Annotated in this window: 44 protein-coding genes, 1 tRNA gene and 1 pseudogene (1 of these 46 only partly in view); 28 read left to right on the top strand and 18 right to left on the bottom strand. The window is 40.3% G+C overall.

Annotated elements, in window-relative coordinates; genetic code table 11:
- Positions 1-1,914 carry the 3' portion of an autotransporter outer membrane beta-barrel domain-containing protein gene (locus tag N6A79_RS08495; protein WP_268545603.1) on the top strand. It extends 1,776 nt beyond the left edge of the window, so the window shows 1,914 of its 3,690 coding nt (coding positions 1,777-3,690); the start codon falls outside the window, past its left edge; it ends in the stop codon at positions 1,912-1,914.
- 215 nt (positions 1,915-2,129) lie between these two features.
- Here the strand turns inward: N6A79_RS08495 and N6A79_RS08490 are convergent, their stop codons facing one another.
- From N6A79_RS08490 to ygfZ, 3 genes are all read right to left on the bottom strand, one after another.
- Positions 2,130-2,711 (bottom strand): tyrosine phosphatase family protein, encoded by a 582-nt coding sequence (locus tag N6A79_RS08490; protein WP_268545602.1) that lies wholly within the window; start codon positions 2,709-2,711, stop codon positions 2,130-2,132.
- Between the two features lie 65 nt (positions 2,712-2,776).
- A complete protein-coding gene (locus N6A79_RS08485; protein ID WP_268545601.1) occupies positions 2,777-3,406 on the bottom strand; it encodes an HD family hydrolase in 630 nt (209 codons plus the stop codon).
- Positions 3,407-3,586: 180 nt separating this feature from the next.
- Positions 3,587-4,483: a CAF17-like 4Fe-4S cluster assembly/insertion protein YgfZ gene (gene ygfZ / locus N6A79_RS08480; RefSeq protein ID WP_268545600.1), complete on the bottom strand. Its 897-nt coding sequence runs from the start codon at positions 4,481-4,483 to the stop codon at positions 3,587-3,589.
- Between the two features lie 65 nt (positions 4,484-4,548).
- Between ygfZ and N6A79_RS08475 the strand changes: the two genes are divergently transcribed.
- The 6 genes from N6A79_RS08475 to fabF all read left to right on the top strand — a co-directional run bounded on the left by N6A79_RS08475 (position 4,549) and on the right by fabF (position 12,921).
- Positions 4,549-5,883, top strand: coding sequence for a dihydroorotase (locus N6A79_RS08475; protein ID WP_268545599.1), 1,335 nt, complete (start codon positions 4,549-4,551; stop codon positions 5,881-5,883).
- Between the two features lie 272 nt (positions 5,884-6,155).
- Positions 6,156-8,828, top strand: a complete 2,673-nt coding sequence (alaS, locus tag N6A79_RS08470; RefSeq protein WP_268545598.1) for an alanine--tRNA ligase — start codon at positions 6,156-6,158, stop codon at positions 8,826-8,828.
- 99 nt (positions 8,829-8,927) lie between these two features.
- Positions 8,928-9,872 (top strand): ACP S-malonyltransferase, encoded by a 945-nt coding sequence (fabD, locus tag N6A79_RS08465; RefSeq protein WP_268545597.1) that lies wholly within the window; start codon positions 8,928-8,930, stop codon positions 9,870-9,872.
- Positions 9,873-9,987: 115 nt separating this feature from the next.
- A complete protein-coding gene (gene fabG / locus N6A79_RS08460; RefSeq protein ID WP_262097602.1) occupies positions 9,988-10,725 on the top strand; it encodes a 3-oxoacyl-[acyl-carrier-protein] reductase in 738 nt (245 codons plus the stop codon).
- A 474-nt stretch (positions 10,726-11,199) separates the two neighbouring features.
- Positions 11,200-11,436 carry an acyl carrier protein gene (locus tag N6A79_RS08455; RefSeq protein ID WP_182417206.1) on the top strand — a complete coding sequence of 79 codons (237 nt, stop codon included), beginning with the start codon at positions 11,200-11,202 and terminating at the stop codon, positions 11,434-11,436.
- Between the two features lie 222 nt (positions 11,437-11,658).
- Positions 11,659-12,921 carry a beta-ketoacyl-ACP synthase II gene (gene fabF / locus N6A79_RS08450; protein ID WP_268547568.1) on the top strand — a complete coding sequence of 421 codons (1,263 nt, stop codon included), beginning with the start codon at positions 11,659-11,661 and terminating at the stop codon, positions 12,919-12,921.
- 177 nt (positions 12,922-13,098) lie between these two features.
- On the opposite strand, the gene N6A79_RS08445 is transcribed toward fabF, so the two are convergent.
- Together N6A79_RS08445 and N6A79_RS08440 are read right to left on the bottom strand one after the other, a co-directional pair.
- Positions 13,099-13,776, bottom strand: coding sequence for a DUF421 domain-containing protein (locus N6A79_RS08445; protein ID WP_268545596.1), 678 nt, complete (start codon positions 13,774-13,776; stop codon positions 13,099-13,101).
- Positions 13,777-13,849: 73 nt separating this feature from the next.
- Positions 13,850-14,410: a TIGR00730 family Rossman fold protein gene (locus N6A79_RS08440; RefSeq protein ID WP_268545595.1), complete on the bottom strand. Its 561-nt coding sequence runs from the start codon at positions 14,408-14,410 to the stop codon at positions 13,850-13,852.
- Positions 14,411-14,862: 452 nt separating this feature from the next.
- Here N6A79_RS08440 and N6A79_RS08435 point away from each other — a divergent pair, with 452 nt between their 5' ends.
- From N6A79_RS08435 to N6A79_RS08410, 6 genes and pseudogenes are all read left to right on the top strand, one after another.
- On the top strand, positions 14,863-15,741 hold the full coding sequence (locus tag N6A79_RS08435; RefSeq protein WP_262078178.1) for a LysM peptidoglycan-binding domain-containing protein: 879 nt from the start codon (positions 14,863-14,865) through the stop codon (positions 15,739-15,741).
- 36 nt (positions 15,742-15,777) lie between these two features.
- The gene (locus N6A79_RS08430) at positions 15,778-17,685 is read left to right on the top strand and encodes an ABCB family ABC transporter ATP-binding protein/permease (RefSeq protein WP_268545594.1); all 1,908 of its coding nucleotides are present in this window, start codon (positions 15,778-15,780) and stop codon (positions 17,683-17,685) included.
- A 294-nt stretch (positions 17,686-17,979) separates the two neighbouring features.
- Positions 17,980-18,678: a phosphatidylserine decarboxylase gene (locus N6A79_RS08425; protein WP_268545593.1), complete on the top strand. Its 699-nt coding sequence runs from the start codon at positions 17,980-17,982 to the stop codon at positions 18,676-18,678.
- A gap of 4 nt (positions 18,679-18,682) precedes the next feature.
- On the top strand, positions 18,683-19,522 hold the full coding sequence (gene pssA / locus N6A79_RS08420; RefSeq protein ID WP_268545592.1) for a CDP-diacylglycerol--serine O-phosphatidyltransferase: 840 nt from the start codon (positions 18,683-18,685) through the stop codon (positions 19,520-19,522).
- Between the two features lie 91 nt (positions 19,523-19,613).
- Positions 19,614-22,337 carry a valine--tRNA ligase gene (locus N6A79_RS08415; protein WP_268545591.1) on the top strand — a complete coding sequence of 908 codons (2,724 nt, stop codon included), beginning with the start codon at positions 19,614-19,616 and terminating at the stop codon, positions 22,335-22,337.
- A 522-nt stretch (positions 22,338-22,859) separates the two neighbouring features.
- Positions 22,860-22,982, top strand: a pseudogene (locus tag N6A79_RS08410) (IS1595 family transposase); the annotation flags it as partial.
- 78 nt (positions 22,983-23,060) lie between these two features.
- Here the strand turns inward: N6A79_RS08410 and N6A79_RS08405 are convergent.
- The gene (locus tag N6A79_RS08405) at positions 23,061-23,675 is read right to left on the bottom strand and encodes a hypothetical protein (protein WP_268545590.1); all 615 of its coding nucleotides are present in this window, start codon (positions 23,673-23,675) and stop codon (positions 23,061-23,063) included.
- A gap of 398 nt (positions 23,676-24,073) precedes the next feature.
- A complete protein-coding gene (locus N6A79_RS08400) occupies positions 24,074-24,670 on the bottom strand; it encodes a superoxide dismutase (RefSeq protein WP_262078172.1) in 597 nt (198 codons plus the stop codon).
- Positions 24,671-25,248: 578 nt separating this feature from the next.
- Between N6A79_RS08400 and N6A79_RS08395 the strand changes: the two genes are divergently transcribed.
- A complete protein-coding gene (locus tag N6A79_RS08395) occupies positions 25,249-26,247 on the top strand; it encodes a heparan-alpha-glucosaminide N-acetyltransferase (RefSeq protein ID WP_268545589.1) in 999 nt (332 codons plus the stop codon).
- A gap of 32 nt (positions 26,248-26,279) precedes the next feature.
- On the opposite strand, the gene N6A79_RS08390 is transcribed toward N6A79_RS08395, so the two are convergent.
- Positions 26,280-26,669 (bottom strand): MerR family transcriptional regulator, encoded by a 390-nt coding sequence (locus tag N6A79_RS08390; RefSeq protein ID WP_268545588.1) that lies wholly within the window; start codon positions 26,667-26,669, stop codon positions 26,280-26,282.
- 49 nt (positions 26,670-26,718) lie between these two features.
- Positions 26,719-28,131 carry a magnesium transporter gene (gene mgtE / locus N6A79_RS08385; RefSeq protein ID WP_262078170.1) on the bottom strand — a complete coding sequence of 471 codons (1,413 nt, stop codon included), beginning with the start codon at positions 28,129-28,131 and terminating at the stop codon, positions 26,719-26,721.
- A gap of 814 nt (positions 28,132-28,945) precedes the next feature.
- Between mgtE and N6A79_RS08380 the strand changes: the two genes are divergently transcribed.
- Both N6A79_RS08380 and N6A79_RS08375 read left to right on the top strand, forming a co-directional pair.
- Entirely contained in the window at positions 28,946-29,545 is a 600-nt protein-coding gene (locus tag N6A79_RS08380) for an invasion associated locus B family protein (RefSeq protein WP_268545587.1), read from the top strand.
- Positions 29,546-29,732: 187 nt separating this feature from the next.
- The gene (locus N6A79_RS08375; protein ID WP_268545586.1) at positions 29,733-31,013 is read left to right on the top strand and encodes an MFS transporter; all 1,281 of its coding nucleotides are present in this window, start codon (positions 29,733-29,735) and stop codon (positions 31,011-31,013) included.
- 72 nt (positions 31,014-31,085) lie between these two features.
- On the opposite strand, the gene mfd is transcribed toward N6A79_RS08375, so the two are convergent.
- Both mfd and N6A79_RS08365 read right to left on the bottom strand, forming a co-directional pair.
- Complete coding sequence (gene mfd / locus N6A79_RS08370) at positions 31,086-34,580, bottom strand: transcription-repair coupling factor (protein WP_268545585.1); 3,495 nt, start codon at positions 34,578-34,580, stop codon at positions 31,086-31,088.
- Between the two features lie 261 nt (positions 34,581-34,841).
- Positions 34,842-35,135: an FAD assembly factor SdhE gene (locus N6A79_RS08365; protein WP_182417190.1), complete on the bottom strand. Its 294-nt coding sequence runs from the start codon at positions 35,133-35,135 to the stop codon at positions 34,842-34,844.
- A 279-nt stretch (positions 35,136-35,414) separates the two neighbouring features.
- On the opposite strand from N6A79_RS08365, the gene N6A79_RS08360 reads away from it, so the two are divergent.
- Entirely contained in the window at positions 35,415-36,179 is a 765-nt protein-coding gene (locus N6A79_RS08360) for an AzlC family ABC transporter permease (RefSeq protein WP_268545584.1), read from the top strand.
- On the top strand, positions 36,169-36,483 hold the full coding sequence (locus tag N6A79_RS08355) for an AzlD domain-containing protein (protein WP_182417188.1): 315 nt from the start codon (positions 36,169-36,171) through the stop codon (positions 36,481-36,483). Before N6A79_RS08360 ends, N6A79_RS08355 begins: the two co-directional genes overlap by 11 nt.
- A 187-nt stretch (positions 36,484-36,670) precedes the next feature.
- On the opposite strand, the gene N6A79_RS08350 is transcribed toward N6A79_RS08355, so the two are convergent.
- Positions 36,671-37,180: an outer membrane protein assembly factor BamE gene (locus N6A79_RS08350; protein ID WP_182417187.1), complete on the bottom strand. Its 510-nt coding sequence runs from the start codon at positions 37,178-37,180 to the stop codon at positions 36,671-36,673.
- 425 nt (positions 37,181-37,605) lie between these two features.
- Between N6A79_RS08350 and N6A79_RS08345 the strand changes: the two genes are divergently transcribed.
- The 7 genes from N6A79_RS08345 to N6A79_RS08315 all read left to right on the top strand — a co-directional run bounded on the left by N6A79_RS08345 (position 37,606) and on the right by N6A79_RS08315 (position 44,486).
- Positions 37,606-38,175 (top strand): YceD family protein, encoded by a 570-nt coding sequence (locus N6A79_RS08345; protein WP_262078164.1) that lies wholly within the window; start codon positions 37,606-37,608, stop codon positions 38,173-38,175.
- A gap of 125 nt (positions 38,176-38,300) precedes the next feature.
- Positions 38,301-39,356 carry a phosphate acyltransferase PlsX gene (gene plsX, locus N6A79_RS08340; protein ID WP_182417185.1) on the top strand — a complete coding sequence of 352 codons (1,056 nt, stop codon included), beginning with the start codon at positions 38,301-38,303 and terminating at the stop codon, positions 39,354-39,356.
- A gap of 57 nt (positions 39,357-39,413) precedes the next feature.
- Positions 39,414-40,385, top strand: coding sequence for a beta-ketoacyl-ACP synthase III (locus N6A79_RS08335; RefSeq protein ID WP_182417184.1), 972 nt, complete (start codon positions 39,414-39,416; stop codon positions 40,383-40,385).
- 104 nt (positions 40,386-40,489) lie between these two features.
- Positions 40,490-40,798, top strand: a complete 309-nt coding sequence (locus tag N6A79_RS08330; RefSeq protein WP_182417183.1) for an integration host factor subunit alpha — start codon at positions 40,490-40,492, stop codon at positions 40,796-40,798.
- Positions 40,799-41,089: 291 nt separating this feature from the next.
- On the top strand, positions 41,090-41,602 hold the full coding sequence (locus N6A79_RS08325) for a MerR family transcriptional regulator (RefSeq protein WP_182417182.1): 513 nt from the start codon (positions 41,090-41,092) through the stop codon (positions 41,600-41,602).
- Positions 41,603-41,918: 316 nt separating this feature from the next.
- Positions 41,919-43,334: an MFS transporter gene (locus tag N6A79_RS08320; protein WP_268545583.1), complete on the top strand. Its 1,416-nt coding sequence runs from the start codon at positions 41,919-41,921 to the stop codon at positions 43,332-43,334.
- A 108-nt stretch (positions 43,335-43,442) separates the two neighbouring features.
- On the top strand, positions 43,443-44,486 hold the full coding sequence (locus N6A79_RS08315) for a dihydroneopterin aldolase (protein WP_268545582.1): 1,044 nt from the start codon (positions 43,443-43,445) through the stop codon (positions 44,484-44,486).
- Positions 44,487-44,673: 187 nt separating this feature from the next.
- Here the strand turns inward: N6A79_RS08315 and N6A79_RS08310 are convergent, their stop codons facing one another.
- The 4 genes from N6A79_RS08310 to N6A79_RS08295 form a co-directional block, all read right to left on the bottom strand.
- The gene (locus N6A79_RS08310) at positions 44,674-45,660 is read right to left on the bottom strand and encodes a lysylphosphatidylglycerol synthase transmembrane domain-containing protein (protein ID WP_442784226.1); all 987 of its coding nucleotides are present in this window, start codon (positions 45,658-45,660) and stop codon (positions 44,674-44,676) included.
- Positions 45,661-45,662: 2 nt separating this feature from the next.
- The gene (gene ybaL, locus N6A79_RS08305) at positions 45,663-47,435 is read right to left on the bottom strand and encodes a YbaL family putative K(+) efflux transporter (RefSeq protein ID WP_182417178.1); all 1,773 of its coding nucleotides are present in this window, start codon (positions 47,433-47,435) and stop codon (positions 45,663-45,665) included.
- 281 nt (positions 47,436-47,716) lie between these two features.
- The gene (gene secD, locus N6A79_RS08300; RefSeq protein ID WP_268545580.1) at positions 47,717-50,254 is read right to left on the bottom strand and encodes a protein translocase subunit SecD; all 2,538 of its coding nucleotides are present in this window, start codon (positions 50,252-50,254) and stop codon (positions 47,717-47,719) included.
- Positions 50,255-50,556: 302 nt separating this feature from the next.
- Entirely contained in the window at positions 50,557-50,931 is a 375-nt protein-coding gene (locus N6A79_RS08295) for a hypothetical protein (RefSeq protein ID WP_268545579.1), read from the bottom strand.
- 566 nt (positions 50,932-51,497) lie between these two features.
- On the opposite strand from N6A79_RS08295, the gene N6A79_RS08290 reads away from it, so the two are divergent.
- The 3 genes from N6A79_RS08290 to N6A79_RS08280 all read left to right on the top strand — a co-directional run bounded on the left by N6A79_RS08290 (position 51,498) and on the right by N6A79_RS08280 (position 56,279).
- Positions 51,498-54,056, top strand: a complete 2,559-nt coding sequence (locus N6A79_RS08290; RefSeq protein WP_268545578.1) for a mechanosensitive ion channel domain-containing protein — start codon at positions 51,498-51,500, stop codon at positions 54,054-54,056.
- A complete protein-coding gene (locus N6A79_RS08285; protein ID WP_268545577.1) occupies positions 54,053-54,364 on the top strand; it encodes a hypothetical protein in 312 nt (103 codons plus the stop codon). The genes N6A79_RS08290 and N6A79_RS08285 overlap by 4 nt, the downstream gene beginning before the upstream one ends.
- Before the next feature lie 892 nt (positions 54,365-55,256).
- The gene (locus N6A79_RS08280; protein ID WP_268545576.1) at positions 55,257-56,279 is read left to right on the top strand and encodes a hypothetical protein; all 1,023 of its coding nucleotides are present in this window, start codon (positions 55,257-55,259) and stop codon (positions 56,277-56,279) included.
- 62 nt (positions 56,280-56,341) lie between these two features.
- On the opposite strand, the gene bla is transcribed toward N6A79_RS08280, so the two are convergent.
- Entirely contained in the window at positions 56,342-57,220 is an 879-nt protein-coding gene (gene bla, locus N6A79_RS08275) for a class A beta-lactamase (protein ID WP_268545575.1), read from the bottom strand.
- Positions 57,221-57,484: 264 nt separating this feature from the next.
- Positions 57,485-57,571 (bottom strand) — tRNA-Leu (locus N6A79_RS08270).
- Positions 57,572-57,671 lie beyond the last annotated feature (100 nt).

Genomic DNA, 57,671 nt, shown 5'->3' with positions numbered 1-57,671 from the left:
GCCAGCTCTAGCAGCACTGGCGGCGGCGGTGTAGGTGGTATGGGTGGTGGTTCGGTTTATGGTGGTTTGAGTATTGGCGGCGCTGGTGGCGCTGGCTTTGACACTGGCCGCACTGGCACTGGCGGCACTGGCGGCGATGTTAACCGCAACGAGGTCAGTGTTTCTGGCACTTCGTTAATCTGGGGCGATATCTACGGAGGTTATAGCCATGGAGGGGCTAAAGGAACTGTTAATGACGCAGTTGATGGCGTTGGCGGTTCGGCTACAGGCAACATTGTTACACTGGAAGGTGGAGACATCACGATTGGCGAACGTGACAGTGCTGGCAAGGTTACCAAATACGGTTCTATCTATGGTGGTTATAGCTTGAATGGCGACAATACTATAAGTATTGCTGATGTGTTTTCTGGTAATACGCTCAATCTTGTTGGCTATCGTGGTACTGTATCAGGTATTTATAATTTTGAAAATTATAACTGGACACTGCCAAGTGACGTAGTCAATGGCGACACACTTGTGTCAATTGCGACTGGTGGTACAGCTGTTGACTTAACCGATACTAAACATACCGTTGCGGATATGAACGCTAGCGGCAACCGTCTTAAAAACGGCGATGAGATTACTTTTATCACTAAAACAACTGGTACATGGTCAGCCAGCCCTTATACAATCAAACAGGGTCAATTTATCATCTATGAAGCAACCTTGTCACAAAAACCAAATGGCAGCGATCAAGCATTTGTACTGACTATTGGCCAAAAAGCGGATACGACACCCCCTACACCAGAACCTACACCAGAACCCACACCTACACCAGAACCTACACCTACACCAGTAGATCCTGCGATACGGCCCACACCTGTTGCTCCTGATCCAGACACTGGTTCAGCGGCTCAAGTCAACCCACAGTCTAAATCTTATTCAGAAGGGCGGGCAGCGGCTCTTGGCTTTCTTAATCAGGCAAATGATCTAATTTCAACAGCAGGTATTGATAATATACGCATTATGGTGCGCGCCAATGATGATGATGTTAACCGACCAGCCTTTATTCCTTTCATGATCGCCAATGGCTCATCACAGCGTTATAATACTGGTAGCCATGTCGATATTAAGGGCTTTAACATGGCACTTGGTATTGCAACAGGTTTTGATTTTAGCGTCGGACATAAAGCAACAGTCGGTGCCTTCTTTGAATATGGCCGCGGTACCTATGATACCTATAATAGCTTTACCAATTTTGCTTCTGTTCATGGCGATGGTTCTACTGATTATAAAGGCGGTGGACTTTTTGGACGCGTCGATTTTGCAAATACTGGTCTTGGACGGGTAAGCAATTTAGCCGTTGATCAAGCTGATGGCGTTTATCTTGAAGCATCAATACGTGCAGGGCGTGCCAGCAGTAGGTTTGATGTTGGCAATAATATGATTGACCGGATAGAGGGTGATTATCATGGTTCCTATGATAGTAAAAGCCGCTATTATGGTGGTCATCTTGCTGGTGGTTATGTCTTTAACTTTGATGAAAAACAATCACTTGATGTCTATAGTCGCTATTTATGGGTACATATGGATGGCGACACAGTCACAATTAGCAATGAAAAGCTACGCTTTGATAGCGCCCAAAGTTCACGCCTACAAATAGGTGGACGTTATGCTTATGCATATAATCAGCAGTTCAAACCTTATATTGGTGCCGCTTATGAATATGAGTTTGATGGTGAGATTGCAGCTAGAGCTTATGAGTTCAATCTCGACAAGCCATCATTGCAAGGAAGTACAGGCATATTTGAAGCTGGCTTCAACTTCCAACCAATAGCTACTAATCAATATTTTAACATTAATGTTAATGCTCAAGGCTATGTTGGTCTGCGGCAAGGTGGTGGTGGCGGTATTAAAATTAAATACCAATTCTAACATTGATAATGTCATAATCGTATTTTATGAGTTGTTTCTATAACCCCCACCAATTTTTTATAGAAGCAGAAAGCCTGTACATCCCCTCACGTACAGGCTTTCTTAACGTTTTTGAGAAATTATTCTTTAAAATTATGCACTTGTTGTTAAACGCGGCCGATGATTTTATTAGTACGGGGCTATCAAAAACATTCTATTTAAAAAGATAGATGGAATTAAATCTTAATTGGTAATATGAAGGGAGTGCCCTCACTTGCATCTGCACCGCGACCAATGCGCTTGATCGCGCTCACCATCTTGCCTTCACGGTTTAGATATTCATCAGCTAAAGCAATCAATCGCGCATTAGGAGTTGCGGGCGGTGATAATTGTCGCAAGCTAATTGCAAGGGATTCTTCGTCTATGCTTTCATTCAGTGCGCAAGCGATAATATAGGCGGCGGCGGTCGAGCGTGATATACCCATATGGCAATGGATAAGCAATGGAGATAGCGTTTTGCTAGGATGTGTGCCTTGCGATAAATGCCAATTTCTAGCCGCATCAATGATCGCTACCACATCTTGCATTTGCGGTGCAATTAAATTAGGGCGAGGTTCATTAATATCATTAAAGAAAAATATGTGATGGTTTTCTGGTGCAATTGTTTTATCGCGCAATATAACAGCATTAGGGCTAAGCAGCGTAATCATATGGCTTGGCTTATGCTGCTTTATCACTGATCTTAGCCGTGATAGCGGAGTGATAATGAGCGCGTTGGTTGAGTTAAAATCTAAGCTATTTGGATTATTATCATTCATGCAATAGCTTCTTTCAGCTTATTAAAATTATGACTAAGCAAGTTTAATTTTATTGATGCTTTTGTTTAAGGCAAGGGTGGCTTTGCTCGTAATTGTTCAAGCTCATTGAAGCGTGAAAGAAAACCACCTTCGACATGCTGGGTTGCGCGTGGGATAAGGTCTAATCCATCCGGACTAACATTTTGTGGCTTGCTAAAATAGCGTTCGGCCTCAGCCAATGAAAAACCGGCCAGTTTTGTTGCTTCAAAAAAAGCGGCAATACGATCGGCTTTTTTTATGTTTTTCTTTAGCGTTTTTAACGGTTTTACGGGTAAGGAAAAACGAATATTAATGGCTTTTTCCAAGCGATCTTCCACGAGTTCATATTGGCCGCCAAGCACCGCTTTAAACGGTGATATCATATCACCAATAACATATTCTGGCGCATCATGTAATAGTGCTAATATACGTTCGGTCGGAGTAGAATCAGGAAAAAGCCTTACAAAAATCTGTTCAACCAACATAGAATGCTGCGCAACTGAATAAGCATATTCGCCGCGTGTTTGACCATTCCAACGGGCAACGCGAGCAAGCCCGTGCGCAATGTCAATAATTTCAACATCAAGGGGTGATGGATCAAGGAGATCTAACCGTCTGCCGGAAAGCATTCTTTGCCAAGCGCGTGGTTGTCCATCGATATTATCGGCTTTGGCCATAGAGTCTAACCTTTGAATTGCATGATAAGAGCTTAGAATATTAAACTTAGCATAGGGCTTAAATTAAAACAAATAGTGAACAAATTTCAATCCATTCAAAAGTTTTACACCTAATATTTTAATATTTAATCCGCTTTCTTTGTTTTTTTGGTCAACTTATCGTTTTTGTCGCTTTGTCTTTTAGTCACCTTTGTCGAGATTTTCTGGAAAAGTAAAATTCACCATTGATGGAATTTCAAGGGTAAGTTCAATGTCATTGGCGGTTAGGGGGATCGCTTTATCTATTGCTTGTTTAACGCGGTCAATGCGCACCATAGCTAAGCCATCAACACCATTAACGCTGCCAATTGCACCAACTGGTTTGCCATCGGCTTCAATGCTTGTACCCGATTGGGGTAGGGGGGAGCTACTTTTGGCAATTAAGATACGCCGCCGCGCGGTTTTGCGATGATGCATGCGAGACACCACTTCTTGTCCAATATAGCAACCCTTTTTAAAGGAAACTCCGCTAAGCTGGTCAAGGTTTGCATCATGGGGGAAGGCATCATTAAGTTGATAATCCTTGCCGCTTTCTGCCACAGCATTTGCTATTCTTAAGGATATATAGTTTTCTATATTCTTATCAAAGCATTGCTCATTATTGTTAAGTTTATAGTTGCGGATTATGTTTTGGTTTAACAAGAATCTTTTATCGTTAAAAAACAGTAAATTATTTTCTTTTTTTAATTCTTTAACTAAACTATCATTGTTTTCTTGGTCAAATATTTCAACAATGTATTGATTTTCTTGAGTTAAATTGACTTTTGATCGTAATTTATACATTGATAGGCGTTTGATAAATTGCGGTGCAATTTCACTATCAATGTCAATAAAAAACGATTCGCCTTTTTTACCGATTAGAAAATCAAAGGCAATTTTTCCTTGTGGTGTTAATAAAGCGCCAGGCAGCATTGTATCATTTTCAAGCTTTTCAACATCAGTGGTGATGAGGTTATGCAAGAAATGTTGGCTATCCTCGCCATCAATTTTTATCAATATACGATCACAAACTGTTGCTAGTGGATGATTCTCTGTCATAATCCTTGCCTTTCCTTTATTAAATACGTAATTCGGGTAAGGCCAACCTGCAAGGAGCAAACGTGATGTCCCGCACATTTGATAGAATTTTCAAAAATGCAACTGTTGTAAACCATGATGGCATTGCCATTCGTGATATTGGTGTCATCGGTAGCAAGATAGCGCAAATAGGTTCCTTGTCGGAAAATAGTGCTGATGAAGTGATTGATTGCACAGGCTTGCATATTTTACCCGGTGTCATTGATAGTCAGGTGCATTTTCGCGAGCCAGGGCTTGAGCATAAGGAGGACTTAGAAACAGGATCTCGCTCAGCAGTGCTTGGCGGTGTGACAGCTGTTTTTGAGATGCCAAATACCAAGCCGTTAACGACTACGGAAGCTGCCCTTGCTGATAAGGTAAAAAGGGCAACAAATCGCATGCATTGTGATTTTGCTTTTTGGGTAGGCGGCACGCGCGAAAACGCCCATGAGGTAGCAGAATTAGAACGTTTGCCCGGTGCGGCTGGTATTAAGGTTTTTATGGGCTCTTCTACCGGTGATCTCTTGGTCGATGATGATGAGGGGGTGCGTTCTATTTTAAAAAATACGCGCCGTCGTGCGGCCTTCCATTCAGAAGATGAAGCCCGGCTTAATGCGCGTAAGGATTTGCGCGTTGAGGGTGATCCATCTTCTCATCCTATTTGGCGTGATGAGATTGCAGCCTTGCAATGCACACAACGTTTGGTGCGTATTGCCCATGAGACTGGAGCACGTATTCATGTGTTGCATATTTCCACCGCAGAAGAGATTGATTTTTTGCAAGACCATAAAGATGTTGCAACCTTAGAGGTGACGCCGCACCATTTGACTTTATCGGCTGATGATTATGCAAGGCTTGGTACGCTTATTCAGATGAACCCACCAGTGCGTGAAAAGCGCCATCGTGAAAAATTATGGTATGGCTTACAACAAAGCATTATTGACGTGATTGGTTCTGATCATGCACCGCATTTGTTGGAAGAAAAGAATAAACCTTATCCACAGTCACCATCGGGTATGACCGGTGTGCAAACCATTATGCCATTGATGCTTGATCATGTGAATAAGGGGCGTTTGTCGCTAGAACGTCTTGTTGATATGACATCGCATGGGCCAGCGCGTATTTTTGGCATTTCTCAAAAGGGGCGTATTGCCGTTGGTTATGATTGTGATTTAACGATTGTGGATTTAAAACGCAAGGAAACCATTCGCAATGAACAAGTTGGTTCACGCGCTGGCTGGACACCTTATGATGGTGAGCAGGTAACTGGTTGGCCAGTCGGTACGGTTATTCGTGGTAATCGTGTTATGTGGGAGGGCGAAATTGTAGCGCCGTCTCTTGGGCAGACTGTGCGCTTTGTTGAAGCTCTTCCCAAGCTTTAGGGGCTTGATAGCTCAAGTGGTGGGGGATTTATTAAAAAAGGCAGCTCATGGCTGCCTTTTGATTGTTAGCTGTAGTTTTTAGGTCAAATGACGTGTGATTTTATGTGTTATACCAAAAGAAAGGCGTATTTTTTATGCTTTTTCGCTGTCATTTGGTTGAAAAATATAAAAAATATAACTTAGCTCTTTTATATTATGGCATTATTGTTATAAACCGAACAATTATATGTGCCCGATTATGATGGGAAAGTGCGTAACAGCAAGGTGGATTTATGAATAGCGTTAATGAGATAAGATCAACATTTTTGGATTTTTTTCATCGCAATGGGCATGAGATAGTTTCATCTAGCCCATTGGTGCCGCGTAATGATCCAACATTGATGTTTACCAATGCCGGTATGGTGCAGTTTAAAAATGTTTTTACCGGCCTTGAGACGCGCCCCTATAATCGTGCGACAACAGCACAAAAATGTGTTCGCGCTGGTGGTAAACATAATGATCTTGATAATGTTGGTTATACCGCTCGCCATCATACATTTTTTGAAATGCTAGGCAATTTTTCCTTTGGTGATTATTTCAAAGAAGAAGCCATTAGCTTTGCATGGAATTTGCTAACCAAAGAATTTGGTTTGGCAAAAGATAAATTATTGGTAACCGTTTATCACACCGATGAGGATGCTGCCAATTTTTGGAAGAAAATTGCTGGCCTTACCGATGATCGGATTATTCGCATTGCCACCAATGATAATTTTTGGGCAATGGGTGATACAGGGCCTTGCGGTCCTTGTTCGGAAATTTTCTACGATCATGGCGATAAGATCTGGGGCGGCCCTCCTGGTAGCGCAGATGAAGATGGCGACCGCTTTATCGAGATTTGGAATCTTGTGTTCATGCAGTATGAGCAAGTAAGCCTTGATGAACGCAAGGATTTGCCGCGCCCATCTATTGATACAGGCATGGGGCTTGAACGTGTTGCTGCTGTATTGCAAGGCGTGCATGATAATTATGACATTGATCTTTTCCGCACATTAATTAGAGCTTCAGAAGAAGCTACCGGCGTTAAAGCTGCAGGCGAATTCACCGCAAGTCACCGCGTTATTGCCGATCATTTGCGCTCATCCGCATTTTTGATTGCTGATGGTGTATTGCCATCAAATGAAGGGCGTGGTTATGTTCTTCGCCGCATCATGCGCCGCGCTATGCGCCATGCGCAATTATTAGGTTCTAAAGATCCGTTATTGTTTAAGCTATTGCCAGTGCTAACGCGTGAAATGGGGCAGGCCTATCCTGAATTGTTGCGAGCTGAATCCTTAATATCAGAAACCTTGAAACTGGAAGAAACGCGTTTTCGTAAAACCTTGGAACGTGGCCTTGGCTTGTTAAATGAGGCAAGTGCTGATTTAACTGCTGGCGGTAAGCTTGATGGTGAGGTTGCATTCAAACTATATGATACTTATGGTTTCCCGCTCGATTTAACTCAAGATGCACTGCGCCGCCGTGATATCTCGGTTGATACGGATGGTTTTGATACCGCAATGGCGCGTCAAAAAGCAGAAGCCCGTGCCCATTGGTCTGGTTCTGGAGAAGCTGCAACTGAAACCGTTTGGTTTGCAGTACGCGATAAGGTTGGTTCAACCGAGTTTTTGGGTTATGATACTGAAAAGCTTGAAGCAGTTATTACCGCCTTGGTTAAAGATGGTGTCATGGTTGATAGTGTCGCTAGCGGCGATGAATGTCAGTTGGTCGTCAATCAAACTTCGTTCTATGGCGAATCAGGTGGTCAGGTTGGTGATAGCGGTACAATCATTGGCGATGATTTTATCTTTGATGTCACTGATACCCAGAAAAAAGGCGAGGGCGTCTTTGTTCATATTGGTAAAGTGCGCAGTGGTACAATTAAAGTTGGTGAAGCGGCTGAATTAACTGTAGATCATCAGCGTCGCAGTAAAATTCGGGCTAACCATTCGGCAACCCACTTATTGCATGAAGCTTTGCGTCAGGTTCTTGGTACCCATGTTGCGCAAAAAGGCTCGCTAGTATCGCCAGATCGTTTGCGTTTTGACTTTTCTCATCCAAAGCCAATTTCACGTGAAGAACTTGATGAGATTGAAGATATTGCTAATCGTATTGTCTTGCAAAATGCGGCAGTCACAACACGGCTTATGGCGGTTGATGATGCTATTGCTGAAGGTGCGATGGCACTATTTGGTGAAAAATACGGTGAAGAGGTACGTGTTGTCTCCATGGGTGAAGCCGAAGCTGGCAATGGCGTTCGTAATCGCCCTTGGTCGATTGAGCTTTGTGGTGGTACGCATGTACGCCGCACCGGCGATATAGGTCTTATTCGCATATTGTCTGAAAGTGCTGTTGCTGCGGGTGTGCGTCGTCTTGAAGCACTGACTGCTGATGGTGCTCGTCAATATCTTAAAAATCAAGATGAGCGTTTGCATGATCTTGCAGGATTGATGAAAACTGGTGTTAATGATGTGGTTGAGCGCGTTCGCTTGCTGAGCGAAGAACGCCGCAAACTTGAAAAAGAATTAAGTGATGCGCGTCGCCAATTGGCGCTTGGCGGTGGCTCTAATAATGGTGGTGATGAACCGCTTGAAAAGGTTAATGGCATTGGTTTTATGGGGCGTGTTGTCACTGGCGTTTCACCGCGTGATTTAAAGCCGCTTGCTGATAGTGGTAAGGGGCAAATTGGTTCTGGCGTTGTGGTGTTTATCGGCAAAGGCGAAGATGGTAAAGCCAGCATTGTTATTGGTGTAACCGATGATTTAACCGATAAATTAAGTGCAGTTGATCTTGTGCGCGTGGCAACCGAAGTGCTTGGTGGTAAAGGTGGCGGTGGCCGTCCCGATATGGCACAGGCTGGTGGTCCAGACGCTGATAAGGCTGATGATGCCATTGCTGCAGTTAAAGAGCTCATCGCTAAAAAAGTTTAATTAGCTTTAGCTACCCTAATTTATGGGGGTAGCTAATTATATTGTTTGCTATACGATTAGCAAAAAATAAGTATAATATTAATAAAGAGGCAAATCCTTATGGCAATTGCATTTACATTTCCAGGGCAAGGCAGCCAGTCTGTAGGCATGGGTAAGGCATTAGCAGAACAGTTTTCTGTTGCTAGACAAGTTTTTGAAGAAGTTGATGAAGCTTTGGGCGAAAAGCTATCAAGTACCATGTTTGAAGGCCCCGAAGATGTTTTAACTTTAACCGCTAATGCTCAGCCTGCTTTAATGGCTGTTTCTATGGCTATTATTAAAGTAATGCAGTCGCTTGGATTAAATTTGCCTCAAAAAGTGCAATATGTTGCAGGTCACTCTTTGGGCGAATATTCCGCCCTTTGTGCCGCTGGCATGTTTTCTTTAGCTGATACGGCGCGGCTCTTGCGTATTCGTGGTAATGCTATGCAAAAAGCGGTTCCAGTTGGTCAAGGTGGTATGGCGGCAATTATCGGGCTTGAAGCAAGTGATGTAAATGCAATCTGCGCTGAAGCGTCAAGTCTTGGTGCTTGCCAGATAGCCAATGATAATGGCGGCGGCCAATTAGTAATTTCGGGTGTTTTGGCAGCCGTTGAAAAAGCCGCAAGCTTGGCAAGTGAAAAAGGCGCAAAGCGGGCGCTTATGTTACCTGTATCCGCGCCTTTCCATTCAGTACTTATGCAGCCTGCCGGCGATGCTATGGCTGAAGCTTTAGCTGAAGTACAAAAACACCAACCGGTTATTGCTTTGGTTGCCAATGTTACGGCAGAACCTGTGCGCGATGAAAAATTGATTGCCGATTTATTGGTTGCCCAAGTCACGGGCCAAGTACGTTGGCGTGAAACTATTGAGTGGTTTGGCAATAATGATGTTGATACCCTTTATGAAGTGGGTACCGGCAAAGTGCTAACTGGGCTTGCCCGACGCATTAATAAGGATATTACTGGCCGTCCAGTAAATACGGGTGCAGAAATCGAAGAAGCACTTAAAGAATTAGGTGTTTAGTTTTAAAATTCCTTTTGACAGAGGCTCATTCTAAAGTAATGGCTTCTTGATATTGCCATTATGATTTCTAAATTCATGATGATAGAGACTTGAAAATGATCAGTGAGGATCAAATATGTTTGAACTTAATGGGCGCAAGGCGCTTGTAACCGGCGCAACTGGCGGTATTGGTGAAGCTATTGCGCGTAATTTACATGCGCAGGGTGCGATTGTTGGTCTTCATGGCACACGCAAAGAAAAATTGGATGAATTAGCAGCTGAGCTTGGTGAACGCGTTTTTGTCTTTCCTGCCAATTTATCCGATCGTGAAGCAGTAAAAGCACTTGGTGCGCGTGTTGAAGAAGAAATGGGCGGCGTTGATATTCTCGTCAATAATGCTGGCATTACACGTGATGGCCTTTTTGTTCGCATGAGTGATGAAGATTGGGATGCCGTTCTTGCCGTTAATCTTACCGCAGTGTTTAACTTGACCAAAGAGTTAACCCATCCAATGATGCGCCGTCGCTTTGGCCGTATTATCAATATTACATCAGTTGTTGGGGTTACTGGTAATCCTGGCCAAGCCAATTATTGCGCTACCAAGGCCGGTATCATTGGTTTTTCAAAATCATTGGCGCAAGAAATTGCTAGCCGTAACGTAACCGTTAACTGCATTGCTCCTGGTTTTATTGAATCAGCCATGACCGATAAGCTTAATGATAAGCAAAAAGATGCAATCATGAGCGCTATTCCTATGAAGCGTATGGGATCAGCCCAAGAAGTGGCAAAAGCTGCAGTTTATCTTGCTAGTGATGAAGCAAGCTATGTAACGGGGCAAACCATTCATGTTAATGGTGGTATGGCAATGATCTGATAAGTGATTTTAACATGGTAATTTGCATTGATGATTTAAAAGTCGTTGCAAAAGTGCCGTTGAATCACTTTTTTATGATTTTATTTATAATGTTTCTAGAGCGAAAAATGGTTGGCTTTCTAGAAATAATTGTGAAAAAAATAAAAAATGGGCGTTTATATGTGCTATTTGCATGGTAAATGCTTTAAACTATTGATGATGGCGATTGAATTTTTTTAATAATTGGTCTATCGCATCTATTTAGATAACCAGAGGTCGATCATTTTTTTGGTGATCTATCTTTTCGATCAAAATAATTTGCTTTTTAACTCGGTAAATGATTTTGATTATTTCTAGCAGCAGTTATCTGCTGTTTATCCCAATAGGGATATCCACAGGGTGCAGAAAATAGCAAAATGCTGATTTGCACCTATTAGCTTTATTTGAATACCCCAAGCCATTCAAGGCTGGGACAACTGAGGTCGAGGTTCCGACATGAGTGATACAGCAGAACGCGTAAAAAAGATTGTTGAAGAACATCTTGGAGTAGAAGCTGACAAGGTAACAGAAGGCGCAAGCTTCATTGATGATCTCGGTGCAGACAGCCTTGATACAGTCGAGCTTGTTATGGCATTTGAAGAAGAGTTCGGCGTTGAAATTCCTGATGATGCAGCAGAAACCATCCTAACCGTTGGTGATGCAGTTAAGTTCATCGACAAGGCTTTGGCGTAATTTTCGTCATAAATAGCATTTTGCTGTTTTGATAAATTTAGAAAAAAAGCGCCTTTTAAAAGGTGCTTTTCTTTCATTTATAGTGTGTTAATTCGTTGCTATAAAGGCGAATGAATACAAAAATGAATACCCAAAATAAATACCAAATGCTCAATAGTCTGAGAATTTGTGATTTAAATTGAAAAAAATTCTAATTAAAGAATGTTAGATCAGGATGTGATGATGAGGCGTGTTGTCATTACCGGCCTAGGGCTGGTTTCTCCGCTTGCCGGCAATGTAGAGCATAGTTGGACGAGATTGTTAAATGGGGATAGTGGCGCCCGTCGTGTCAGCGAATTTGAGGTCGATGATCTGCCATGTCAGATTGCTTGCCGTATTCCTTTAGGTGATGGCACAAACGGCACATATAATCCTGACTTATATATGGAACAAAAGGAACAACGTAAGGTTGATCCATTTATTGTTTATGCGGTATCGGCCGCAACCGAAGCGCTAGAAGATGCTAATTGGCATCCAGAAAGCGATGAGGATCAAATTGCAACCGGCGTAATGATTGGTGCAGGTATTGGCGGCGTTGAAGGCATAGTCGAAGCGGGTTATACACTTCGCGATCGCGGTCCAAGACGTATTTCCCCATTTTTTATTCCAGGGCGTATCATTAATCTCGCGTCCGGTTATGTTTCTATCAAGCATAAATTACGTGGGCCAAATCATTCAGTCGTAACCGCTTGTTCAACCGGCTCTCATGCTATTGGTGATGCTGCTCGTTTGATTGCGCTAGGGGATGCTGATGTTATGGTAGCGGGTGGTACAGAATCGCCAGTTAATCGCATCTCGCTTGCTGGTTTTGCTGCCTGTAAGGCGCTATCAACTAGCTATAATAATGATCCAACCCGTGCGTCCCGCCCTTATGATAAGGATCGTGATGGTTTTGTAATGGGTGAGGGGTCGGCTATTCTCGTTCTTGAAGAACTAGAGCACGCCCAAAAACGTGGTGCCAAAATTTATGCTGAAGTGGTAGGTTATGGTTTGAGCGGCGATGCTCATCATATTACTGCACCAAGCGAAACAGGCGAGGGTGCAGAACGCTGCATGCGTTCGGCGATTAAACGTGCAGGTATTAAGCCATCCGATATCGATTATATTAATGCTCATGGTACTTCAACTATGGCAGATACAATTGAGCTTGCAGCTGTTGAGCGCGTTATGGGCGATGCTGCTGATAAAGTGTCAATGTCATCAACCAAATCGTCTATTGGCCACTTGCTAGGTGCTGCTGGTGCTGCTGAAGCTATTTTCTGTACTTTGGCTATTCGTGATAATATTGCACCGCCAACATTAAATCTTGATAACCCATCGGTTGAAACCAAAATCGATCTTGTGCCGCATAAGGCAAGAGAACGTAAAATTGATACAGTTCTTACCAACTCTTTTGGTTTTGGTGGTACTAATGCGTCATTGGTTATCCGGCGTTTTAAAGATTAATTTTTGAGATTTTTTGCCTTTTAAAAGCGTCCTTTTGGGCGCTTTTTTTATTGTTTGATAGGTTTTTAACTTTCTCATTAATGTAATTGTTGATATTTTGAGATTTAACCTAAATAATTTTTGTCTTAATGAGATTCAAGTCATCTCAGTTTAGTAAATTGTAATTCTTTGAGGAATTTAGGCACTATCTTTGGGTATAGGAACAATAAATAAACCATTCCTTTCTCTGCCTGTGGGTGTTTTTTCCTCAAACCATTCAGCCAGATAAATATTTTCAAGATCGACTTTTTGTTTTTTGACTTGGTCTTGGACCCATTGTTCAGTTTTATGAGCAAGCTCAAGATTATCTTTGATGATTTCACCATTTTTAATTAAAATAACGGATACGCGATCTTCTTCTTTTTTGATAACCGATAATGAGCCATTCGATTCAAAATTGGCAAAAGCAACCTCATGGGGTGCTGCACCTTTAATGCGCAGCATAGTTACAAAATCATTTACATCTAAGCCGATGCGTTTGAAATTTTTAATTTGGTATTTGCCATCAATAACTAGCGGTAAATCACCACCTGCAACAATATCGCGAATAAGCGGGAAATGTTTACGAGAATAATTAACTAAAATCACCAATGCTTCCCAAATAAACAAAACTCCTAAAAAATGCAGAATTCCAGTCGCAGGATTGTAAATAACGCCACCTATAATGCCACCCATAACAAAGTTGCTTACAAGGTCAATCGGTGTCATTTGGCTAAGGCTGCCACGCCCAGTTGTGCGCAATACCAACAAAAATACCGCAAGCCCGACAATTAATTTCAAAGTAACATCGGAATAGTTTGCAAAGTAATCGTGCATGACGCGTCTCTTTTTAATTTTCTAATTCACAAATATTATTTAGAGCCGCGCCATTAATTTAAAAGGCGGCAATTTAAGAAATATTATTTATTAATGGAATAATATCGTCAACATTATTTATAAAAAGCGGTTTAACTTTACTGGCGCTATGAAAGAACCCTTCGTCGGCCATGTGGCGCAAAAGGTCTGCTAAGGGGTTCCAGTAATCATTAATATTGGCAAAAACCATTGGCTTATTATGATGCCCCAATTGCGCCCATGTCATCATTTCAATTATTTCTTCCAAAGTGCCTATGCCACCTGGAAAGGTAACAAAAGCATCCGCCTTTTCAAACATTAATGTTTTGCGCCGATGCATAGTATCAACAATGATTAACTCATCAAGGTCTATGACTGCGGCATCGGGTGCCTCTTTGCTTAATAAAAACTCTGGAATAATACCAATGACATTGCCACCATGAGCTTTTACACTTTGGGCAACAGCCCCCATTATGCCACGACTACCACCGCCATAAACAAGACCAATATTCGCTTTAGCTAAGGCTTCGCCAAAAATTTCAGCAGCTTTGATATAGATAGGATTTTCGCCCGCGCTAGAACCACAATAAACACAAATATAATCAATTTTTGGCATGTTTTATTCCTTTTCCGGATTAAGTGATATTAGTTTTGCTTTATTCTATAGTCTGCTTTTTTAACGCTAAAATTTACCTCAATGATTGAAGTGATCTAAACTTAAACCAAGAGCATAGCTTCATTAAAATTAAATGTCTTTCATTTATAATAAGGTCTGGCCTTTATAATAAGGATATTTTCTTAGATTTTCAAATGCCGCAAAATCGACTGTATTTTATTAGCTTTTGAGTTTTTACCAATAAACGATAGTAATCCTCAATTTATTCGAGCATTTTTCTTGAAGCGGGTGCCTTCAAGGTATATTTGTGCTATTTTGGATAATGCTTCAAATCGAAGCGTTTAAATAATAGCTATCAAGAGAACCCTTTGCAAATATTAGATGTTAAATTTTTCGCTAGAGCTTTTATAATATCGCTACTAAGCTTTTTGTTATCAGTATCTGCTAGGCACATGCATTTTGCTGTTGCCCAACCTATCGTTGCATTTCCAACATTGGTTACAGCACCAGTTTTTGGTTCTTTCTTGGTTGATGCGCGTGGTAGGATTATTATTGCTGGTAAAGCTGATCCTTTGAGTGAGATTGATCTAGTATGTGGTGCCAAATTATTAGGGCAGTCGAGAGCTGAGGAAAAAGGTAATTTTGAAATTGGCCTTATAAAAAAACCAGGAACCGGCGAATACCGCTGTGTTTTGCGTTCAACTGATAAAAATGGTCAATCTGCAACGTCCACTCAAACTTTAATTCTTACGATCAATAATGATCGCAACGCTCCGATAACCGCCATTATTGATGAACCAAATGGCACACAGAGAATTGTCTATCCGTTAAGTAATGTATCTGGTGATGACGGCGCTTCAGAGCAGGTTGGCTTTTTGGTTGAATATATTGCTTACGAAAATGGGCACTTTATCGTCTGTGGTCATGCGCCGGCAAATCGGCGGGTTGCAATCCATAATCTTGATCTTATATTAGGTTCTGAGTTTATTAAAGAAACGGGCCGTTTTTGTATCGAGCGCACCAACAGGCTTGCAGAAGGTGATTATGCTTTAAAGGCGCAATTATTAGATGAAAAGGGGCAAATATTTGCAAATGTTACTTTGCCTTTTACAATCTCCAATTTAAATAAAAGTAATGAACAATATTATATTGCCAATAAGCCGGTTGAAACCGTGGTTGTTCGCCCAGGTGAAACGCTTTCCCAGATCGCACAACGCCTCTATGGTGATTATAATTTTGCTGATAAAATATATCAATTGAATCGACATGTGTTGGAAAATCCCCACAATGTTCAAGCCGGGCAAAGATTAGCATTGCCATCAAAGCAATAAACCAATTTTGCACATGTATTAGAAAAAGATTTGAAAATGAGTGATAGTTCGGCCGGAAAAAATAACGGCAGTAAGACGGTTTCGGCTGATTCTGGCGCAACTTTTAAAACGCTTTATAATCTTTGGCCTTATATGTGGCCATCAGATCAGCCGAAGTTAAAACGCCGGGTTTTATGGGCATTGTTTTATCTTGTAGCCTCAAAACTTGTGCTTATTTTGGTGCCATATTTTTTCAAATATGCAACCGAAGCCTTAGGTGGCAGCTTTGTTGCGCCTAACTGGGTGATGCCAGCACTTGTTACGCCATTAATGTTGGTTGCTGCTTATAATGTTGCCCGCATCATTCAAGCAGGTTTAAATCAATTGCGTGATGCGCTTTTTGCCGCCGTTGGTCAGCATGCGGTGCGTAAACTTGCCTATCAAACCTTTATTCATATGCATCAATTATCACTGCGCTTTCATTTGGAGCGGCGCACAGGTGGGTTATCTCGGGTTATTGAGCGTGGCACTAAAGGGATTGAAGCGATTGTACGCTTTACCATTTTAAATACTGCACCAACTTTACTTGAATTTGCGCTAACAGCCTTTGTTTTATGGATTTCCTGTGGTTTTGAATATGTTGTTGTCGTTGTTGTGACGGTGGTTGCCTATACGTGGTTTACCATCAAAGCCAGCGATTGGCGCATTGCTATTCGAAGACAAATGAATGATTCAGACACCGAAGCTAATACTCGTGCTATCGATTCATTGTTGAATTTTGAAACGGTGAAATATTTTGGCAATGAGGATATGGAAGCAAAGCGCTTTGATGCATCGATGGAGCGCTATGAAATAGCCGCCGTCAAGACGTGGATTTCACTTGGCTGGCTTAATTTTGGTCAAGCGTTAATTTTTGGTGCTGGCTTAATGATGATGATGGTGCTTTCGGTACGTGAAATTGCCAATGGTACCCAAACGATTGGTGATTTCGTTTTCATTAATACGCTCATGATCCAGCTTTCCATTCCAATGAATTTTATTGGCTTTATTTATCGAGAAGTGCGCCAAGGCCTAACCGATATTGAGCAGATGTTTGATCTTTTAGATGTTCCGCAAGAAATTACTGACAAAGCGGATGCAAAGCCCTTGACGGTTGAGGGGGGAACAATTCGTTTTGATGAGGTCAAATTTGCCTATGATGAAGATAGAGCCATTTTAAAAGGTATAAGCTTTGAAGTGCCAAGCGGCAAAACAGTGGCAATTGTTGGGCCATCGGGGGCCGGTAAATCTACTATTTCGCGGCTTTTATTTCGGTTTTATGATGTTCAATCTGGTTCCGTTACCATTGATGGACAAGATGTCCGCAATGTAACTCAGCAAAGTCTTCGCCATGCTATTGGAATGGTGCCGCAAGATACAGTGCTTTTTAATGACACTATTGCCTATAATATTCGCTATGGTCGGCCCGACGCAAGTTTTGAAGAAGTGAAGCGAGCGGCAGAACTTGCCCAAATTTCAGATTTTATCGAAAATTTGCCGCAAGGCTATAATGCTATGGTTGGGGAGCGCGGTTTGAAATTATCGGGCGGCGAAAAACAGCGTATCGCTATTGCTCGTACGATTTTAAAAGCGCCGCCGATTCTCATTCTAGATGAAGCAACCTCCGCGCTTGATACGGCAACCGAACAGGATATTCAGCAAGCGCTTGAATTGGTGAGCAAGAATCGTACAACCCTTGTGATCGCCCACCGCCTATCGACAATTATTGATGCCGATGAAATATTGGTTTTAAAAAGTGGCAAAATTGTTGAGCGCGGCAGACATCAAGAGCTTCTTGATGAAAATGGCCTTTATGCATCAATGTGGAAACGCCAACGAGAGGCAACTGAGGTTGAGCAAAAATTGCGTGAAATGCGTGAAAATGATGATCTCGGCGTAATTGATCGTGGCGAACCTGCCTTATAGGTTGATCTTATCGACGCAGCTTTTTTAAAAGGTTATGCAATCTAATATTGTGAAAAGGTCATTTCAGTAACTTGAATTGGCCTTTTTGCTTTTGATTGTTTCATTTAGGCAAAAAATACTGTTTATTACCAAAAAAATGTGCATTTTACCTTATGTAGACCGCACAAAACCAACATAAATCATTTATCTTTTTGCGCATGCTTTCATAGTCTGCTAATTGAAAGATAATTATAATATTGGATCTGGTTTTAAGATTGCTTAATCCGCCAGATTTTAAAGAAGACAGGATTATCAATGAGTATCATGCGTTCCATAGGCAATAATTTTGTGCCTATTCATAAAGAAGGCTATCCATTTATTGCGGTGTTTTTTGTGGTTTCACTGCTCCTTGGTTGGGCATGGGCTCCACTTTTTTGGGTAGGTTTGGTACTGACAATTTGGTGTATTTATTTCTTTCGCGATCCAGAGCGTTTTACGCCAGTTGCTGAGGGATTAGTTGTTAGCCCAGCAGATGGTAAAATTTCTTTTGTTGGTGAAATGATAGCGCCTAAAGAACTTAATCTTGGCGATGAACCAGTTATTCGTATTTCGGTGTTTATGAATGTATTTTCCTGCCATGTTAACCGTATTCCAATAGATGGAAAAATTAAATCGATGGTTTATCGTCCTGGTAAATTTGCTAATGCTGAACTTGATAAGGCGAGTGAAACCAATGAGCGCAATTGTGTTGTGCTTGAAACAAAGCACGGCGATATTGGTGTTGTGCAAGTGGCTGGCCTTGTAGCAAGGCGTATTGTGTGGTGGGTTCATGATGGTGCAGAGCTTGAAGCTGGTAAGCGTTTTGGTCTTATTCGTTTTGGATCGCGTCTTGATGTTTATTTGCCTAAAAATGCCAATATACGTGTTGGGGTTGGTCAAACGGCAGTTGCCGGTGAAACGGTTTTGGCAATGTTCGATAATGGCGAAAGCCTAACTGATTTTAGAATGGATTGACGACATGAAAAGTGCATCGCCATTTCCTCCTTTTGAACCAGATAATAATAGTGAAAGCGAACATCATAAGCGCCGAGCGCCGATTGCTCTGCGCTATCTTGTTCCCAATGTTATTACCGTTTTAGCCATTGTTGCGGGTTTAAGCAGCATTCGTATGGCGATTGAGCACCGTTTTGAAAGTGCAATCTTCATGATGCTTATTGCTGCGGTTCTTGATGGCATTGATGGTCGTATTGCGCGCTTGATGAACGGCTCTTCGCCTTTTGGTGAACAGATGGATTCGCTAGCTGATGCGATAAATTTTGGCGTTGCGCCGGCAATTATCTGTTATATCTATATTCTAGATCAAGCACGTAATTTTGGTTGGATGGCTGCGGTTGTCTATTGTGTTGCTTGTTGTTTACGCCTTGCCCGCTTCAATGTCGCATTGGAGCGTCACGATACGCCAGATTGGCAAAAGCACTATTTTGTAGGCATTCCAGCCCCTGCAGGTGGTTGCCTGTTGGTTTTACCCATTTATCTTGGGGCTTTTGATTTGCCGGTTAATCATGTCACAGGCGTTATTTTCAGCATTTACACCTTAGCTATTGCCTTTTTGATGGTATCAAAATTACCGGTTTATAATGGCAAATCTATCGGTAAAGGTGTGCGCCGTGATATTGTTGTGCCGCTTATGTTGGTGATCGTTGCCTATGTTGTTTTATTGGTGAGCTATACATGGCTTACACTTACTATATCGGCCTTTTTATATCTTATTTTTTTGCCGATCAGTGTTTTCACTTATCATCGCCAAGAACAAAAAGAAAAACTGCGCAATTTTGACAAAGATATTGCGCCGTCATAAGATATGAGCTGCAAATTTAATTAAAATGCAATGAGCAAATTGCTGGCCATATTGGCCGATGCTCAACTAGTAGAATCGAATCGGATAAAAAATGCTTGAAAAAAATTATGATTCACAAGCCATCGAGCCACGTATTGCTAAAGAGTGGGAAGATAAAGGTTCTTTTAAAGCAGGCGCAGGTTCAAAACCAGGTGCTGAAGCTTTTGCAATCGTTATTCCTCCGCCAAATGTTACTGGCTCGCTGCATATGGGCCATGCGCTCAATAATACCATTCAAGATATTTTGGTTCGTTTTGAAAGAATGCGCGGCAAAAATGTGCTTTGGCAACCAGGTATGGATCATGCTGGCATTGCAACCCAAATGGTGGTGGAGCGCCAATTGGCAGAGCGCAAGGAGCCAGGCCGCAGAGATATGGGGCGGACAAAATTTGTCGAGCGCATTTGGCAATGGCGGCATGAATCAGGTGGCATGATTGCCAATCAATTACGCCGTCTTGGTGCATCTTGTGACTGGTCGCGTGAACGCTTTACAATGGATGAGGGGCTTTCAAAAGCGGTATTAGAAGTTTTTGTAACTTTGCATCGCCAAGGTCTTATTTATAAAGATAAGCGTCTTGTTAATTGGGATCCAAAGCTTAATACTGCCATTTCGGATCTTGAGGTGGAGCCGCGTGAGGTTAATGGTAATTTATGGCATTTTCGCTATCCACTTGAAGGCAAGACCTTTAATGTTGAAGATGAAACAAGCTTTATCGTGGTTGCAACCACTCGTCCAGAAACTATGCTTGGCGATAGTGGTATTGCGGTTAATCCTGAAGACCCACGCTATAAGGCTTTAATTGGTACATATGCGATTTTGCCGTTTGTTGGTCGTAAGTTAAAAATTGTTGGCGATGATTATGCAGACCCAGAGGCAGGTTCTGGCGCGGTGAAAATTACCCCTGCCCATGATTTTAACGATTTTGAAGTTGGTAAGCGCAATAATTTACGTGCTATTAACATCATGACGCCAGACGCTAAAATTACCTTGCGCGGTAATGAAGGTTTTATGGAAGGATTGCAGCAGGTTGATACGCTTAATCAGCTTTTAGATCAGCTTGACGGCATGGATCGTTTTGCCGCGCGCAAGCTTATTATTGAGATGATGGATGAAGCTGGTTATCTTGCCAAGATTGAACCGCATCTTCATAAGGTTCCCCATGGGGACCGTGGCGGCGTGCCGATTGAACCTTTATTGACCGACCAATGGTATGTTAATGCAGGAGAATTGGCAAAGCCTGCTATTGAAGCCGTTCGCAGTGGTCGCACCGCAATTATTCCAGCTAATTGGGATAAAACCTATTATCATTGGATGGAAAATATTGAGCCATGGTGCATTTCACGCCAATTATGGTGGGGGCATCAAATTCCAGCTTGGTATGGTCCTGATGGTCATATTTTTGTAGAAAAAAGCGAAGCAGAAGCGCTTGAAGCCGCCCAAAAACATTATGGAGAAGTGGTTGAGTTAAAGCGCGATGAAGATGTACTCGATACATGGTTTTCATCCGCACTTTGGCCTTTTTCCACCATGGGTTGGCCGGAAAAGACTGCAGAGCTTGCGACCTATTATCCAACCAGTGTGGTGGTTACTGGTTTTGATATTTTGTTCTTTTGGATTGCTCGTATGATGATGATGGGCATTCATTTCATGGATGAAGTGCCTTTTGATACCATTTATATGCATGCGTTGGTGCGTGATAAAGATGGTGCTAAAATGTCTAAGGCTAAAGGTAATGTAATTAATCCTTTGGAACTGATGGATGAATATGGAGCAGATGCTTTGCGCTTTACCTTGGCTATTATGGCCGCGCAGGGCAGGGATGTTAAGCTTGACCCGACCCGTATTGCTGGTTATCGCAATTTTGCTACCAAATTGTGGAACGCAACACGCTTTGCTGAAATGAATGGTGCAGCTCATGACCACAATTTTAAGCCAGAAAATGTTAACCTATCGCTTAATCGCTGGATTTTGACAGAATTGAGCCGCACAGTTGGCGAAGTGACTAGCGGTATTGAAAGCTACCGCTTTAATGACGCAGCAGCAAGCTTATATCGTTTTGTCTGGAATTTCTTCTGTGATTGGTATTTGGAGCTTATTAAGCCAGTATTTCTCGGCGATGATGAAATGCAAAAGCAAGAAACACGAGCTTGCGTTGCTTGGTGCTTGGATGAGATTTATAAGCTGTTGCACCCATTTATGCCATTTATCACGGAAGAATTATGGGCCCATACCGCAGGTGAGGGGCAAAGCCGCGATGCTATGCTGGTTGTGACCGAGTGGCCAAGCATTGATTATCAGGACAAAGAAGCTGCTGATGATATTAATTGGTTGATTGATGTTGTATCCGGTATTCGCTCGCTAAGGGTAGAAATGAATGTTTCTGCCGGTGCTATGGCACCCTTGGTTGTGCTTGAAGCCGATCAGCTGACTAAAGATCGGTTAGAGCGTCATGAAGTCGCTTTAAAACGCCTTGCCCGTTTGGAAAGCATCACCCTTGCCAATGTTGCACCAGAGCAAGCAGCGCAAACAGTGCTCGGCGGCGTTACGTTTTCGCTCCCGCTTGGCAGCTTGATTGATTTTGATGCCGAGCGTGCCCGCCTTAATAAAAGTATTGGTAAAATCGATATTGAGATTGGCAAACTATCTTCAAAACTCAATAATGAAAAATTTGTTGCCAATGCGCGTCCTGATGTGGTGGAAGCCGAGCGCGCTCGTTTGGAAGAATGTTCGCAAGAGCGTGAAAAGCTTGAAAAGGCACTTGCTCGTTTAGGGTAAATCAAAGTTTGAATATAATAAAAGCGTTTCCAGCGATAGGCTAGAAACGCTTTTATATTCTAACCTTTTAAAACACATCATATGCCTAAAAAGGTTTTACAGAAAAATCAAATTATTCTTGTGTATCTACAGTTAGCCAACTCATTCGTATTTTTTCAGAATTATATACTTGTTGATTGATAGGATTGATTTTTACATTATCCATTCGAAAATTTATCGCGTAGCGTTCAATATTGGGGAAGTGTGATTTTAGATCAACCAGAAGGCAATGATTGGCATTCAATGCTAGGACTGAGGTGCTATAAATTTCCCCACCAGTAAAATTTCTGTCGTCGTCAAGATGTAGATATTTTAATGATTTCCATTCCAAAAATTTGAAAAGAGTTAGCATAGATAGCTAAAAAAAGCTATTGGTGTCAAATGGATAAGTCACGTGGCAAAGTCGTCTTTTGCAAATAAAACAAGACGAACCGATTGAAGTATTTCTTTGAGGTTCAACGGCCCGTTCTGCCGCCGTTTTAGCAGCGGCATATGCGTCGCTTTAATGGCATCCCAAAAGGGCACTTTCACCTCTATTTAAAGGAGTGTGATTGGCGTTTTAACTATCATTCGACACAGAACTTGATTAAAGTATTGTCAAGTTAGATGAAATAATTATACTTAAGCCTTATCTATGCCAGCCACTAATAAAAACAGCTGCTGTAACCTAATAAATTATAAAGCTTACGCTGTATGTTTTCTAGCGTTTTTCCATGTTCGTCTTTCTAAAACTTTGATACTAGAAAAATCAACCCAATGCAGTGGGTTCGAATATGAGATAAAATACTCCAAATTAGGCATATATGGTGCTTCCAATTTTCTAAACTGTATTAGATCCATTGCATTAACGCATAATTTTTCTAATAATAAAAGTACATTATCAATGTTACGGTATGGATTATCTCTATCCTTAATATAAAATGTAATAATATCATATTTTTTATTATGGTAAGACTCACCAGCAACGTGATTGCACCAATCAAATTTTATTTCAAACCGTTTACAATAGGTCGCTTTCTTCGCAATAAATGCAACAGATGAAATATTTTTAAGTAGTTCATCTTCTTCCAAAACTTCTTGAATTATATTTGAATAATCTGTTCTATGAGAATTGATTGCAATTTCTTTATTCGAAGAAGATGAATCGTAAAATATACTATTATTATTAAAAAAATCTGAATTATATAATATTTTAAGGTCACCAATTTCAAAAAAGTTTAAAATACTATTTACATAGAAATAAAATTTTTTAAATGTAAAATCTTCCTTTATATATCCTTGATACGTAAAAGCGAACATAATTACCCTGATCCCATTATATGTAAGTATGAAAGTTAATTAGTATTTGAATTTAGGGGCTATACCAAATAATTGACTCACGTAATGTTTAACCCATTGTGTGATTTACGTTAATTATGCTTGAGGCGATGGGTTTCTAAAACGCCACTCACTGTTCTTTTAAATTATCCAAAATTTTGTTTTGGTATACCATTGAAATTTATATCAATCATCGCCTTTAGGTTAAATTTTCTTATTTTATGTTAGTTATATTGTCCTGGTAAATATAGATAATCTGAAACGGTTCTTGTAGATTATTGATGTACTTTAAATTATTGTCAATAAAATAAAAAATCCAGATTATTCTTGTAATAATCTGGATTTAAAAATATCAAGATATTAAACTTAAGCGAGTTGTTTTATGCTTTTTCGTAAAGCTCAAGCACGAAATCCCAATTGATGAGATTGTCGATAAATGCTTCAAGATATTTAGGACGAGCATTGCGGTAATCGATATAATAGGAATGTTCCCAAACATCGACACCAAGAATTGGTGTTGCACCATGCACGAGTGGGTTTTCACCATTTGGTGTTTTCATGATTTCAAGCTTGCCATCTTTAACAGCAACCCAAGCCCAACCAGAGCCGAATTGACCGACGCCTGCGGCAATAAAATCGGCGCGGAATTTATCAAAACCGCCTAAATCGCTTTCAATTGCTTTTGCTAGCTTTTCTGGCAATTTATTGCCGCCGCCATTTTTTTTCATCCATTGCCAGAACAATGTGTGGTTATAATGCTGGCCGGCATTATTGAATAATGGTTGGTTTTTGCCATAGCTACCTTTAACCACTTCTTCAAGGCTTTTACCTTCAAGGCCAGAATCCTTAATAAGGTTGTTACCTGCTGTGACATAAGCAAGATGATGCTTGTCGTGGTGATATTCTAAAGTCTCACGTGACATATATGGCCCTAATGCATCATAGGCATATGGAAGCTCGGGTAATTCAAAAGCCATCTCATCTATCTCCTTAAATGATTTTATAACTCAAAAACGGAATTATTGATCTATTAGCTAGCAGTCGACTATTTATGAGTGGTCATCGCAAGCAATAATTTTTCCGATTCTTATAAGATAATGTGGTGTGATGACAGGAAAAAGACAAGCCCATATCGTGATTTGTTCATGAGATAATCGCTGAGGCTTTGAAAAACATGATGATCTAAGCCTAGATTTTATTAAAATTTTTTTAAAGTTATTTTTCGCCTTGAGGATGTATCTTTAAAAATGCTTAATAAAAGCAACGGCTTTTGACTTTATGAAACTGGCTTTAATCTAAATGGTAATAAATACAGCTGCAAAATTTTGGTTTGTTTTTTGCGCTGCTTTCTTCTTCAATAATAGGTGATAATGATGCTTCTTGGTGATAAAATAAATATATTCGCTAAAATCTGCCATGATTAGCGCAGCTATCAAATAATGTTATTGATGGTTGGGTGAAAAATTATTGCTCATGCTGAACTTGAAATATTCTATTTATTTAGTTTATAGCTGCAATAATATTGCATATTGAAATTCATGGGGTTGTAGATTTTATGATAAAGACAAGCGCGGTCAATAATACCCCACAAAAGCGATTGCGGTTGCAAAAGCTTGATATATTGCGTGCTATTGCGTTAATTGGCATGGTGGTATTCCATTTTAGCTGGGATCTTGCTTATTTTCGCTATATTTCGGCTGATACAATAGCTAATGGTTGGCTGACGGATTTGGCCCATATTGTCGCCAGTAGCTTTTTGTTTTTAAGTGGCTTTAGCCTTTATCTTGCGCATAGCAATGGAATAAAATGGCATGCATTTACGCGGCGATTTATTGCTATCATTTTTGCAGCCGGTTTGGTCAGCTTAGCGACCTTTTATATTCTGCCTGATAATTTCATTTATTTTGGTATTCTACATGAAATCGCCTTAACTAGTTTTGTTGGCTTGTTGTTTTTGCGTATGCCTTGGCTAATTAATGTCATTGTTGCTGCAGCCGTGTTTTATGCACCAATTTTTTTACCCCCTGTTTATGGAAATATATTTTTATGGCTAGGATTAAATCCGGCGCCACCATCAACTTTTGACTATGTGCCATTCTTCCCATGGTTTTCCGCCGGTCTGCTAGGCTTAACCCTTGCGCAGTTAATGGATAAGTTAAATGTTTTGTCGCTTTTGCAGGCTGGTATCAAACCAAATTTTTTAAACCAAATGTTACAATGGTTTGGTCGCCATACGCTTCTTATCTATCTTATTCATCAGCCAATTTTAATGGCGGGATTTTTTGTATATTCTAGTATAATTCCGCCACGTGAGCTAACAATTGCTGAAATAAGAATTACGGCAGAAAATGAATGTCGTAAATTTGCAGGATTGGGGGATGATGAAAGCGCGAAATTTTGCGCCTGTGCTTTTGATGAGTTGGACAAACAAGGTCTTTTAGCCGATTTTTTACATGGGCTTATAGATCTAACTGATGATCGTGTTGATCATATTCGTTCAACTTGTCTTGTTGGCGATGATGTATTGGAAACTCCTGCGCAGAATGCAAATTAACTGCGTATTTTAAAAAGACTAAATTAAGCTTATTACCGCATTACGCCAAGTTCGGCCAAACGTTCAAATGAGCGATCTTCAAGGCGCTCAAGATCATCTAATTGATCATTTATATCTTGGCGCATTTGTTTAAGCTTCTGGCGCTGCGTATTGATGTGGTCAAGAATATGACGCAAAGTTTGACTATCTTGCGAGGCATGATCGTTTATGTGTAATAATTGTTGAATTTCGTCTAACGAAAAATTAAGTCGTCTTGCACGCAAAATTGCAGTAATTCTATTATGATCTAATTGAGAATAAAGGCGCATGCGGCCTTGTCTTATGGGTTGAATAAGGCCTTCACCCTCATAATAACGCAGTGTTCTTGGGGTAATGTTAAATTCCTTGGTAAGGTCTTTTATGGTGTAAAATTCGCGTATCATATCATTCTAACCCCGTAAGAGTTTTTTTTGCTTTATTGGGCTTGCGGCTTTACCAAAGACCAAACCACCAAGTTGCCAGTCCGAGGAACGAAAAAAAACCTACAACGTCGGTAATCATGGTGACAAATACCGATGAGGCAATAGCAGGATCTGCGCCAAAGCGGTTTAGTAATAGCGGAATCAGAATTCCACCCAATGCCGCAGCGAGCATATTAATCACCATAGCAGATGCGATGATGCAACCAAGGTCAGGCGACCAAAAAAATAAGCCTGCTGCAGTGCCAATTAATATGGCAAAAAGTACACCATTTAACAGGCCAATGGTCAACTCACGACGAATAACACGGGCGGCATTATATATATCAATGTCTTTTGTCGCTATGGCGCGCACTGTTACCGTCATGGTTTGAGTGGCGGCATTACCACCCATGGACGCAACAATGGGCATTAAAATAGCTAGCGCCACCATATGTTCAATAGTGCCGTCAAAAATCCCGATAATAGAGGCTGAGGCGAGAGCTGTGAATAAATTTACCGATAACCAAGGGGCACGTGATTTAGCGGTTGATAAAACACTATCCGAGAGTTCTTCATCACCAACACCGCCCATGCGCATCAAATCTTCTTCAGCTTCTTGCTGAATAACATCAACCACGTCATCAATGGTTAAAACGCCAAGTAAGCGCTCATTTTCGTCAACTACTGCAGCGGATAGCAAGTCATATTGGCCAAAAATTTGCGCAGCTTCTTCCTGATCCATCGTCGCTGGAATGACATGGCGTGCTTCATGCATTACCTCATCAACACGTACCGGTCTTTGAGTGCGTAATAAACGGTCAAGATCGAGGCTACCCATAAGCCTAAATGTCGCATCAATGACAAATATTTGCGAAAAATGATCCGGTAAATTTTGCTCCTCCCGCATATAATCAATAACTTGACCAATGGTCCAGAATGGTGGCACGGCAACAAATTCTGTTTGCATGCGGCGGCCAGCGCTTTCCTCTGGAAAATCGAGCGAACGGCGAAGGCGAACTTGTTCGGTAAAGGGAAGTTTGGCAAGGATTTCTTGTCGGTCGTCATCATCAAGATCTTCAAGCAGATAAACCGCATCATCGGAATCAATATCTTGCACACCTTCGACAATTTGCTGCGTTGGTAGCGCGTCCATAATTTCAAGGCGCACGGCCTCATCAACTTCGGTAAGGGCTGTAAAGTCGAAACTCTCACCAAGTTGCATGATAAGCTCAGGGCGTTGCTCCGGCTCTAACGCATCAATAAGGTGACCAAGTTCAGAGGGATGAAGTGAGGCGACATTTTCATCCAAAAAGAGTGCATTATTTTCTAAAACTGCATTTTCAACCGCTTCCAGAAACTGTCCTGAAATAACGCCGTCTTCATCATAAATATCAACCGCTGGAAATTCGCGATTGTCTGCTTTGTTTGGATTTGCTTCGCTCATAGATATTGATTCTTGTGTTAGCGGTTTTAAAGTGGTTTTATTGTTAAAACATATTAATGACAAAATATGCATTAATTTTGGAATTAAACTATTTTTTGGAAGTGCTGGTAAATAAGGCGCGATGTATGGCTGTGTACGCAATCAACTAGATAGTGATCGTTTGCTCATTTATCTACAGCCAATTTTTTAGGTTATTAGGCGTTTTGTATGTTGATCTAATGTTTATTTCAAGAATCTTTTTAGGTTGAGTTATCTTCATGGGTACCTTTGAGAAAAAGCAATTTCCCATGGCTCTTTATATTTTTTGGAAAAATGCTTATTGCTTATGACAAAATCCTTGAAATATTATCCTTTTACCTTAATTAACTTCATGTATGGTAGATCATTGTTAAAAATATTAGTAAAATTGAATTTTGTTGGGTTTAAACGCAAGATTAACAAGAAATTGTATCGCAATTTGCTTTAAAAGGCGATATTGAACATAAAGCAAAATTTTTTAAAACCGCAATGATGTGCTTATGTTTGTTGAATTGATAGCATTGTGTTTAAAAACCAAAAAATTATGGTTTGTCATTTTATAAGCATAATTATTTGTCAGGTAAGTTTTAAGTGATGCAACAATGTTTGATGATGTTTGCTCTATTATTTTAAGTTCTATTAATTTATGTATAATACATGAAAATGGCTTATAGCGAATGTTTAAAAACCTGTTGGCTATGCTAGAATATATAAGTTTAAAAATATTTGGCTGGTTTTATTGATGATATTGTCCAAACTAGACAATAGTAGCCAGTCATCTAATTGGAGCAAGTAAATGAAGTTTAATGTCCTCAGCGCTATTAGTGCAATTTGTGTTGCCATGTTTGCTGTGCCTGCTATTGCACAAGATGCAAATCAAGGCCTCGTTCGCAATCAGCCAGCAGCAGGAGATAATGGCGGTGCTCCGGCAAATGTTCAAACTGAAACGTTTGGTGATTGGGTCTATCGTTGTACTGATGTTAAGGTTAGTGATAAATTTACCAAAAATTGTGAAGTTTTACAAATTCGCCAAGCAAAACAAGGCGACCGTACGGCCAATGTTTTGATCATGGCTATTGCTCAGGTAAATGGTGAAAAGCCAGGTGATAAGCCAGTGCTGATGTTGACGACCGTTGTACCGCTCAATGTCTTCTTACTTGAAGGCATTCTTTTCACAGTTGAAAAGCAAAATGTTATGCAATTGCCTTTCCGTTATTGTAATCAACAAGGTTGCTGGGCGCAGGTGCTCTTGGATGAAAAAACCCTCGCTACCTTTAAAAAGGGTAATGAAGGCAAGGCGCGCTTTATGGTCATGAACAATCAAATTGCTGATGTGCAGTTTTCACTTAAAGGCATGACGAAAGCCCTTGAAAGATTGCAAGCAAGCAAGAATTAATTTTAAAACCCTTTTTAAATAATAAAATCCCATTCATGGAAACCACGAATGGGATTTTTTTTGAATGCTTGACTTTATCTTTTTTATTGGAATAGCACCTTCTACCCTTATCAAGTTGCTTTAGTGAATAATTTTAATTTGTCCATGAAATAGCATTCAAACCAGATGATCAAAAGATGGAGTTGTTATGCACCAACAAAAAGATCAACACCATTTTATTCCAAAGCGAGATGTCGCAGCGGTTGTGCTTGGCAATGCTATCGAGTTTTTTGATTTTACTTTATACGCGGCTTTTGCGGTTATCATCGCCAAAGCTTTTTTCCCTTCCCAAAATGAGTTAACTAGTTTGCTTGGCTCGGTTATGACCTTTTCTGTTGGTTTTATTGCGCGCCCCTTAGGAGCTATTTTTATCGGTCAATATGCAGATAAAGCTGGCCGTAAAGCCGCTATGCTGCTGACCATGGTGCTTATGGCTATTGGTACTGGTGGCATGGTTGTATTACCTAGCTTTGCAACACTTGGCATTTTAGCTCCTATCTTATTGATTATTATCCGTTTGCTTCAAGGGCTTGCTTGGGGTGGTGAGGCTGGACCTTCAATTACTTTTATGATGGAGGCCGCACCAGCTAATAAACGGGCGTTTTTTACAAGTTGGCAAATTGTGGCGCAAGGCTGCGCAGCAATTACCGCTGGTTTATTTGGTTTTTTCCTTGCCAAATATTTAAGTCCTGAACAGTTGGCGAGTTGGGGTTGGCGTATTCCCTTTGCTGTTGGTTTGATGATTTTGCCGCTTGGTCTATTCATGCGGCGTCATTTAAAAGAAACCTATCATGCTCCAAAATCTTTAGCCGCAATGTCATCGCATGAAATTGTTATTAATGCGTGGGTAAAATATCGGCGGATGATAATTTTAGGCATGCTTGTCTTATCTGGTGCAACAATCACCCAGTATTTCTTAAATTACATGACCACTTATGCTTTAACTGAGCTTAACTTAACTGCCGACTATGCCATGATTTCTACTCTTATCATGGGTATTGCTATGGTATGTTTTGGTTTGATTGGCGGTCTATGCGCCGACCGCTTTGGGCGCAAAAAAACCATTATTATTCCGCGCATTATTTTGTTGTTTTTGCTGTTTCCGGGGCTTTATGTTGCAAACCTTTATAGCAATGTGTTTGTATTCTATGCGGTGATTATTGTCTTTACCGCCTTGCAAAATATAAGCGGTGCTGGGTTGGTGGTACTGCTTTGCGAGAGTTTTCCGCAATATATAAGGGCAAGTGGTTTTTCGATGACCTACGCTTTTGGAATTACTATTTTTGGCGGAACAGCGCAGCCGATTTTCACTTTTATACTTCAATATAGTGAAAATCCGCTATCACCTGCTTATTATCTTATCATCACCAATATTATGTGTATTGTGGCGACATTGTTTTTTATTGAGCCTAAAATATCAAAAAGCTAAGAATAGCTTATCTATTTGATCTATAATACAAAATAATGCGTTGGCTAATTGATTTAAGCCAGCGCATTTTGATTATACACTTTCAGCAAGTTTAGAAAGTTGTGTCATGACGAGCGCAGTGCCATTAAGCCGCTTTTCAGCACTTTGCCAATCTCTAATAAAGACAATGCTTTGATCTGGGCGGATTTTCGCCATGGAACCCTGCTCAGCAATATATTTAACCAAGCCCACACCATTAGCAAATGTGCCATTGCGAAATTGGATAACCACGCCTTTAGGGCCTGCATCAACTTTTTCAACATTAGCCTTACGACAAAGGGCTTTAATGTAAACTATCTTTAATAGATGTTGCACTTCGAGCGGCATTGCGCCAAAGCGATCAATAAGTTCCGCGCCAAATGCATCAATTTCTTGCGCGTTTTCAAGGTCTGATAGACGGCGATAGAGCCCAAGGCGTAGTTGCAAATCCGGTACATAATTTTCAGGAATCATTACTGCCGTACCAATAGCAATTTGCGGTGACCATTGGTTGTCTTCAACTTCGCCTGTGCCCTTCATTTCAGCAACAGCTTCTTCCAACATTTGTTGATAAAGTTCAAAGCCAACTTCTTTAATATGACCTGATTGCTCATCACCAAGAAGATTGCCTGCACCACGAATATCCATGTCGTGGCTCGCGAGTTGGAAACCTGCGCCGAGAGTATCAAGCGATTGTAATACTTTTAAGCGCCGTTCTGCTTGTGGAGTGAGGATGCGTGAAGCAGGCAAAGTAAACAAAGCATAAGCTCGTTGTTTCGAGCGACCAACACGGCCACGTAATTGATAAAGCGCTGCAAGGCCAAACATGTCAGCCCGGTGGACAATAAGTGTATTGGCAGTTGGAATATCAAGTCCTGATTCAACAATAGACGTTGAAAGCAATACATCATATTGCCCATCATAAAAGGCATTCATAATATCGTCAAGCTGGCCTGGTGCCATCTGACCATGAGCGGTTGCAACCTTTAGTTCAGGTACGTGGCTGCTTAAAAATTCTTTCACTTCATCAAGGTCTGAGATTCTAGGGCAAACATAAAAACTTTGTCCACCGCGATAATGCTCGCGCAATAAGGTTTCACGCAAAATCAAAGGATCAAAAGGCGAGATAAAGGTGCGCACCGCCATACGATCAACTGGCGGCGTTGCAATAAGTGATAATTCACGAACGCCAGTTAAAGCAAGTTGTAATGTGCGCGGAATAGGCGTTGCAGAAAGAGTTAAAACATGAATATCACTTTTTAGCTCTTTTAACCGCTCCTTATGCTTAACACCAAAATGCTGTTCTTCATCGATGATAAGCATGCCTAAATTAGCAAAATCTATGGTTTTACCAAGCAAAGCATGAGTACCAACAACAATATCAACCGTGCCTTCAGCAATACCTTTTTTAGTAGCAGTTAGTTCTTTTGATGTGACAAGGCGCGATGCGTGACCAATATTAATCGGCAAGCCTTGGAAACGTTGGACGAAGGTTTTATAATGTTGGCGTGAAAGAAGCGTGGTGGGTACAACGACCGCCACTTGATAACCATTAAGAGCGGCAACAAAGGCCGCACGAATAGCAACTTCAGTTTTACCAAAGCCTACATCACCGCAAATAAGGCGATCCATCGGGCGTCCAAGGCCCAAATCATCAACCACTGCATCAATAGCATTTTGCTGGTCTTCGGTTTCATCATAAGGAAAGCGGGCAATAAATTCGTCATAAAGCCCTGCGGGTGGAATGAGCGCGGGCGCATGGCGCATTTGCCGTTCAGCTGCAATTTTAATGAGTTGACCAGCCATTTCAAGCAAGCGTTTTTTGAGCTTGGCTTTGCGCGCTTGCCAGGCAACACCGCCCAATTTATCAAGCATCGCTTCGCTTGCCTCACCACCAAAGCGTGATAGCAACTCAATGTTTTCAACCGGCAAAAATAGTCGATCATCGCCAGCATAGTGAAGTTCAAGGCAGTCATGAGGGGCGCCTGCCGCGGTAATAGTTTTAAGGCCAATAAACCGTCCAATACCATGATCGACATGCACAACAATATCGCCACTATTAAGCGAGGTTGATTCGCTAATGAAATTGGCATTTTTCTTGCGTCTTTTGGCTTGGCGGATAAGTCGGTCGCCAAGAATATCTTGTTCGGCAATGACGATTAAGTCTTCAGCAACAAAACCATGCTCAATGGTTACAATACCGGCAGTAATGCGATCACGCGGTGTTGCTTTAACAATTGCAAGCGATGAGGCTTTTTCGACCTTTTTCAAGCCATGCTCATCTAATATCTGACAAAGCCGATCAAGCGATCCTTCGCTCCAACCAGCAAGTAATATTTTTTTACCCTCTGCCCGTAACATTGCAAGATAGTCAACAACTGCGCTGAAAAGATTGATATTATCATCATTGCGTTCAGGCGCGAAGTCACGCACGCTGCTTGTTTTAGCGTGGATAAGACGGGCAGTTCCAACGTCAGGCATTGAAAATGGCGTAAAGTCAATGCGTTGACCACTTTGTTTTTGTGCGGCAAATAGCTTTACTGGAGAAAGGTACAGTAAATCAGGTATTAGCGGATGATAAGGAGTTGCCTGCGCTGTGCCTTTGATAAGTTCGCCTTCTCGGCGCGATTCGTAATATTCGCAAATGAGCGCATGGCGCTCATCCATCGCCTCTGCAGCCAAATGATCAAAGATAACTGGCATTGCGCCACAATGATCAAAAATCGTGTCCATCTCGTCAAAGAATAATGGCAACCAATGTTCCATACCAGCAAAACGACGGCCTTCAGAAATTGCTTCATAAAGCGCGTCACCCGGTTGCGGGGCGCCAAAACGCTGGATATAGGCTTTTCTAAAATGGCTTATCCGCTCTTTTGAAAGCGTGATCTCGCTCATTGGTTGCAAGGAAAAGCTTTTGCGCGTGGTAGTTGTACGCTGGCTTGCAGGATCAAAGGCGCGAATAGTTTCAAGCGTATCACCAAAAAAATCAAGCCGAACCGGCTCGCTGTCGCCTGGCGCAAAAAGATCCACAATACCACCGCGTACGGCATATTCGCCAATATCGCGTACAGTCGTAACCCGCTCAAAACCATTTTTGCTAAGATGTTCAAGCAATTTATCCATAGCAAAGCTTTGACCAGGCCGCGCATGAATAAGTTCATCTTGCAAGGCTTTACGTGGGGGAAGTCTTTGTAATACCGCATTGGCAGTGGTTAAAATAAGTGCTTGATGCGGCTTTTCCCGTAATGCTGCCATGGCACCAAGAGCTGCTAGGCGACGCGCTGAAATAACCTGACTTGGTGAAACACGATCATAAGGAAGGCAGTCCCAAGCTGGAAATTGCAAAATTGGCAAATCTGGATTGATGAATTTGATTGCGCTTTCAATATCATCAAGCTTTTGACCATCGCGGCCAATAAACAAAATAGGACCGCCAGATTCCTCCACCAATTTTGAAAGTGCAAAAGGTTGATAACCTTCTAGCACATTGTCAATGATGACATGAGGGGCAGAGATTTGCGAAAGTAAAAATTTTGAAAATACAGCCATGTCTCAATCATTTAGATAGGTAAAGGAAATTAATTGCAAAGTAGCAATTATTCGTGTCAGTTTTGCAATCGTGAATTTTAATCAATAGAAAAGTCTAAAATAAAGATTTAACGACTTAAACTTAAAGCAGATATTACGCGTTAAATAGTCATCACTTATAATGGTTAGGCAGGCGATTTTAATTCTCAATATCAGTTTGGTAAATGGTTTTAGCATCTACCAAATAGTAAATGCATATGATTTGTATGGGTATATAAGCATTTAGGCTGGAAAATCCATCCTAGTGCGATAATCTAATATGTCTCGAAATAAAGGAGAATCAACATCTGCAGGTACAGGAATTTCTCCTGTTGCCCATGTCAGAAGATCGCGATCTTCAAATGACATGATGTGTTCAAGTTCATCAAGGCCAAGATCTGTCATTTGTGCTATATGGGCATCAACATATTGACCAAGGATAAGATCCATTTCACGAATCCCACGATGCCACGCGCGAAAAATTATTTTGCGTCTTCGTGCATCAAGATCGGTAGTGACGGCTTTGGAGCCAGTCATTGGCAGTTCTCCTTTTTAATGTTTTTTGATCTATAAATGAGTTTTTTCATGCTGTGAAGCTTTTTTGCACATATAAGAATGCTTCCAAGGTATTTAGGCTATCTAAACGAGCTTAAATTGATTAGAAGGTGTTGAAGCCACAGGGCCTAAAGATTTACATAAACTTTAATGTATTTTTTGTGAATTGATAGAGATCAAAAAATGTTTAATCAATTATTTTGGCAATTTATAAGGTGCAATTATAGCTTTTAAATATGCTAATTAAAAATAAGATTTAAGATGCAAAACAAATGTGAAATAACCAAAATTAAGCACCTATATGCTGGGTTTTTAGCCTGTATTCCAACACTGCTTGGTTATTGGGCTATTGGCTTTGCCTGTGGGGCGGTTGGAAATGTAACTGGCTTTTCAACTTTTGAAATTGTTATGATGAGTGTATTTATTTATGCAGGATCTGCGCAATTTTTGTTTTATCAATTTGCTGCAGCTGGGGCAGGGGTGATTGCTATTGCATTGGCTATTGGGTTTATAAATTTACGCTATTTGCTGATTAACACCTATATGTCGCAATTTTTTTCAAAGTCTTCTTGGTGGGAAAAATTGGTGGCTGGAGCGTTGATTACCGATGAAACTTTTGGCGTTGCATCGCAATATGCATTGAAAAATAACAATCAATTACCATTTTATTGGCTTCTTGGTCTAAATGTAACCGCGTGGTTAAGCTGGATTTTTGCCAATTTGGTAGGAAGTTTTTTTGCTTCACTTTTGCCGCTTTGGTTGCGTGATAGTTTGTCTTTTAGTCTTGTTGGCATGTTCGTTGGCTTGTTATTGCTTGGTTGGTTTGCCAGCAGAACTCGTATTCTTGATATTATTGTCATGGTTATTGCTGTTGCAGTAATTGTTTTAACCCATGATCTGTTTTCGGCAGACAAGATATTGGAAAACCTTTCCACTCTTATAGCAACGATCATTGCCGCAACTATTGCAACCATTGTTTTAATGTGGCGGCCAAAGAAGACAAAAGGAAAAAATAATGACAGCTAATATTTTGGCTGCTATTGCAGCATCAGCATTGGTTACGTTTATTATTCGTGTTTTTCCAATTATGGTTTTGGCTCATCGCCCTTTTCCCGTCATTATACGCAATTGGCTATCATTTGTGCCAACGGCTATTTTAACCGCTATCATAACGGTTGAGGTAATGGGTAAGCAGGAAGTTACTTCTTTTGGGATGTCAGTGGCATTGCTTGCAACACTTGCATCATTTATTGCTGGTTTTGCAACGCGAAGCTTGTTTGTAGCTGTAATAGCAAGTATTTTAGGCTTTTTACTGTTTCAAAATATTTAGCTTTTAAATTATAGCTGTATGATGAAGAAAACGCTTTAGCATTTAGATTTGCTGATGGTTTTAATTCGTATAACTAAAAATATGAAGCATTAAATTATGCAATTGCTGTGTTGCAACAAAATACCTTAATTTATAACTGTGCATGCGCTTTGAAAATTAATCAAGCGCATGCATTTAATATCTTTGCTTAACGACCTGTTGTTGGAATGCCAGCAGGTGCTGCTGATGTACCAGTAATTAACTGGTTGAGGAATGATTGATCACGACCACCTGTTGGTGTGGTGTTAGAAGCAAAATCAAACAGACGACCGTCTTGTAAGCCATAATTTGCAATTTTTTTGACGATACCTTGTCCATCAAAATAGATAGCCAAAATTTTGCGATCGATAATTTTAGCTTTCATGAATTGCGCACCGCGATAACGCGTTTGCGAAATATAATAAAATACCTCATTGTCAAATATTGCTGTTGTTGAAGGAGTTCCAAGAGCAAGCAATACTTGATCACGGCTTGATCCAACCGGAATTGAATCAAGAGCTTCTTGATCAACTACATAACCTTCAACATAAGTCTGGCTTGTTTTTAGAAGATCAGTTGTATTGCACGCAGTTGTTGCAAAGGCAACACCAGCAAGCAATGCAATGGTTATTCCGTTTTTAAAACGCTTTCGGGCAAAATTTATGCGCGACAAGGACATCTCCTTTTATGGCATGGTTTAGGGCTGGCCCCGTTTGGTTATATAAAGCTGTCTATGAGGTAAACTAGCTTTAATACATTTGCAACCATAGATATGCGCAAAAGTCTTACCAATCCAGACAAAAACCACAAAATCTTTGATAATTTTGACCATTTCAAAATAAATAATCGTCTTGACGTTAATAACGAGATCTTGGCATCAGCAAGGCGAATTTGTAGAAAATACGACAAAAATGCAATTTTTTTATTTAATTTGCATAATTATCCCCCATTTATTATAGATCTATTTTAAAAAATGTATGGCTGTTGATTTTATGTGCACAAGTTTTTACTGGAATTAATTTTATATCTTGGATTTAGGTTGAAAAACGCTATAATTTTTTTAGCTGCAAGGTGTAGCCTATTGAACAATTGAAAGGATTTATTATGTCAAACAATGCGAACACTCTTATGGCATTTGCTTTGGCATTTCCTGTCAATATTCGCTCATTGCCCCCCAAGGGAGTTGATTTAACTTTAAAAACGGATGAAAAGGAACGGCAGGCACTGGCTAAAAATCATAATCTGCTTGACGTCACGTTTTTCGAGGCGACAATACATATCAACCCATGGAAACGGCAAGGTGTAAAGCTTAGCGGCAAATTACATGCAAAAATAATTCAAGAATGTATAATTAGTGCTCAGCCTGTTGATAGCGTTATTGAAGAAGATATCGAATTAATATTGGTTCCAGAAGGTAGCCGTTTATCGGAAATTGTCCAAAATAATGCCCATGAATTGTTTTTAGATCCTGATGGGCCAGACGTACCCGATAGTTTTAAAGGAACTGAAATTGATGTTGGAGCTATTGTTGAGGAGTTTTTTGAATTGGCAATTGATTCTTATCCTCGCGCCTCAGGAGTAGAGTTTGAAGGGGTGGAATTTGCAAAAGCAGATGTTGGCAATGAAAAGAAGCCTTCGCCTTTCGCAGTTTTAAGTGGTTTAAAGCAGAAATAATCGAAAAAAAAATTAAAATAATTGTTGTTTGTGGCAAGAAAAACGTTATTTTGCCGCTTTAAATTGGCTTATATATCTTAAAATTTATTACAGATATCTTTATCTATGAATCAGGGACAATACTTGTGATCAAAATTGCTGTCGATGCGATGGGGGGCGATATCGGCCCAGAAGTGACAATAGCCGGTGCCGCGATCGCGATCAAACACTATCCCGATATGGAATTAATTTTTTATGGTTTGGCTGATCAGGTAGAGCCAGTACTGGCTAAATATCCACAGCTAAAAGCTGTTTCAACCTTTGTAGCGACCGAAACTGCAACAGGTATGGATGAAAAGCCAAGTCAAGCCTTACGCAATGGGCGAAATAAATCGTCGATGTGGTTCGCTGTTGAAGCCGTTAAAAAGGGTGAGGCAGATGCTTGTGTCTCAGCGGGCAATACTGGCGCGTTAATGGCTATGTCTTATTTTTCTTTACGAATGCTTGCAGAAGCTGAGCGCCCTGGTATTGCTGGCATTTGGCCAAATTTACGCGGTGAAGGCATTGTGTTGGACATTGGCGCAACGATTGGTGCTGATGCGAATCAGTTGATTGATCTTGCAGTTATGGGCGCGGGCATGTGCCGTGCTCTTTATGGAATAAAACGTCCAACCGTTGGTCTGTTGAATGTTGGAGTTGAGGAGGTTAAAGGCCTTGATGAAATTAAAAAAGCGGGGCAAATTTTAAAGCAAGTTGAGCTTGAAGGGCTTGAATATAAGGGGTTTGTTGAAGGAAACGATATAGGTAAAGGCACTGTCGACGTTGTTGTTACCGAAGGATTTACCGGCAATATTGCTTTAAAGGCTGCTGAGGGAACCGCGAGGCAAATTGCTGAAATTTTAAAACAGGCTATGCAACGCTCAATCTGGACGAAAATTGGCTATCTTTTTTCAAAAAGCGCTTTTAAAACCTTGCGTGAAAAGCTAGACCCAAGCCGCGTTAATGGCGGTGTTTTGCTTGGTCTTAATGGTGTTGTGATAAAAAGTCATGGCGGAACCGACGCAGAAGGCTTTGCTTCTGCTTTACGTGTTGGGCATGAAATGGTACGAAATGAGCTTCTTGAAAAAATTGCAGTTGATCTTGCATATTTTCGCGAGCATAAGAGCAAACTATCATTGTCGGACGAGGAAAACGGCGAATGATTGTTTTGAATAAAGATATTATAAAACCGCGAAAAGCGGGTAATTGAGGTTTATAGAATGATACGATCTGTGATTTGCGGTATTGGTGCTGCTTTGCCGCGCCGGGTTGTGAAAAACTCTGAGCTTGAAAATATTGTTGAAACCTCAGATGCTTGGATTGTCCAACGTACTGGTATTGAGCAAAGATATATTGCCGATCCCGATGAAACGACGGTTTCTTTAGGTGTAAAAGCGGCGCAAGCTGCCCTAGCAAATGCCAATTTAACCATTGATGATATTGATCTTATCATTTTGGCAACGGCAACACCTAATCATACTTTTCCTTCGTCGGCGACTGAAATTCAACATGCGCTTGGTATGAAGCATGGTTTTGCATTTGATATTCAGGCGGTTTGCTCTGGCTTTGTTTTTGCACTTACAACAGCCGATAATTATGTGCGTAGCCAAATGGCTAAGCGTGTTTTGGTTATTGGTGCTGAAACCTTTTCTCGTATTCTTGATTGGCAGGACCGTACAACATGTGTTCTGTTTGGTGATGGGGCTGGCGCAGTTATCGTTGAGGCGATAGAGGAAAAAGGCACGACAAATGATCGTGGTATTTTAGCTGCAAAATTGCGTTCTGATGGCTCGCATATGGAGAAGCTCTTTGTTGATGGTGGGCCATCGACAACGCAAACAACAGGTCATTTACGCATGCAGGGGCGTGAAGTCTTCAAACATGCTGTAGGTATGATCACCGATGTGATCGAAGATTGCTTTGCTATTGCGAAGGTTAATGTTGATGATCTTGATTGGTTTGTTCCCCATCAGGCAAATAAAAGAATTATTGATGCATCTGCTAAAAAGATGAATATTCCCGATAGTAAAGTGGTTGTTACCGTCAATGAGCATGGCAATACATCCGCAGCTTCGGTTCCACTGGCGCTTGAAGCTGCCGTTAAAGACGGACGTATAAAAAAAGGTGATCTTGTATTACTTGAAGCTATGGGCGGCGGCTTTACTTGGGGTGCGATCTTATTACGCTGGTAAAAATGCATTTATTCAGCGTTTGCTTGCAAAAGAGCCTTGACCGTTTGAATAGAAAAAGTATAAACAAATTAAGTAAGTAATTAAAATTTGAAGGATTGCGAGTTATGGCAGGTAAAACCGTAACACGTGCAGATTTAGCTGATGCTGTCTGCAGGGAAGTCGGATTATCACGGACAGAGTCTGCAGCTTTGGTTGAAATGATCATTGATGAAGTCTGTAACGCGATTGTTAAAGGTGAGACAGTGAAATTGTCTTCTTTTGCAACATTTCAAGTACGTGATAAAAATGAACGTATTGGCCGTAATCCTAAAACTGGTGAGGAAGTGCCAATTTGTCCACGCCGGGTTATGACCTTTAAGGCATCTAATGTGCTAAAAAAGCGCGTTATTGATGGTCATTCAGTTGGCAAATAAGTTTTGTTGCTAAATATGTTTTGATAACTATGCTGTCATTGTGCTATGAAGCATTTTTGATATTTATAGTGATAAAATGATCGGCTTGTCCGATCATTTTCGTTTTAAACGCTTTTTATTTCTCACCAAATTGAAATATTAAAATTGTTTATTTTCATAATCAAAAATGACTAATTTCTGCTTTGTTGATTTTTAATGGCAAATCAGTCATTGATAAAGCAATTTTATTAGTGGTTCGTATATTGCGCATGCCCAAAATGATAATGAATTTTTCATCTAGGAGACTATGTTATGGAAAAAAGTCCTGAAGCATTTCGTACTATTAGCGAAGTTGCCGATATGCTTGGAATTCCGCAGCATGTTTTGCGATTTTGGGAAACACGCTTTCCTCAAGTGAAGCCGATGAAGAGGGCAGGGGGGCGGCGTTTTTACCGTCCTAATGATGTTGATCTTATTACTGGTATTAAGCGGCTTCTTTATGATGAAGGTTATACGATTAAAGGTGTACAAAAACTTTTAAAAGAAAACGGTGTAGCCTTTGTTTCTGCAATTGGTCAGGGCAATATTGATGCAGCTGAGGAAATTGCTAGAAAGAAACAGCAGGAGCAATCTGAAGATTTATTTCCTGATGATATTATTCCTGACAATAAAAGCGGGCGTAAGTTCTTTGGGCTTGTTAAAGATGATGAAGCTTTAGGGGCACGTAAGCCCAAATTATCTAAGGATAGCTCAACCCTCTTGCAAGAAGCTTTATTTGAACTTATTGAATGTAAGCGTTTGCTTGATCGCGCCCGCACCCAATAGACAAATTTTTGAGTGACAATTCTACATATAGCAATGGCTTTTTCCTTTATTTAAATATTAAGGAAAAAGCCATTGTTATATGTAGAAGTCTTTTGTTGGTTAATTGGCTGCAAGATTTGATTTTATAAATTAATCGTGATTTTAACAAAAAAGTAAACTTATCTAAATGTCATAATAATGGTTATTAATCATAACGCTGCAAAATACTCCAAGTGTTGTACAGTTCTGGTGTTGCTTGGTCTTAAAGGCGGATACACCAATAACCATTATTCAAAAAACTTTTGAAAATTGCTTCTGCATTTTAATAGGTGAAACAATGGCACAGGCGCAACCAAGTTGGGGGCAGCTTTTAGGCGGAAAGAACGGTATTCGCTCAATCACATTAGTTGGTGGTGTGGCGCTTCATGCGATAAATGTCTATATTGTTGTAACGATTTTACCTTCTCTTGTTCAAGATATTGGTGGAGAGCGTTATTATTCATGGGCTGCCACGCTTTTTGTAACTGCATCTTTAATTGGGGCGGCACTTGTTTCAAAATTATTAGCACTAATTGGACCAAGAACGGCTTATATTATTGCTGCCCTGATTTTTGCGATTGGTACATTAGGCTGTGGTTTTTCAACTACCATGCCAATTTTTCTTTGTTTTCGTGTTATTCAAGGTTTTGGCGGTGGTATATTGCTATCTTTGACCTATAGTATGGTGCGCATTGTTTTTGAGCGCCCCCTATGGCCGTTGGCAATGGGTTTAATATCGGGTGTTTGGGGCGTATCTACTTTATTGGGGCCTGCGATTGGTGGTATTTTTGCAGAGTATGAAAGTTGGCGTTGGGCATTTTGGTTGGTCAGTATTTTAGCTTTTCTTTTTACGTTTTTAGCTTATGCGGTTTTGCCGCAACGCTCGCAAAATCATCGTGGCAATTCTATTCCCATTTTACAGCTGTCCTTGTTAACTGGTCTTGTTCTTGTTATTTCTGCTGGCAGCGCCATGGAAAGCAATTTAGCGAAAATTGGTGGCCTTATTTTAGGTCTTGCGGCATTTTTTGTTTTGGCAATTGTTGATAGGCGTGCCAAATATCGCTTGTTGCCTGATGGAGCTTTTTCACCCTCTTCTCAGTTGTTCGCCATTTATGTTTTGATGCTAGCACTTTCTATTGCAGTTAATGGTGCAGAATTATATCTCCCTTTATTTTTACAGGTTTTACATGGTCTAAGTCCATTGCCTGCCGGTTATATGGCGGCATTAATGAGTATAGGTTGGACGGCAGGGACATTGCCTAGTGCAACGGTAAGGGCACAGCATTTGCCAACACTTATTAAATCAACGCCATTTTTATGTATCATCGGTATGCTAGCCCTATGTTGGCTCGTGCCAACAATGGAAACATCAACCGTTCATTTAATTGTGGTGTCTTTCGCTTTATTTATCATCGGGGTTGGCGCAGGTACAATCTGGCCTCATCTTTTGACCAGAGTTTTGCAAAGTGCCAAGGACGAAGATGCTGATCTTGCTAGTGCTTCGCTTACATCTGTGCAGCTTTTTTCAACCGCATTAAGCGCAGCAATGAGCGGGACCATTGTCAATTTTGCTGGCCTTACCAATCCCGGCGGCGTAGGTGGCACAATAATTGCTGCGCAAGCACTATTTGTATTTTTAATTATATTAATGTTATGTGGCATGCCCTATGCTTGGCGCATTAGCCGTAATATCAAAAATGACGATGCAAATTGAAGTAGTTGTTTAGATTAATTAGCCGCTATGCTAGCATAGTTTTTAAAAGCACTTTCCAATTATTTAAAATTATTTTAAAAGTTAACCATCAAAATTTGAGGAAACTGCATGACCAAGATGCTTGTTAATTTCGATTCCGACTGTAATAGCAATGTCATCGACCTTGCATGTGATATTGCTAGTTTTTCTTATAATATGCATAAGCAATCGCAAATAGCTCATTGGGCATCTGTTTGGACATCTCACGGGCAGACTAGCCCGGCGTTTTTACTATCCATGACTATGGATGAGTTTATAAACGATTTTATAAAAGATACTTCTGCACAAGAAAAAGTTTTGAATACTTATGACTTTATAAAGCTAGAGATATCTTTTTTTTCCTTGGATGAAACTTTCGACCATATCGAGAAATTAGCGCGAAAAAAGCAGCTTATCATACAAATTGATGATTTTGACAGATTGCCAGATTTGCTAGCTCTACTACCGCGTTTGGCTTCTTGTGGAGTCTATGGGGTAATGCTCGCGCCAAGTCATCATCAAAATAAACTAAGTGGACAATTTTCAATTGTCGATATGGGCATTTTCATTGAGCAAGCCCATAAAAATGGTTTGAAAGGCTGTTTAACTGGTGGCATCGAGGCACCAGATATTCCAAGACTTTTACCTTTTGTCCCTGATATTCTTTGCTTTGACGAAGCACAATTTAAGACAAATACTGGGTTTGACAAACAGCAAAGTGACCTTATACGTTCGCTTATTCCACGCGAAAAAGAAGATGTTGTCTGTAGTGATGCATTGGGAACAGACCGTATTTTAGTGAATAATCTCGTATTGCCTATGGCCATAGGTGCCTATAATCATGAGCGTAACCGGCTGCAAAAAGTTAGGTTTTCAGTTAAGGCAGATGTTTTACGCTTATCGGTTAATCCAGAAGACATGCGTCATATTTTTTCCTATGACCTTATCATTGACGGCATTAAGCGCTTGGTTCTTTTAGGCCATGTGGATTTGGTCGAGACCTTAGCAGAACGTATTGCTGCTTTTATTCTTAGCTATCCGCGTGTGCAGCGGGTTATTGTAAGGGTTGAAAAATTGGAGCTTGAACCAGAATCTGTCGGCATTGAGATAGAGCGCGTGAAAAAGTCCCATTGATCTCGGATATAGCATGTTAAAAGGAGGCCTAAAGTTTTATTATTAGGGTAGATTTCTTTGGTTTTTTATAAGTGTTGTTATATATTTATAGCAACACTTTAATTTGCGTATGAAATAGTTTTTTATCAAACTTATGATTGTACTCACGCGATCTTCTTGCGCTGCACTTAAAACAGGTTAAAGAATTTTAGCTAGGTGGGCTTACATCTTTTGCGGCATTTTCATCACCATTACTAAGCTTCTTACCCAACTGGCTAAACTCAAAAACAGCAATAAAAATAAGCGATAAAAATAACGGTATGATAAGGTAGAGCAAACGAAAGACGATGAGGGCGGCAATGACATTAGAGTCGCCCATATTAGGCATGCCTGCGATAAATATTGTTTCAAGTACACCTAAGCCACCAGCAGGTGCAGTTGATAATAAGGTAACCGAGAATGAGGCAAGAAATACACCAAGCACCGTGATAAAACCTGGGTTGCCTGCATCAGGCAATACAGCATATATAATGCCCGCTGCACCTAATAATTCAAGTGGACCAATAATAAGTTGTTGTACAACAATGTTAAGACGTGGATAGGTCAATTGAAATTTTTTGCCAATTTTTAATGGCTTAAATTGCAAGATGCTGCCTAGAATATAAAGCCCAACAAGGCCAAGCATAACAAAGCCGATGGTTAACGCAACCCAGTTTGGTATATCGACATGAAACAATTGAATGAGCTCTGGGCGCAAAACTAGCACCAAGCCTGACAGGACAATTGTACCAAGTGCAAATGTAAAGGAACAAAAGCCGACAAGAACGGCAATTTCCGGCCCGCTTAGACCTTTTTTGCTATAAGCACGATAACGCACAACTGCGCCTGAAAAAACTGATGCGCCTATATTATGAGACAAAGCGTAAGTGGTAAAAGAGCAAATGGTTATAAAAAGCCAAGAAATATTCTTTTTGCCAAGATGTTTGAGAGCAATGCGATCATAACCTGCAAGTGCAGCATAAGAGGCAATTGCGAAGAAAATAGCCAATAACCAATGATGTAAATCTAGGCTGCCAAGGCGATCAAAAACCTGCGCCCATTCCATTCCTTTGAGTTTGACATAGAGAATGCGAAATGAAACGAGCATTACTATGATGCCTAGAAGTGGCCAAAGATATTTTTTGAATTGCTTCATCTTCACGCCTTTGGTCTTTCAAAATTCATTTCATATATCCTATTTTCATCATCGGAAACGTTTGTAACCATTGATGAATCATCCACACCATCTTTTAATAAATGCGTAATAATCCCATTAGCAATTTCTTCGGCATCTGTCACAACAATATTGGCTCCTAAATCTTTTAAATATTGTGCTTCAGCATCAGATAATGCATGGGCAATAATAAATAAATTTTTATTGAGTGATTGGGCATTGGTAATAATTTGCCCAGCTTCAAACGTATTATGCATAGCAAGGATAAGTTCTCTAGCTGCTTCAATATTAGCAGAATCAAGCACTTCTTTATCTACACCATTACCGATAAAAGTTTCAAACATATTGCTACGAGCTTTTTCAGCTAAGCGAATTGCATCTTCAATGATAATGACTTGTTTATTTTGATTTTGAAGAGCATTTGCAACTCGTTGCCCTACATCACCGTAACCGATAAGGACCAAATGGTCACTTTTATCGCTTTTTATTGGCTCATCAATGTCTTTTTTTTCTGCTATCTCGGTAACTTCGCTGTTGGTTGTTTTATCAAGACGATGTTTTATTTTTTCTGCTAGGATAAAAATCAATGGATTAACTAAAATGGAAATAATTGCGCCACCTAAAATAAGATCGCGGACATTTTCATTTATTAATCCTAAGTTTTTTCCAAGTGCTGCAAGGATGAATGAAAATTCACCGATCTGCGCCAGACTTGCTGAAATAGTAAGCGCGGTTCCATTGGGGCGTCGAAAGAGGCGGACAATAAAATACGCTGCTAGTGATTTACCAATAATAATAATAAATAGAGTTGCAAAAAGTGGAATAAAATCATCAAGCAGCTTTAATGGGTCAAATAGCATGCCGACAGAGACAAAAAACAATACCGCGAAGGCATCGCGCAAAGGTAAAGTTTCTTCCGCTGCGCGATGACTAAGTTCAGATTCGCTCATGATCATTCCAGCGAAGAATGCACCAAGGGCTAGAGACACACCAAATAATTGAGCGGCACCAAAAGCAACACCTAGTGCTATTGCAAGCACTGCTAGTCTAAACAATTCACGCGACCCAGTTTGGGCGCTGATTTTAAGCGCCCATGGAATAACTCGGCGACCAACAACCATCATAAGAAGAACGAATAGCCCAACCTTGGCGAAGGTAAGACCGATAATCCCCCAAATATTAGGATTAAGCCAAGCAATCAATGGATCAGAGCTAGTTTGAACTTCACCGCCAAGAATACCGGCAAGGGCGGGTAATAAAACAAGGGCGAGCACCATGGCTAAATCTTCAACGATAAGCCATCCGACAGCAATGCGTCCGCGCTCGGTTTCGATTAATCGGCGTTGCTGCATCGCGCGTAACAAAACCACGGTACTTGCAGTTGATAGAGCAAGTCCAAAAACAATACTGGTGCCAAGGCTCCATCCCATGACAAAGCCAAGCCCCATTCCAAGTAGGGTGGCAACCGCCATTTGGGCTATTGCACCAGGAAGTGCAATCGCTTTGACTGATAACAGATCTTTCATTGAAAAATGTAGGCCGACACCAAACATTAAAAGGATCACGCCAATTTCAGCAAGTTCATTGGCAAGAGCGACATCAGCATGGAAACCAGGTGTATGGGGGCCTGCGATAACGCCGGCAAGCAAATAACCAACTAGTGGGGAGATACGTAATCTATTGGCGATTGCACCAAAAATAAATGCAAGACAAAGACCAGAAACAAGCGTGGTAATTAAGGGAGTCGCATGAGCCATCTTACATTTTTTTCCAGCAGCTAATTTTGATCGGTTCTATCTTTATAAGAGATGGTAATCATTAAAAAACAGGTATTTTTTGTTATACACAAATGAAATGGGGTAAAGGTTTCAGATAATCCATTTTGTAACTCGTCAACGTCCTTTAAAACATCCTTTTAAATCGATATAATCATGTTTTATAGTTGAATATAGGCATTGATGGTATCGTATTAAAGTGATGCAATAAAAAACTAATCCTAAAGAAAAAGCCGGATGTGAATGCACATCCGGCTTTGTTTTTATTTTGCAGGAACAGCGACGTCTTCACCGCGTGTATTATGGCCTTTTCTTTCCCACCAATTACCCAAGAAAAGAAGAATTGGCGCGGCAATAAACATGGATGACGAGGTTGCTACAACAATACCAATAACCATTGGTACAGCAAAATTATGGACCGCACTGCCGCCCCATATTGCCATTGGCAACATGGCAAGAATGGTGGTTAGCGAGGTAAATATACAACGAACCAATACTTGGTTGATTGACATATCGATAACTTCGCGCAAGGAGGTTTTCTTATAAAGCCGCAAATTTTCGCGCATACGGTCGTAAACCACAACCTTATCATTGATCGAATAGCCGACAATGGTAAGTAATGCAGCAATGGCCGTAAGGTTGAAGTCAAATTGGAAAAGTGCAAAAATACCGACCATTTTGGTTGTATCCAAAACAAGAGTAATAATGGCACCAACCGCAAAGAACCACTCAAAGCGGAACCAAATATAAATGGTCATGGCAAGAGCCGCACAAATCACTGCTATCAAGCCGCTTTTGGCCAATTCACCTGATACTTTAGGTCCAACGACCGCGCTACCTTGGTCAGTGGCATCAGGATAAAGAGCAATGGTTGCCTGTTTCACTTTATCAAGGGCAGCATTTTGAATGTCAGCGCCACCTTCTTGTTGTTGGAGGCGTATCAACACGCTATTATTGTCAGTGCCGACCATTTGCAAGGTTACTTCGCCTAGATTCAATTCTTCAAGGCGTGGGCGTAATTGCATCAAATCAACCGTTCCACTGCTGCGCTGCATTTCCACTTGGCTACCACCGGTAAAATCGATGCCATAATTAAGACCCGGTTTGTAAAATAAGAAAATGGAGGCGATTGATAGTACAATAGAAATACCGATCCCCCAAAACCGAGCATTCATGAAGTGGAAATTGGTATGCTGCGGAATAAAGCTCAAGAAAGGGGTAATCCGTAAATTCTTGATTTTGAAGCGGCGAACAACAGCACTCATCATGATGCGCACAATGGTGACATCGGTAAACATAGAAATAACGATACCTAAAATCATGGTAATTGCAAAACCGCGAACCGGTCCTGAACCCTGCCACGCTAAAAGTACCATTGCGAAAATTGAGGTGATATTGGCATCAACAATGGTATGGAAAGCATGTTTGAAGCCGCGATCAAGGGCTGCTAACGCGCCAACACCTTTTCGGCTTTCTTCTCTAATACGTTCATTGATCAAAATATTAGCGTCAACCGCGATACCGATACCAAGAATGATACCAGCGATACCGGGAAGTGTCAGCGTCGCGCCAAGCAGACTCAAAGCAGAGAAAGTCAATACCGTGTGAAGCGCAAGGGCAATATTGGCGATAAGACCCCAATAGCCATAAAGTAAAATAATAAAGATCGCTACAAGGATAAATCCACCTACACCGGTATAAATACCCATCTTAATTGCATCAGCACCAAGGTCTGGCCCGACAGTACGTTCTTCTTCAACCGTAAGTGGGGCTGGTAGTGCACCTGCACGCAGTAACGCTGACGTTGTTGAGGTTTCAGCACTGGTAAATCTACCTGTGATAACGCCGCTACCGCCAAGAATAGCTGATTGGATGGTTGGTGCGGTCAATACCTTGCCGTCAAGGACAATAGCAAAAGGGCGGCCAATATTATTTTTAGTGATATCGCCAAATTTACTCGCACCTTCAGAATTCAATTTAAAGGAAATCATTGGTTTGCCAGTTTGTGGATCAAACGCGGCACGGGCATCAGTTAATACGGCGCCATCAAGTGCAACCTTGTCTTCAACAGGATAAAGAGTATTGGGATCGTCTTTATCAGGTAACATGCTGACACCAGCAGGTAAATTGCTTCTATCAACGTCAGTTCGAACAAGGTGAAAGGTCATCTTAGCTGTTGAACCAAGCAAATTACGCAAATGGCTTGGATCTTGCAAGCCGGGTAATTGCACCATAATGCGGTTTGGCCCAACCCGTTGAATGGAAGGTTCTGCAACACCAACCTCATCAACACGTTTGCGTACAATTTCAAGGCTTTGTTCAACTGCGTTAGAGATATGATAGGTCATTGCCTCATCAGTAATCGCAACGCGAACTTGATTGCCATTTTCAGTAATGTCAAGATCATTCACCGGAACGCCGAAAGCACCTGTAGAAATAGGATTAATAAGTTCTGTTAATGCCGTAACAGCACGCTGCCTTTGGGTTGCATCATCAACAATTACAATAATGCCACCGTTTTGCATACGTGTTGATTGAACTGGGATTTTTTCGGCACGAAGTTTTTCACGAGCACTATCAAGTAGATTTCGAAGCCGCTCGCGTTTCATTGCTGCTTCATCAACTTGTAGAACTAAGTAGGAACCACCCTTAAGGTCCAGACCGAGTGTTACGCGGGTATCAGGAAGCCACGGGAATTTTTCTTCCCATGTTTTTTCAGAAAACATGTTGGGGAGCGCAATGACAACGCCTACCAGCAAAATAAAGCTGTAGAGATAAACAAGCCAAGGAGGTGTACGCATTAATTTTATCCAGAATGTAAAAGGAAAAGATTAGCTAAAAAATAATTTGTGCCACAACTAACGTAAAAAGCTATAAAATGCAATTTTCAAGGTTGCATTCTTCGCATAATTACCAAAATATCGACAATCATTATTCAACTAAGATCGCAATTGGGTTATTTAAAACCATTTGCAGCTTTTCGTTTGTTAAATGATAATTAGGTTCGATAAATGTGTAAAAGTTTATAGCGGTCGATGTATTATTTAAAAGCGCAAAGATAGCTGGTTAATGGCCATCGAAGGAAATTAATTTATCATTAGGCTCAGATAACCAAATTATATGGGTCTATAAATGATGGAGGTGCGCGCTGTGTGGCGGTAAAGATATGTTGAATAAAGCCATTTTTATTGTTTTTTTCTAACGGCCTTTGAACGTTAAACGTCAATAACAAACTGCTAACACGCACTAAGTTAATATTTTTTCCATTATCTAAATTATCGAATTTAAATGATACGCTATAAGTTTTTGCTGTAAATAAAGGCTGCTTTAGAAAACTTAATGCATTATGGCGGGGTAATCGCTTTTCAATATTGGAAATGTCTGCTGCGGATTTGATTGCTATGCTAGGCAGAATAGCCTCATCGTTTAAATTAATAAAAGTAAAAATATAAAGAAAAAGACCGCCAATAATCCACATAGGAATTGTTGTTATTCCATATCGTATATTGTGGAATTTCGGCAAGGTTAAAAGCATCGGCGATTAAAGGTTCTCTTTATTTTTTGTAATCTTAATAATTTGTAAAAGATTTCAATATTCTTTTAAGTTTGTTCAATATAGCACTTTTGTGGCAGTTTAAACCGCAACTGTAAAGCTATAATATCAACAAATGTGATAAAACTGTCTTATTTTGGTATTGAAAAAGATAACTAACAATCATTTCAAATCTCAGCTGATAATTTATTGCTGGGCTTGATCTTCAAGGGTTTTTATGTGCGACCTAAATTTGATTTTAAAAATGGCATTTTTAAATATTGGTAGGTTGGCTTTTAAGGCTCATTAATTGATATTAAGTCTTTACTCTTTTTGCTAAATATTGAGATCGTTTGAACTAATAACAAATTGTTCATGATATATATTCAATTTTCAGCTTTTAAAAATTTTGCGCTCCTTTATATTGAAGGGCTTACAATCCGATAGATTTAATCTATTTAAAATTTTAGTTCTTAATCCTAGTAATTCTAACCTGATTTTGCGGTTTAAACGTGTTGATTTATCATAAAAGACTATTGCAATGTGCCTTCAAAAATTTTTGCGGTTTGATTGCCTGTATCTCGCTTATTGGTGCTTTAGGTGCTTTTGCGGCTTATGCTCAAACTAGCAATATATCTGGCTCTGGGGTACAAAACGCGGATGCCTCGACTGGCGTACCTGTTACTGATATTATCAATGTTGATGATCTTTTGAAAAACCAACAGGTAACACTACAAGGATTGCAAGATAATTTAACCCAGTTGAAAAACAATTTTCAAGATAAGCAAAATGACGATGCTGCCTTGATTGATATAAGGGCTAAATTACAAAGTCTGGCTACTGATACAGTGCAACAAGCTTTACTTTTGCGCCAACCCTTAATTGATGTTAATTTGAAGTTGGATCAGCTTGGGGCGGCACCAGCTAGCGGTGAAGAGCCAAAAGAAAAAGTTGATGATCGCAAGCGAATGCTGGATCAAAAATCGCAAATTAATAAGCAGGTAACCGATCTTGAGGCAACCTATATATCGGCAAATCAGCTGACAATTAGTATAGTTGAAAAACGGCGTGAGCTTTTTAGCAGCTCGTTAACGCGGCGTGTTGTTTTTAATGAAGCTTTTTTTACGCAAGTGAATACTGCGCGCAAAGACAGTGGATATGCCGTTTCCCAAATTCTATCGAATTATGCTCATTGGGTCGTAAATAATAGATTATTATATTTGGGACTTGCTACACTTGGCGCATGTTTTGTAGGCGCTTCGATTATATTTATTGGTCGCCATTTGTCGCATAGGGTGAAGAAAACTGTTTATGATGATGAAAGTGGTATTAGTTATTTAAGGCTTGTTTTAATTGCACTTTTAACCTGTTTAACAGCTACCATTGCAGAAATATTTTTCTTTGAAACTTTTGCCTATATTTTTACTTATAACTACAAGTTTCCAACTGATATTGAGGTGATGTTTGATGCTTTTGACCGTCTTTGCTTCCTCGTTGTTTTGATAGCTTCAATCGCACGCGCATTGTTTCGTCCAAGTGCTAAAGATTTAGCTTTGGTGGATATTACACCAATAGCTGCGCGTAAGTTAAATATTATTCTTTGTACGATTGCATTAGTGTTTGGCATTAATTGGTTTTTTGATGATGCTTATCAAGTTGTTTCGGCTGCCTTGTCTTTGTCAATCGCCAAAGATTTTTTTGGTATTGTCATTATTGGCATCTTAATCGTTTTGATTGCCTTTGTTAAGCCTGGAAAAAAAGAGCCAGCATGTAGTTTTGTTCCATTCCCACGTTTCATACGTTATCTTATAATTATTGGTGGTGTGACTCCCATTTTATGTGCAATCTTTGGATATGTAGGGATGGGGCGTTTTATTATCCAACAAATTGTTGTTGGTTTTGCCTTTTTAATTTTGATATATTTGGGTTTAAGTGTTAGTCGCACACTAACTGGCGAAGGGGCATTCGCACAAACGCGAGTAGGTCAGACCATAGGCAAGTATTTCAAGGCTGGCCCTGCTGCTCTCGATCAACTTGGTTTGTTGGCCGGTGTGTTAACGGCTGTTCTGGTCTTAATTTTGTGTTTGCCGCCTATTTTGATGCAATTTGGGTTGTCCGGTGATGAAATTTTTGGCACCCTAAACCAAATATTGACCGGTTTCCAAATTGGAAATGTTTATGTTTCTATAACTGGTATTGCCATTGGGATCGGCTTTTTTGTTGGTTTTTACGCCCTTTTCCGTTGGTTTATTCGTTGCTTTGATAATGTAATTTTGGCTCGTGGCCATGTTGATGCAGGTATTCGAAATTCAGTTAAAACGATTGCTGGTTATGGGGCTGTTGCGCTTGCGGGTATGATAGGTATGTCGGCCGCAGGGCTTAATCTTTCTAGCCTTGCACTGATTGCGGGTGGTTTATCACTTGGTATTGGTTTTGGCTTGCAAAATATTGTCCAAAACTTTGTATCTGGTTTGATTCTGCTTGCCGAGCGACCATTTAAGGTGGGGGATTATGTAGAGGCAGGAACTGTGCAGGGTACTGTGCGCCGCATTAATGTTCGTGCGACTGAAATTGAAACTGGACAGCGAAACACCATTATTGTTCCAAATTCCACTCTTATTAATGGCAATGTCGGTAATTGGACTTTGCGAAATAAAATTGGCCGTATTGATTTAACCTTTACGATTCCGCTCGCTTTTAAGCCAGAAGAAGTGCCTGAAAAACTGTTAGCTATTGCCAATTCTGTTGAAGCAATCATGCGAAAGCCTGAGCCATCAGTGGAATTTGTGTCTTTTGATGATTTAGGGCTTGTTTTTACCCTTTATGTTTACGTGCCTGATATTACGTCAACCACTGCAATTAAAAATACTATTCGTATGGGTGTGTTTAATGCATTTTATGCGGATTGGTCGAAAGCGGTTCAGGCTTGGGAGCAACGTAATTTCCCGCAATATAACGATGTTGCTGTATCTGAGGCGGATGAAGGTGAACATAAAGATAATTATGAGATTCTAAAAGACAATTCCACACCCGAAAACTCTAAGCTGCCAAAGCAGAAAGTTGAAAAATGACACATAAATTAGAAGTTAAAAACAATAAAGTGCTCAAATCATTTTCCTTTGCGCTTGCTATAAATTTTATTGTTGTGTCAATTTTTTCTTTCGGTGCGGCAGCAGCAACAATTCAAAATAGTGGTGATAAAGCCGCAATTATTATTGTTGCGGAAGGTGCAACCCGCCGTGATTATTCGGTTGATCCACAAAAGCAAATTTCTTTTTGCTTAAAGGGGTGCTTTATTACCCTTGCTAGTGGTGATCGATATGCACTTAATGGTAGTGAAGTCATCGAAATATCGGGAAATCGTATTAGCTTCCATTAAAGCCTAGCAGTTAAGCTATTTCGATAGTTTCCTTTTAATAATATAAGCTATTATATCACCCTTTAATCTTTCTTATAGTGCCGATCATTCAAGTATTATTGGTTTAATGACTGATATGACAATAGGAGAGCTTGAGCGAGGAACAAAAATTTTGCGCTTATATTAAGATGCGGCAAGAATCAAAATAGATTTAGGTGCATATGTAACTTTTTTTACCATAGTGCATGATAGAAAGCACGATATTTCCGCATATTTCATTTCCACTAGTTGGGGTGATAAGCCGCTGATAATTATATGTTGGAAAAAGATTCATGGTGGGAAAAAAAGGGTGAGTTTTTCCAATTGCATTCGATATGAATTGGTATGACAATAAAATAAAAGGCTAGAACAATGTGACTGGTACGGTTCCATATCCATAGATAGCATACCTCCCGATTTTGAATGCTCTATCAATCGATCTTGCTTAATTTTCGATAATCGGTTCTTTCTCATTCCTATACTGCTAAATTTTCTCAATTCTCTAATAAAACTCCATTGATAAATATTTGTTTTTAAAAGTTTAAATTGGTCTTAATGTTGAAAGGGGGATAAACGAGCGAAATTATTTTATTCGATTTTTTATAAGCAATAATAAAATTAGTATTAAGCCTTTCTTATTTTAAACATCGCCTTACTTAATTCAATACGGCTAAATTTTGGCGACAAATTTTAAAATTTGTGAAAAATTTGCCTGAGATTTGTTTTGTAGCAAAACTCCTATCTCCAATATTGCTTTTAGAAAGCCAGATATTTGCTGCACAAGCTTTTGACCACTTGGCAGTTGCAACAAGTATAAGGTTTTACCTATTTGCTATATTTTTTTGCACATCAATGCCATTTGAAAGGCTTGACAATGAGTAGCTCCCCTTATTTAGAACATAAAAAGACAACATCTTGGTCTGCTATTTTTGCAGGTGTCGTTTCGACATTAGCAATATTAATCCTATTTTCGTTTTTAAGCACTGCTTTAGGATTTCAAACATTAAATCCTTATGGCAACAATCCATTTGCTGGTATCGGCATGGCGGTTGGAATATCTTCAGTTATAGGGCTTATTATCGCCCTTATTATTGGTGGTTTTATTGCCGGTCGTCTTGCTGGTGCAAACGGTGCAATCCATGGATTTTTAACCTGGTGTGCAGTTTTATTAGTTGGTGCAATTATTACCACTATGAGCCTTGCAGGAGCCGCACGGATAGGGGCATCTGCGGTTTCAAATACGTCTTCGGCGATCGGCAGTGTTGCTGGTAATACTGTATCTCTTTCGGATAATATTGCTCAGTCGTTTGGCTCATCATTACATGATTTAATTGGGGATCAAAATAGTGATGTTAATAGCGACGATATCCGTCAAAAACTTGACCAGATTTTAAAAAATACAAATATACCACAACTGCAACCTGAAAATCTTCGTTCTGTTTTAGATGCGACGCGTCAAGATGTTAGAAACGCCGTTAATGCTATTCGATATAATCCTTCAAATTACCAAAAGATCATTGATAATTTGATGAGTAGCATTGAGGAACGTGCAAAGGGATTAACTGCTAATATTAATAAGCAAGATGTTATTACAGCATTAGAAAATAATGGCATGACGCCAGCTGAGGCGCAAACTGCGGCTAATAGTGCTATTAACCTTTATAATAACCGCAGTGAAATTATTCAAAATCAAATCAACACTATGCGTCAAACAATTGCCGAAACGCAAACTTATATGAAACAGCTTGCTGACGAGGCCCAGGCCAAGGCTGATATAGCTAGTGATGCAATTGCGCGTGGAAGTTGGATGGCGTTTATTGGAAGTATATTGGGTGCAATAATTGCGGCCTTTGCTGGAATGATTGGTTTGCGAAGCAGAAAAGATATGGCAGTTTAATCTTTCTTTTGTCAAAGCGCTTCAAAAAATGCGGCGCTTTGATAATTCTTAATAATAAAGATTTATTTCTTCTTTTGATAGCTATCAAATATATGTTTTCCGATAATGGCTATACTAGAATTTCTTTCTTCCATATTTGCTTTAGTATTTTTTATGTATATTGCTATTATTATTGGTTTATCTGTCTTTGGCCAAACCGCTGCAATAATGCCGCGCGAGCCGAAACCGCCGGCTCCAGTTTTGTCGGCAATCTTCCAGTCATTGGGAAGTTTAGAGCGCAATAATGCGTCGGCCACTTTGTCGTCTATCATCCATTGTATCAGTTGCTTGCGTGATGAAGGGCTTAAAAAATTTGAAAACAAAAGCTCTTTAAGAGTGTGAGCAATTGCATTTGGGCTGGTTGTATCTCTTAAATCGCCATTAATTGCACTATTTAATTCTGGCTCAAAGCGATCTAGGCGGGTGGTATGGTCTTTTAATTGCTTAAAAAAGTGATTCATGGCTTGGGGGCCGCCAACCTTTTTATGTATTAAATTGGCAGCCGTATTATCACTATAGCTTATGGCTGCACTACATAAGTCTAGCCAATTCATTGATTTGGACTTGGTTTGGTTTTTAGTGATCGGCGAATATTCGATTATGTCCGCTTTACTAAATTGTACTTTTTCCGTAATATCTATTTGTTTATTATCAAAACCCTTAAGCAATGCGGCGCATATAAGTGTCTTGTGTGTGCTATTGAGAGGAAAAAGTTCATTTCCTTTATAGCTCACCGTTTGGTTTGTTTGAGTGTCGAAAATGGCAACGCCGATTTGCGCATTTAATCTATGCTCTTCATCTTGAACAATCTTTATTAATGCCTTGTTATCAATAGCAAGGGCAGGGGAGTTCAAAATAAAGATGAACAATAAACATAATGATAAGCGATGCCACAGATTCATGGTGATCTTTCAAATTGTTCCTAAATTGAAATTAGCTTAAATTGCTATGCCTATGATCTTTAATATAAACTATAATTAAACAATTAAAAACAAACGCAAATCAACGAAAATAAGGGTGAACTTGGTAATCTAGCAAATCTAAAAAGGCAATTTATGTGTTGAACCTCTAGGCGAAATCCAAAAAATTCAAATTATAATAGCATATTAAGCCTAAGGATAATTCTAATCGGCGCCATCAATTTTTTATTTCAATGTTGAAAATTGTGGTGCGGACGGCGGGAATCGAACCCGCACGATCGTTGGATCGAGGGATTTTAAGTCCCTTGCGTCTACCAATTCCGCCACGTCCGCGCAAGGTTCTTATATGCAAACAATTCGCCAATGTGAAGCGAAAATTTTAAATTTTTTCATTTTTTTTTTGATCTTGGGATAACTTTTGAAATTTTATAGA

The sequence above is a fragment of the Bartonella sp. HY761 genome, assembly GCF_026743145.1.
Lineage (GTDB): Bacteria > Pseudomonadota > Alphaproteobacteria > Rhizobiales > Rhizobiaceae > HY038.
This window is presented reverse-complemented; position numbering and strand designations above follow the sequence as displayed.

Coding starts and splice junctions, on each gene's coding strand:
- N6A79_RS08490 (WP_268545602.1), bottom strand. CDS start 2,711: ATGAATGATAATAATCCAAATAGCTTAGATTTTAACTCAACCAACGCG.
- N6A79_RS08485 (WP_268545601.1), bottom strand. CDS start 3,406: ATGGCCAAAGCCGATAATATCGATGGACAACCACGCGCTTGGCAAAGA.
- ygfZ (WP_268545600.1), bottom strand. CDS start 4,483: ATGACAGAGAATCATCCACTAGCAACAGTTTGTGATCGTATATTGATA.
- N6A79_RS08475 (WP_268545599.1), top strand. CDS start 4,549: ATGTCCCGCACATTTGATAGAATTTTCAAAAATGCAACTGTTGTAAAC.
- alaS (WP_268545598.1), top strand. CDS start 6,156: ATGAATAGCGTTAATGAGATAAGATCAACATTTTTGGATTTTTTTCAT.
- fabD (WP_268545597.1), top strand. CDS start 8,928: ATGGCAATTGCATTTACATTTCCAGGGCAAGGCAGCCAGTCTGTAGGC.
- fabG (WP_262097602.1), top strand. CDS start 9,988: ATGTTTGAACTTAATGGGCGCAAGGCGCTTGTAACCGGCGCAACTGGC.
- N6A79_RS08455 (WP_182417206.1), top strand. CDS start 11,200: ATGAGTGATACAGCAGAACGCGTAAAAAAGATTGTTGAAGAACATCTT.
- fabF (WP_268547568.1), top strand. CDS start 11,659: ATGAGGCGTGTTGTCATTACCGGCCTAGGGCTGGTTTCTCCGCTTGCC.
- N6A79_RS08445 (WP_268545596.1), bottom strand. CDS start 13,776: ATGCACGATTACTTTGCAAACTATTCCGATGTTACTTTGAAATTAATT.
- N6A79_RS08440 (WP_268545595.1), bottom strand. CDS start 14,410: ATGCCAAAAATTGATTATATTTGTGTTTATTGTGGTTCTAGCGCGGGC.
- N6A79_RS08435 (WP_262078178.1), top strand. CDS start 14,863: ATGCATTTTGCTGTTGCCCAACCTATCGTTGCATTTCCAACATTGGTT.
- N6A79_RS08430 (WP_268545594.1), top strand. CDS start 15,778: ATGAGTGATAGTTCGGCCGGAAAAAATAACGGCAGTAAGACGGTTTCG.
- N6A79_RS08425 (WP_268545593.1), top strand. CDS start 17,980: ATGAGTATCATGCGTTCCATAGGCAATAATTTTGTGCCTATTCATAAA.
- pssA (WP_268545592.1), top strand. CDS start 18,683: ATGAAAAGTGCATCGCCATTTCCTCCTTTTGAACCAGATAATAATAGT.
- N6A79_RS08415 (WP_268545591.1), top strand. CDS start 19,614: ATGCTTGAAAAAAATTATGATTCACAAGCCATCGAGCCACGTATTGCT.
- N6A79_RS08405 (WP_268545590.1), bottom strand. CDS start 23,675: ATGTTCGCTTTTACGTATCAAGGATATATAAAGGAAGATTTTACATTT.
- N6A79_RS08400 (WP_262078172.1), bottom strand. CDS start 24,670: ATGGCTTTTGAATTACCCGAGCTTCCATATGCCTATGATGCATTAGGG.
- N6A79_RS08395 (WP_268545589.1), top strand. CDS start 25,249: ATGATAAAGACAAGCGCGGTCAATAATACCCCACAAAAGCGATTGCGG.
- N6A79_RS08390 (WP_268545588.1), bottom strand. CDS start 26,669: ATGATACGCGAATTTTACACCATAAAAGACCTTACCAAGGAATTTAAC.
- mgtE (WP_262078170.1), bottom strand. CDS start 28,131: ATGAGCGAAGCAAATCCAAACAAAGCAGACAATCGCGAATTTCCAGCG.
- N6A79_RS08380 (WP_268545587.1), top strand. CDS start 28,946: ATGAAGTTTAATGTCCTCAGCGCTATTAGTGCAATTTGTGTTGCCATG.
- N6A79_RS08375 (WP_268545586.1), top strand. CDS start 29,733: ATGCACCAACAAAAAGATCAACACCATTTTATTCCAAAGCGAGATGTC.
- mfd (WP_268545585.1), bottom strand. CDS start 34,580: ATGGCTGTATTTTCAAAATTTTTACTTTCGCAAATCTCTGCCCCTCAT.
- N6A79_RS08365 (WP_182417190.1), bottom strand. CDS start 35,135: ATGACTGGCTCCAAAGCCGTCACTACCGATCTTGATGCACGAAGACGC.
- N6A79_RS08360 (WP_268545584.1), top strand. CDS start 35,415: ATGCAAAACAAATGTGAAATAACCAAAATTAAGCACCTATATGCTGGG.
- N6A79_RS08355 (WP_182417188.1), top strand. CDS start 36,169: ATGACAGCTAATATTTTGGCTGCTATTGCAGCATCAGCATTGGTTACG.
- N6A79_RS08350 (WP_182417187.1), bottom strand. CDS start 37,180: ATGTCCTTGTCGCGCATAAATTTTGCCCGAAAGCGTTTTAAAAACGGA.
- N6A79_RS08345 (WP_262078164.1), top strand. CDS start 37,606: ATGTCAAACAATGCGAACACTCTTATGGCATTTGCTTTGGCATTTCCT.
- N6A79_RS08335 (WP_182417184.1), top strand. CDS start 39,414: ATGATACGATCTGTGATTTGCGGTATTGGTGCTGCTTTGCCGCGCCGG.
- N6A79_RS08330 (WP_182417183.1), top strand. CDS start 40,490: ATGGCAGGTAAAACCGTAACACGTGCAGATTTAGCTGATGCTGTCTGC.
- N6A79_RS08325 (WP_182417182.1), top strand. CDS start 41,090: ATGGAAAAAAGTCCTGAAGCATTTCGTACTATTAGCGAAGTTGCCGAT.
- N6A79_RS08320 (WP_268545583.1), top strand. CDS start 41,919: ATGGCACAGGCGCAACCAAGTTGGGGGCAGCTTTTAGGCGGAAAGAAC.
- N6A79_RS08315 (WP_268545582.1), top strand. CDS start 43,443: ATGACCAAGATGCTTGTTAATTTCGATTCCGACTGTAATAGCAATGTC.
- N6A79_RS08310 (WP_442784226.1), bottom strand. CDS start 45,660: ATGAAGCAATTCAAAAAATATCTTTGGCCACTTCTAGGCATCATAGTA.
- ybaL (WP_182417178.1), bottom strand. CDS start 47,435: ATGGCTCATGCGACTCCCTTAATTACCACGCTTGTTTCTGGTCTTTGT.
- secD (WP_268545580.1), bottom strand. CDS start 50,254: ATGCGTACACCTCCTTGGCTTGTTTATCTCTACAGCTTTATTTTGCTG.
- N6A79_RS08295 (WP_268545579.1), bottom strand. CDS start 50,931: ATGTGGATTATTGGCGGTCTTTTTCTTTATATTTTTACTTTTATTAAT.
- N6A79_RS08285 (WP_268545577.1), top strand. CDS start 54,053: ATGACACATAAATTAGAAGTTAAAAACAATAAAGTGCTCAAATCATTT.
- N6A79_RS08280 (WP_268545576.1), top strand. CDS start 55,257: ATGAGTAGCTCCCCTTATTTAGAACATAAAAAGACAACATCTTGGTCT.
- bla (WP_268545575.1), bottom strand. CDS start 57,220: ATGAATCTGTGGCATCGCTTATCATTATGTTTATTGTTCATCTTTATT.